We start from the raw sequence: 57,671 nt of genomic DNA, 5'->3' as shown, positions 1-57,671 counted from the left end.
GGCTCCGGTATAGGCAATGATCCCGGCCATGCAAATAAACAGGCCGGTGATCCCGGCGACGATGCCGCCCCAGGCGCCCAGCGGCTGGCTGATGATCCAGACCATCGAGGATTCCGAGCCGCCCTTCAGGTAACTCTGTGTGCCGACCGTGGCCAGCGCCGACAGAAAATATAAAATCCCCACGATAATCGCGGCGGCGGTCACTCCTTTGATCGCCGCTTTTTGCGGATCCTTAAACTCCTCGGACATGTGCGATACCGCCTCCCAGCCGATGAAGCACCAGAACAGCATCGACGCCGCCTGACCGACGCTGAACCAGCCATGCGGCATAAATGGGGTGAAATGAACGCTATCCATCCGCGGCAGCGCGGCCCCGAAAGCGAAGATCAATACGGAGGCGATGGCAATGACGACGGCGATTTGGATTTTGCCGGCGAGCTGCATGCCGATCCAGTTCGTCAGCAATCCGGCGGCCAGCATCGCCGCAGCCACGGCCAGCTTGGCCCCTTCACCCCAGCCCAGCGCGGCGGTTAAATACCCGGCCCCGGTTAAGGCAGCGACCGGCGCACCGATCGGCACCGACATCAGGAAGAACCAGCCGACGAGCGTCCCTGCCTTCTGCCCATAAGCCAATGTCACGAAGTGGGACACGCCTCCGGCATTCGGATATTTGGCCGACAACAGTCCCATGGACAACGCCATCGGCAAGATCAGCATCGTCATGAATCCCCACGCCAGCAGGGAGGCCGGGCCGGCCATTTCCGCCGCCAACCCGGGGACGATCAGGACGCCGGAGCCCAGCACGGCGCCGATATATAAAGCGATGGCCTGCGGCAAGCCAATTCCTTTTTGGAGTGTGCTGCTTGTTTCTTTCATGGTGAGTTCCTGCTTTCATTGTGTTTTTTTCTAGCGTATCAGATAATAGATCCATAGGAAAAACAGAATTATCGAATTTTATCCATTCGAAATTCCGATGGAAAAGAAGGTGCACTTATGGAGTCTCGTCATTTATTTACGTTTCTGGTGGTAGTCGAGGCCGGCAGCTTTACCCGAGCCGCACAGCAGCTGGATTATGCTCAGTCCAGCGTAACGGCGCAAATTCAGGCGCTGGAGGCGGAGATCGGCTTGCCGTTGTTCGACCGGATCGGCAGGAAGATCGTCTTGACCGATGCGGGCCGGCGGCTGCTTCCTTACGCCCAAGAAATCTCCAAGATCCACGAGCTGGCCAAAAACGCGCTGCATCCGGAGGCCGAAATGGCCGGCTCCCTGAAGATCGGCGCGCCGGAATCGCTGGCCGCGTTCCGGTTGCCGGAGATCATTCGTTGTTACAGACAACGTTATCCGCAGGTTCAGATCGTGTTAAAGCCGGGGCAATGCTGGGAATTAAGAGATTTGGTGCGTTCGGGGGAACTGGATGTGGCTTTTCTGCTGCAGCCGGAGGTGGAGGACCGGGATTTGCATATCGAGACGCTGGTCCATGAGCCGATGGCATTGGTTGCACCGGCTGACCATCCCTTAAGCCGGGAACCGGAGGTTGTTCCGGCCCAACTGAAGGATCAGACGATTCTCCATACCGAGAGCGGCTGCTCCTATCGTACCTTGTTCGAACATTACTTGAACAGTCACGGGGTGTTCCCGGATCCGAATCTGGAGTTTTGGAGCATCGAAGCGATCAAGCAGTGCGTCATGTCTGGGTTGGGATTATCCTTCTTGCCTCTGATCACCGTGCGCAGCGAACTGGCGGAAGGGAAGCTGGTCAAGCTGAACTGGGATGACGAATCCCAGCGGGTCGCCACGCAGTTGGCCTTCCACCGCAAGAAATGGAGATCCCCGGCGTTGGAGCAATTCGTTGCCATGGTTCATGAACATGCGGAGCGCTGGCGCGATGAAGCGGGTCCGCAGTCTGACGCTCGCAGCTATGCAACATAAATTCGTTAATTTTCGCCAATACTCCCTATAGTTTACTGAAGTGTATATAGGGAGGTATGGCTAGTGGGCAACGGCAAGGTGGGGGAAAGAGGGATTTCAACGTTTCATTTAACGATGCTGGCGCTGGGGACGGTTGTCGGCGGTTCGTTTTTTCTCGGTTCGGGCGTGGCGATCAAAGCGGCGGGGCCAAGTATCTTGATTTCGTACATCCTGGGCGGTTTGCTGGTCTACGTCATCCTTTACGCTTTATCGGAGATGACTGCAGCCGACCCGGTGCCCGGGTCTTTCCGCACGTATGCCGAACGCAGCTTTGGCCGGGGCGTCGGATTTATCACCGGCTGGGTATATTGGGTTGGATTGATCCTGGCGATGTCCAGCGAATCGATCGCCGCATCGACCTTCCTGCGGGAGTGGTTTCCGAACTTCCCGCAGGTTGCCATGGGCATGCTCATTATTGTCGGGATCACGCTGCTTAATCTGCTTGGAGCCAACTACCTGAGTAAGCTGGAGAGCGGACTGGCGGCGGTCAAGTTGCTGGCGATCGTTGGTTTTATCGTGATCGGCCTGGCTCTGATTGCAGGCTGGGTTCCCGGAACTCCTGCCGCAGGCGCGGGAGAACTGCGGGGCGAAGCGTGGTTTCCCGGCGGATTCGGGGGGATTGCGGGCAGTATGCTCATCGTGATCTTCACCTACGCCGGCTTTGAGGTGATCGGCTTGGCCGCCTCCGAGGTCGAGAACCCGAAGAGAACGATTCCCCGGGCCATCAATATGACCTTGATCAGCCTGGTCGCCCTCTATATCGCCGCTATCGCCGTGGTTCTCGTCTTGTATCCGACTCAGGGGATCATCGCCGACCAAAGCCCGTTGGTGTTGGCCTTGACCCGTTGGGGAATGGGATGGGCTGGAATGCTGATCAATATCGTGATGATTACGGCGATTCTGTCCACCATGCTGGCCTCAACGTTTGGTCTTGCCCGAATGCTGCGTTCGCTGGCGGCGGAAGGCCACGCTCCCGCATGGCTGAAAGACCGGCAGGATATCCCGTACAAGGGCATCCTGTTCTCCGGCGCCGCTATGCTGTTTGGCCTGGCGATGGGTTACCTGCTTCCTCAGCAGGTGTACCTCTTCCTGGTCAGCTGTGGCGGGTTTTCGCTTCTGTTTTCCTACTTTATGATTTTGGCCACCCATTATCGTTGGCGGCGTAAGACGCCTTGCTCTCCTGAAGCCGCTTGTCAGCTTCCAGGGTATCCTTATACATCCTGGGCTGGTCTCATCGGCATGGTTGGAATCATCGCGAGCATGCCCTTCATCTCGGGGCAGGGAACGGGGCTGGCGGTCGGGCTCGGCTTGGTTGCGCTGCTCGCCGTGATCTACGGGGTGAAAGAGAAATGGACCCGAAGGGCGATTCGATCCACGCAAACACGGACTCCCGCGCCGGTAATGGAAGTAGCCGAGGAGATTACGGGGAGTCGCGAAGCACGGGAAGCGGCCGGCGATACGCCGGATTCAGCCGCCAGCCCCAACCGTAAAGACGGCCACTAACGCCACGGAATTTTAAATGAGACCTTCTCCGATATTTGCCGGGGAGGGTCTTTTTGATGGATTTCGGCTTCGCTGCTTTTGTTCCGAACCCCTGCATAGTAGAATGGGAGAATATGCCGGAAAAGGAGCGGATCAGGTATGGACGTACTGCAGCTTGAGGATTTTACCAAGTATCGTTTTCTGTCGGGGGTACAGCTTTCACCGAACGGGAGCTATGCCGCCTATGGCGTGAAAATCAGCAATCCGGAGAAACAAGGATATCTCTCCGATCTGTGGATCACGTCCGTCGGAGACGGCCAAACCCGTCAGTATACGGGAATGGGCGATATAGGTTCCTTCAGATGGTTGGATGATGAAACCTTGTTTATTCAGGCGGACCGGGAGCATTCCGAGAAGGAGCCGCATCCGCTGGAGCCGCAGACCCATTTCTATACTCTTCGGTTAGACGGCGGTGAAGCGCTCAAGGCGTTCACCCTGCCGCTGCGTGTAACTGAAATTGTGCCGCTTTACGGCAATCGTTGGGCGGTGCGCGCCACATTTGACAACGCCTGGCCAACAACTCTAACGGGGCAATCGGACGAGGAGAAAGACAAGGCTCGGAAAGCCTACGAGGATGAGCAGGATTACACGGTAATAGACGAAATTCCGTTCTGGCAAAACGGTACAGGAATCACCAATAAGAAGCGCAGCCGGGTTTATTTGTACGATGCGGGGGACGAAAGCTTGACACCGGTCAGCGGACCTTATTTTGACGTATCCCTGATGAAAGTAAATAAGGCTCGAACGCAGCTGATGTACATCGGGGTGGATTATACCGACAAAATGGAGCTGACCGATTCGCTCTGGACGTTGGACCTTGGTACGGGGCAAGCGCGGGAACGGATTCCGGCCGGTACCTATCAGTTCCGTTCGGCAGAATTTCAGGGAGAGGATATCATCTTCGCTGCTTCGGAGCGCCGAAAATATACAATCAACGAAAATCCAACCTTCTCGCGTTTGGACTCGTTGGGGCGGATCATCCGGTTTGCCGATCCGGATTTATCCGTAAGCAACACGGTCGGGAGCGATTGCCGCCTGGGCGAGGGGCGCTGGTTCACGGCGGAGGAGGACGGCGTCTACTGTCTGGTGACGGACCGGGCTTGTTCCCGCTTATGCAGAATCCATTATGACGGTCGTACCGAGTTCCTCAGCCAGGCCGAAGGCTCCGTAGATGCTTTTGCCAAGCTTGGGGAGACGGTGGTGTTTATCGGGATGCGGGGGCAGCGTCTGCAAGAGCTGTATCGGCTGGATTTGTCATCCGGCAGGGAGACGCGGCTCACGACCTTGAACGAGCAGGCTTTGAACGGGAAATACGTCGCTGTGCCGCAGCCGCTGAGCTTCGTGAACAAGGACGGCGAGGAGATCGACGGCTGGGTGCTGCTGCCGAAGGATTATGACGCCAGCCGGACTTATCCGGCGATCCTGAACATTCACGGCGGTCCCAAAACCGTATACGGAACCGTGTTTTTTCATGAGATGCAGCTGTGGGCGAATGAAGGGTACTTCGTGTTATACAGCAATCCGCGGGGAGGAGACGGACGAGGGAATGAATTCGCCGATATCCGCGGCCGTTACGGTACGGTGGATTACGAAGATCTGATGGAATTTACCGACCGCGTGCTGGAAGCGTACCCCGCGATCGACCCGCAGCGGCTGGGCGTCACCGGCGGCAGCTACGGCGGGTTTATGACGAACTGGATCATCGGACACACCCGGCGGTTTGCCGCCGCCGTCTCGCAGCGTTCGATCTCCAATTGGGTCTCGATGTGCTGCACTACCGATATCGGCTATTATTTCGCCGTGGATCAAACCGCTGCGACGCCATGGGACGGGGTGGAGCGCATGTGGCAACAGTCTCCGCTCAAATATGCGGACCGCGTGCAAACCCCAACCTTGTTCCTTCATTCCGACGAAGATTTCCGCTGCTGGCAGGTGGAAGCGCTGCAGATGTTTACCGCTTTGAAGATGCACGGCGTGGCATCGCGGCTGTGCCTGTTTAGAGGCGAAAACCACGAGTTGTCCCGTTCCGGCAAACCGGTGCACCGGATTCGCCGGCTGAAGGAGATATCGGCCTGGTTTGAACATTATTTGCCGCCGACGCCCTAACCGGATGATCTTCACTCTTCGGCCGGTTCGTGAAATTAGGCATAGGAGGAACCGGCCGAAGATGGTAAAGTTGACGGAGGATGGTGACCTGGGGAGAAATTCTGCTCAGCATACCGGTCTGCCTGCTCGTTGTGCCGCTGGTGTTGGCCGGCCATGAACTAGGGAAACGTTGGGTGCAATCCTAGAGGCTGACGATGTTGGTGAGCAAAATTGCGTATATACTGGAGCGTGATGATTTTGCAAGACATTTTCAAGCAAGTTCCGCTGTACCGGTTCCTGGCCTTGTGCCTGGAGTCGAATTTACCAAGACGGATTCTGGATTGCGGGGCAGGCGGGGACCAGCCTCCTCTGAGTCTGTTCAGCAGTTACGGCTTTTCCACCTATGGCATTGATGCGGATCCGGAGCAGTGCAAACGGGCCAACGACTACGGTCGGCGAATGGGGCAGTCCTTGAATATCCAAGAAGGGGACATGCGCAAATTAGATTTTTCGGATCAATCGATGGGCTTTGTCTACTCGTACAATTCGATCTTTCATATGCGCAAAAAAGAGGTCCGGCAATCCGTCGAAGAGCTGAAGCGCGTTCTGATGCCGGGCGGTTTGATGTTCGTTAATTTTCTGACCACAAGTGATTTCCGGTGTGGACAAGGCCCCGATGTGGGGAACCACGAGCATGAGCAATTTGACGATGACTTGCCGGTGATTCATTCCTACTACGAGCCGGGGGAACCTGATGCCCTCTTGAGCGATATGGAGATTTTGTATAAAGAGGACAGGGTGGTAGAAAGAATTTTTGAAGGAGAGCGCATCAGACAAGGGTTCGTTGATTACATTGTTAGAAAGAAAGCGATTTCATGAATGGGGGTAGCTTTCCCTGTCGAGATCAGTGTATCATAGATTTGTAACTCGAAATGATTATAGCTGTATGACATACGACCCGGCTGGCGATAGCCCATATCCTAAGCTGGGTTCCGTTATTTTATGACAGAGAGAAAGGATTGAAGCTGATGGATTCACTGCTGATCCGTCCGGCAAGTCTGAACGATATCGACGGCATTCGCGAAGTAGCCGTGGAAACCTGGAACAGCACGTACGAAACGATTTATCCGGAGCATTTCATCGCAACGTATCTAACTCATGCCTACGCCAAGAGCAGCCTGGAACAGAGCATTACGCTGGATGAGGCGCAAACGTCGCGCAAGTTCATGGTCGCGGAATGGGAAGGGGAGATCGTTGGTTTCGGCCAACTTTCGGAGCCGGAGGAAGGAGTCAGTGAGCTGACCCGACTTTATATATTAAAAGAGCATCAGCGCAAGAGCATCGGCAAACAATTGCTGAACGAGCTGATTCGCCAGAATCCTTTGATTAAGGAAATTTACGCCTGGTGTGAATGCGAAAACGGCATTGGCACGCTTTTCTACAAATCAAACGGGTTCGTGTATACCGAAGAAAAGGAAGAAGTATTGTTCGATTACCGGACGATGATGGCCAAATATGTAAAACAGATTTGAACACGAAATCATACCCTTGGAAGCAAAGTGGAGATGGAATTCATTTGATCACCAATCTGGCAATTGTATGTGTCCTTACGATGATTATCCATGCAGCGGAAACGCTGTCGTATTCGATCCGTTATGCCGGCGTTAAATTGAACAAAATCGTCGTGGCATTGTCGTTAACCAGCATCGTTGTACTCGTATCCAGAACGGCCAATTTGATTCAGGCACCGATGACGGCCAAATTCATCGATTTTGCCAAGAAGCACCCCGATTTTCAATTGACGGATACGCTGCGGATCATCCTGCTGGCTGGATCGGCCGGCACCTTGCTGGCGATGTTCCTGTTTCCCACCTGCGTGAACCTGTTTGGACGTGTCATCGCCAAGCTGGAGGTTGCGGGATCACTGCCCAAGCTGGTCATGAGCGTATCGGTCACCCAGCTCAAAAATGCCCGGCATTATTTTCGCAAACCGACCTTCCGCCTTCGTACCTTTCGTGTGATGGGGGTTCCCAAGCGCTTCATCTTGCTGAATATCGTGGTGACCGCTTTCTATACGGTTGGTGTGCTGGCTTCGTTATACGCCGCTTATCTGGTGCCGGATCTTAGTACGACCGCCTCGCAAGCGTCCGGGATCATTAACGGCGTAGCCACCATCCTGCTGACGATCTTCATCGACCCGCAGCTCGGGCTGATTACGGAACGGGCGCTGCATTCGGAGGAATCCCGGCAGCAGCTGGGGAAGATCTATATTTTATTGATGGGTGCCAGGTTTGTGGGGACGCTTGCAGCTCAAGCTCTGATCCTGCCGGCGGCCTATTTGATCTCTGTGGCGGTACAATGGATCTAATTTACTTTTTCCCGAAAAGGCGGCGATAGGATGTCGGACTCGATTCCGCAGCAGTTATGGCTGGAATGGGCGAAGCAAATTCAGGCGATTAGTCAGGCGGGCCTGGCCTATTCCAAGGATATGTATGACCTCGAGCGTTTTGAGATGCTCCGCGAGCTCAGTGTGGACATTGTGGCCCGTTACACGGAGGTAGAGACGGAGAAAGTGAGGTCTCTGTTTGCCGGAGACAGCGGGTATGCCACCCCGAAGGTGGATGTTCGCGGTGCGGTCTTTCAGGAGGATCGGATCTTGCTTGTCAGGGAACGTATTGACGGAGCTTGGGCACTTCCCGGAGGCTGGGCAGACATCGGTCTGTCGCCGAAAGAAGTCGTTGCCAAAGAAGTGAAGGAAGAAGCCGGTCTCCTCGTCGTCCCCGTGCGGTTATTGGCCGTGCTGGACAAGAAATTCCACGAGCATCCTCCCGAAGCCTATCATATTTACAAAATGTTTATTTTGTGCGAGATTGCGGGAGGGACGGCGGAAGCCGGAATGGAGACGCTGGAGGTCGGATTTTTCGGGCGGAACGAATTACCGCCATTGTCCGTGGAAAGAAATACGGCGAAGCAGATTGACCGCTTGTTCGACTTGCGCCACGGAAGCGAAGTATGGCTTGATTAGGCGCGTTGATCCCGACGAAGGAAGGCAGGTCATTCCATGTCCCCTAAATCCAAAACTTTACTATTCCTGATCCTGTCGCAGCTCGTGTATTTGCTGTTCTCTGTCGCGTGGCTGGTGGTGCTCGGGATTAGCTCGTATCTATTTCATGATTCTGCCGGTGTAAACCAGGGATTGCGAGTGTTGTTCACCTATCTCCAGGCTTATCCCGGGGCGCTGCTGCTTGCCTTGATCTTGGGCTGGACCTACTTCGCGAAAGGCCATTACAAACATGCGGTTTGGTGGAATTTGCTGCCCTTGCTCTGGGTCATTCCTTACCTCGGCTTAATCATTTACGCCAGGGTGTTTGCTTGAGACACTTGCGCGATTTTCAGGTAAATCTATCCAACCTTGCGCAGGTTTTGATATAGTTAAAGCTAGGACTACTGATGAGAGATCCCCTCTCGGGATCCGCTAACGATAGGAGAGAGTAGAGAGATGAGCAAATCGAAGTTGGGCGTTCCCCTGGAAGGGTTCGCCGAGTACAGCAGAATCGCGGCAGCCGAAGGCGGCGTCTTGCTGAAGAATGAAAACGCGATGCTTCCGATTCGGGAACATGAAGTTGTATCCGTTTTCGGAAGATGCCAAATCGATACGTACCGAAGTGGGACGGGATCTGGCGGAGCCGTAAACGTCCCTTATACCGTCAGCATTTTGGACGGGCTGCGGGCAAATTCCCGCATCCGGGTCAACGAGCAGTTGGCGGGGCACTACGAACAATGGATCGCGGAGAACCCGTTCGATAATGGCGGCGGCGGTTGGGCTGCCGAGCCATGGTGCCAGAAGGAGATGCCGCTCACGGATGAGCTCGTGGCGGAAGCCAAGCAAGCATCGGGCAAAGCGGTAGTGATCATCGGCCGGACTGCCGGCGAAGACAAGGATAATGCCGATACAGAAGGGAGTTATCGGTTAACGGAGCAGGAACGGCAGAATCTGGAGACGGTCACCCGTCATTTCGAGCAGGTTGCCGTCCTCATGAACGTCGCGAATGTCATTGACATGAGCTGGGTCAACGACCCGGTACATCAAGGCCATATTCAGGCCGTCCTGTTCGTGTGGCAAGGCGGAATGATCGGCGGCCATGCGGTTGCTGATCTGCTGTCAGGGGAGGTTACGCCCAGTGGGAAACTGCCGGATACGATCGCTTATCACATCGAAGATTACCCATCCACAGCCAACTTCGGCAGCGAGGTGCGGAACTTCTATGAGGAAGATATTTATGTGGGCTATCGGTATTTCGAAACCTTCTGTCCGGATAAGGTCCAATTCCCGTTCGGATATGGCCTGTCCTATACCTCCTTTGCGTGGACGGTGGAGGATGTGAAACTCGAGGGTGCCGGCGTAGATGCCCGGCTTGAGGTTAAAGTGGCGGTGACGAATACCGGGGCCGATTTTGCCGGGAAAGAAGTCATCCAACTTTATTATGAAGCGCCGCAAGGTCAATTGGGCAAACCGGCCCGGGCACTCGGAGCTTTCGCGAAAACCAAGCTGCTCCCGCCCGGGGAAACCGAGGTGCTGACGCTGCAATTACCGGTGCGTCGGATGGCGTCGTATGATGATGGCGGCTTTACGGGGAATAAATCCTGTTATGTGTTGGAAGCCGGGGATTACGAGCTTTACGTCGGCAACAGCATTCGGAACGCAGAGCGGGTTGCCGCGGAGGGGAAAGCCGCCTTCCGCCTTGCCGAACTGCTGGTGGTGGAACGGCTGGAGGAAGCCGCGGCTCCGGTGGAACGCTTCTCCCGGATGAAGCCGGGAAGCCGGAAGCCGGACGGGACGTATGAAGTTGTCCGCGAGGAGGTGCCGCGGCGAACGATTTCGCTGAAAGAGCGGATCGAGAGCCGGTTGCCGAAAGCGTATCCGCAAACGGGGAATCGCGGCATCGTGCTGAAGGATGTTCAAGCCGGCAAAGCGACCTTGGAGGAGTTCGTCGCCCAGTTGAGCGATGCGGATCTGGCCACGATCGTACGCGGAGAGGGCATGAGCAGCCCAAAGGTTACGCCGGGAACGGCTTCCGCTTTCGGCGGGGTCGGAGACAACTTGCTGGAGTATGGAATTCCGGTTGCCAGCGCCGCTGACGGACCTTCCGGCATTCGGATGGACAGCGGCTTGAAGGCCACCCAACTGCCGATCGGTACGCTGCTTGCTTCCAGTTGGGACGTCGATCTCGTTGAGTCGTTATATGTCCTGGAGGGGCAAGAGCTGCTGCAAAATGAAATCGACACGCTGCTCGGCCCGGGGATTAACATTCATCGGCATCCGCTTAATGGGCGGAATTTCGAGTATTTTTCGGAGGATCCTTATTTGACCGGCTGCTTCGCATCGGCCATGACGCGGGGGATTAAGAAAGGCGGTTCCTCCGCAACCGTGAAGCATTTTGCCGGCAATAATCAGGAGCAGGCGCGTTCAAAAGTGGACGCCGTCGTCTCGGAACGGGCATTGCGCGAGATTTACCTGAAAGGTTTCGAAATGACGGTGAAGGAAGGGGAAGCGACCTCGATCATGACCTCGTATAACCCGGTCAACGGTCATTGGGCGGCTTCCAATTATGACCTCAACACGACCATTCTCCGCAACGAATGGGGATATGAGGGCATCGTCATGACGGACTGGTGGGCCGTCATGAACGATTGCGCGGAGGGGGGACCCGCCGATGCGAAGAACACTTCCTTTATGGTTCGGGCCCAAAACGATTTGTATATGGTCGTCAACAACAACGGCGCGGAAATCAACTCGCTGGGGGATAATACGCTGGAAGCCCTGGCTAACGGTACACTGACGGTCGGTGAATTGCAGCGGTGCGCGATGAATATTTGCCGCTTCTTGATGAACGCGCCGGTGTTCGCACGGGAACCCAAACCGGCAGACGAAGTCCGCTTGATTCGGGCCGTTCAAGACCGCCTGCGGGCTGCCGAAGATGGAGCCGAGGTATATGCGTTGTCCCGTTCGCAAAGCGCGAAGATCTCGGCAAATGCACAGTCCGCGATCGTAAACGTTCAGGAAGCCGGGGTCTACACCGTCGTAGCGCATATTCGCTACGAAGCGATGAACCTGTCGCAATCGGCTTGCAATCTGCTGCTGAACGGTGAACTGCTTACCACCGTGCAGACGAACGGCACCTTCGGCAAGTGGGTCACTCAGAAGCAACTGCGCATTGAGCTTACAGAAGGCGATTATGAGCTGAAGTTTGACTATATCAAGCCGGGGCTGGAAATCGGCTGGATCGAGTTGATTTCATAAATGAAAAGAGGGATGAGCCCTTCCGTTCGGAAGTGAGGGGCCCACCCCTTCTTTTTTCATATTTTCCTTAGGGCAACGAGAGAAATCCGTCCTTAAAGATCTTCAGCAAATATTCCAGCGTGACCGGATCGCTGTACGTCGAGGCGGCGGTGTCGATCTCGATCACATGGCCGTTCTTCACGGCCGGGATATTCTTCCACGTATTGGATTGCAAAAATTCGTTGTGGGCTTCTTTGTTCTGGCTCAGAACGATATAGTCTCCGGCATACTCGGGTATGATCTCGTTCGATAACGTGTAGTAGCCGGGCCCCAAGGCATCCTTCTTCGCTTGTTCCGGCATGTTGAGCTCCATCATCTGATACAACAGCTCCGTACCGCGAGCCCAGTTGTTTCCGAATACGTAAAAGTTCTTCGCATCATATTCGAACACGGAGACAGTGGCGTCCTTGCCGATCTTGGCTTTGATCTCTTCGCCTACGGCTTTGGCGCGGGCTGTGAAATCCTCGACCCAGGCTTTGGCTTCCGCTTCCTTGTTCAATACCTTCCCGATCTCCACCTGCTGCGCCAAATAGTCCAGCTTACCCCAGGTATAAATGATCGTCGGTGCGATTTCGCTCAGCTTGTCGAGATTCTTCATATGCGAACCGGCAATGATGAGGTCGGGTTCCAGGGCGAAGATCTTCTCCGGATTCTCTTCGGACACGATAGCGACATCCTTTAATTTGTCGGTGAAGAGCGGGTTATCCATCGTCCAGGTGTCCACACCGACCAGCGATCCGCCCAAGGCCACGATGTTTGGAGCATTCGTCAGAGCCACGATTCGCTTCGGATTGGCAGGAATTTCAATCGGACCGTTCTCCGATTGATAGGTAACCGTACCGGAAGCCGTCTCGGTCACCGCCGAGTCGTTTCCGCTCGTCGCCTTTGCCGTTTCCTCTGCCGCGTTGTTTGCAGCCGCCGCGTTATTCTGAGAGGTTGCTGCAGGATCCTGCTGTGCGGCTTCATTGCCGCAGGCGCCGGTGAGGACGGCGAAAGCTAGAATAAGGGGAATAAACAACTTCTTCATACGGGATTCTCCTTGTCACCGAATTATATGATAATGATTCTCAGTATCACTAAGAATCACAATACGAATTTCCCCGCGGTTTGTCAATACTATTCCTTGAAAGTTCCCTCCAACAACTTCTTGAGCTTGGATTCGGTTGCCGTGCCTTCAATGGGGGTATAAATGCTGCAGCGCAGTTCAGCATCCCCTTGGACCTGAAGCGAGGTTAAGTTAAATAACATTTTGCCGGCTTTGGCATGGCGGAATTCAATCATCACTTCCGGAGCAGCACTGACTTCACTCTGAGTCCATAATTCCTGAAAATCCGGATAACGCTGCGACATCCTCTCGATAAACTGGGAATACCAGGGATCGGCAACGTATTGCCCGTAATAAGCGCGGAAGATGGCCAGGAACCCCTTTACGAAATGAGGCCAGTTGACGGCCAGGCTGCGCAGCTCTTTCTTGGCGAACGGGAGAGAGATCAGATTGCGCTCCTCTTCCGGAATTTGCTCGAAATCGACAAACACGTGAGCCGCAGCGGGATTCCACCCCACGATGTGGCAGTGGCGATCGGAGATAATCGTCGGACAATATTTCAGTTCCTGCAAAATTTTATGGAGGGAGGGGGTGATCACCGGCTCCTTCTCTTCCACCCAATCGGGATGGAACCCGCTGTCAGAGGCCAGATCAAACAGGTACTTGCGCTCATCGGCATTCAGTCGCAGCGCTGCGGCAATCGCATCCAGAACGGAAGGGGATACCTTAATATCCCGGCCTTGTTCCAGCCACGTATACCACGTCGTACTCACCCCGGCGAGCTGAGCGACTTCCTCGCGGCGCAGGCCGGGCGTGCGCCGGCGCGCGCCTGCTGGCAAGCCGACGGTGTGGGGATGCAGCTTGGCGCGCTGGGTTTTCAGAAATTCGGATAAGGCTTCCAATCTCGGTTCTGTACGCATCAGCCGATGTCCTCCTCTGGGTTATAGCAGTAGTGTATTATCAATTATACTAGGATAACTAAAAACTTGTAATAGGATACTTTAAGGCTACAATAGATAACAACGAGAAGACTTGCAGCTTGCAGGGCGTCATACGCCGCACACGCTGCGCTACAAGCGGTTGTGACAATTAAAGGAGGATGCTTATGGAACGGGTTGTCATCACCGGAATGGGGATTATCTCCCCGCTGGGCAATGATGTAGATACATTTTGGCAAGGGTTAATCGAGGGGCGGTCCGGGATTTCGCCGATTGACCGGTTTGACGTCACCGCGTTCGGCACCAAAATCGCGGGACAGGTTCGGGGGTTTGACGGCGAGGCGATTTTCGGGCGGAAGGAAGCCCGCAAAATGGATCTCTTCTGCCAATATGCGCTGTATGCTGCCGAGCAAGCGGTGCAGGATGCTGAACTGAACCCGGAACAAATCGATCGCGAGCGGTTTGGCGTGTATGTCGGTTCGGGCATCGGCGGGATCGAAACGCTGGCGGACAATGTGAGAGTGCTTGACGAGCGCGGTCCGAACCGGGTCAGCCCGAGTCTGGTGCCGATGATGATCTCGAACATGGCCGCCGCGCAAATCAGCATCCGCTTCGGCGCGTTAGGCGAGACGCTGTCGCCGGTTACCGCCTGCTCGATCGGCAATTCGTCGATCGGCGAAGCGTTCCGGCTGATCCGCAGCGGCGAAGCCGATGTGATGATTGCCGGAGGGACCGAGGCGGCGGTGCATCCGCTTGCGCTGGCGAGCTTCGGGAATGCGACGGCGCTGTCGAAGCGCAACGATGCCCCGGAGCAGGCCAGCCGGCCGTTTGATGCCGACCGCGACGGCTTCGTGATGGGCGAAGGCGCCGGGATCGTTGTGCTGGAGTCGCTGACGCACGCGCTGCGGCGGGGCGCCCGCATCCACGGCGAGGTGATCGGTTACGGCGCCAGCTCCGATGCGTACCACGTTGTCGCATCGCATCCGGAAGGCCTGGGCGCTTACCAGGCCATGAAGCGGGCGATCGCTGCGGCGGGTATTCTGCCGGAGCAGGTGGACGTGATCAGCGCCCATGCGACAAGCACTCAGGTTGGCGACCTCGGGGAGACAAAGGGGATCAAGAAAGCGTTTGGCGAACATGCCTACCGCATTCCGGTCACGGCCAACAAGTCGATGATTGGCCATATGTTTGGCGCAGCCGGCGGTGCGGAAGCGATCGCCCTGATTCAGTCGTTGAAAGAAGGCATCATTCCGCCAACGATCAACCTGATGAACCCCGACCCGGAATGTGATCTGGATTACGTGCCGCAGGAGGCGCGCCGGGCGGACCTCACCATCGGCTTGTCCAATTCGTTTGGATTCGGCGGTCATAATGCTGTAATCGTGCTTCGCAAATTTCAGGAGTAGACTTCATCGGCCGTCCCGTCTTTCGGGGCGGTTTATTTATTTCGCAGGGCCGGCAACTTTTCGAACTTCCGGCGCGTTTAGAAGGGGAAAGGACTTGAGCACGTGAACATATAGAGCAAACCGACAAAGCCGGCATCGTGCAAGAGTCTTGAAACCTGAAACAGTAGGGGGTCATACCTATGGGTACAAGGGGAAAAAAGCTGCTCGTCTGGGGCTTCATCGGAATGCTTCTGTTGGTGCTCAGCGGCTGCGGAAGCGCTAGCAATGACGTAGCTTCGGATTCGCTGGTCGAGAGCGGAGCCGCAGACCAGGCAACCAGCTCCGCCGTGAGCAAGACGGATGGAGGAGGTGCCGCAGAGCCGGAGGTCGCAGCGAATACGGCGGAAGCGCCTGCCGCACCGGATCTGAAAGCGGCTGGCGACAGCGGGAGCAGCGGTGCGGCGGTTAACTCCACGCCGGGATTTCAGCAAGCGGCCACGGACTCGGGCCTCAACAGCAAGCTCATCTACCGGGCGAACGTCGTAATGGAAGTGAAGGATTATGCCAAAGCGCAATCGGAGATTCGCAATCTGGTGATGCTGGCGGGCGGGTATATCGTCGAGTTCTCTGAGAACCAGTCGCAGCATGAGCAAGGCGGGAACTTTGTATTGAAAGTCCCTGCGTCCGGTTTCTCTTCCTTCCTGGATCGGCTGGAGGGGCTGAAGCCCGAATCGTTGCAGCGGAACATTCAGGGTCAAGACGTCTCGGAGGAGTACGTTGACTTGCAGTCCCGTTTAAAGGTCAAGCAGGCGATGGAAGCACGGTACTTAAAATTCGTCGAGAGCGCGACTCAAACCAAACAGCTGGTTGAATTCGTGAACGAGCTGGAGCGCATCCAAACGGAGATCGAGCAGATCAAAGGGAGAATGCGGTACATCGACAGCAATGTGTCCTTCTCAACGATCGAGATCCGCGTCTACCAGCCGGATGCGTCGAAGCTGACGGCGGCATCCGGCGGCGACACACCGCTGCTGGGACGGATGAAAAATGCTCTGAACGGCAGCATCGACGTCTTGTCCCTCTTCTTCCAGTGGCTGGTCGTGGTTGCCTCCGGAGCACTGCCGCTGCTCGTCATTGCTGCGATCATCGTCATCCCGATCTGGATCATGCGCCGGAAGAACCGGGAGGTGCGGGAGCGTCGAAGAGCGCAGCTTCAGGCAGGCCAGGCCGCGATGCCGGAGACGGGATCCTCGCCGACGAATCCGGTCGCGGAGGAGGAGACCAGAGGCGGATCGGAAGAAAATGAAGGAGAAAAGTGAATAAAAAAGCAAGCCCTAGGGGATGCAATGTCCTTAGGGCTTGTTTTTTTATAGATGGAAGAACCATTCCCCAAATTTAAACTAAACTTAAACGAAATGCATTTCGTTCTATGTTAAGATAAGCGAAACTACCCGAGATAGAAAGGTTTGACCTTTGATGTTAAAGAACTACCTATTTCCGATCACGTATGCCTTTGGCGCATTCCCATTTGCGGCGCTGCTGTTTACTCTGCCGTTTCTGGTCGTGCAATATCGGCGGCATGGCTATATTAACAAGGTGCGGGCGTTCGTGCTCTACTTGTTCCTCCTCTATTTGATGAACGCGTTGTTCCTGGTGATGCTGCCGTTGCCTGCCAGCCGGCATAACCTGCCGTTAAGCGACGGAGCGGTACAGCTGATCCCGTTTCATTTTATCCAGGATATTCTAAAGGAAACCGCGGTTATTCCAGGAGAGCCGTCGACCTATTGGCGGGTGCTTAAGGAACGGGCTTTTTTGCAGGTGATTTTCAACGTTGCATTAACTGTGCCGTTTGGGATGCTGATTCGGTATTACTTTCGATCAGGTCCGATGGTGAGCTTGCTCCTGTCGTTTCTGCTGTCCTTGTGGATTGAAGTGACCCAATTGACCGGGATCTACGGAATCTACGATCACCCTTACCGCGTCTTCGACGTCGATGATCTTATGACCAATACGCTCGGAGGGATGGCCGGCTTCCTGTTGGCCGTGTGGTTGTCCAGGTATCTGCCGCGAATTGAACAGCTGGACCGGGGAGTGGATCTGGCAACCAAACGGGTGACGTATACCCGCCGAGGACTGGCGTTGTTATTTGACACTATCCTCTGGGGCGCCCTGATGACCGTGATCCACCGTCTAGGTATTGAGGAAGCTTACTTCGTGTCTACAGGGGTGTATTTCATGTTCATTCCGTATCTGACTGGCGGAAAGACGCCCGGGAAATGGCTGGTGCGGATTCAACTGGTCGGGCTCCCTGCGGAGGATCGCGAACGGAAGCCAAGCGGCGAGCTGGCGGGTGTTGTTCATCGGTTTTTGTCTGCCAGAGGCGAGAGGCAAACCGTGGCGCTGCTTCCTTTGATCGTCCGCTACGGGCTGCTTTATTGGGGGGTGATTGGCCTCAACCGCCTGCTGATTTTCCCGACAGTCGATAGGCCGGCTTTGCTTCGAGTGTTGCTTGCCTTGATCGTTCTGGCTGTGAACCTGAGCTTCTTCATTCATGTCGCCAAATGCTTCTTCCGGAAAGAGCCGCTGCTGTTCTACGAAAAGATCAGTCGAACCGGGCACACCATCATGGTGAAGGAGCGTACTGGTGAGCGAAAGGTACGTATACGACACGAATAAATAAGCGGAGCATGCGAGCTATGGTATGCTTCGGGGCTACAAACATATGAACGATAAAAGCCGTTCCGACTCCGGGACGGCTTTTCGTTTCCCGCTTCCTTCCAGGGTTTGTGATGAACTCCCTGGCATTGGCCACCCCCCAGGGGTGAATCCAGGGTTCGGGATTTTGTCGGTGATAAAAATCATAATTTCATTGAAGAAAATTGATGTTTTATTGTCGATTGTCGAGGTTTTGTTAAGATCGCTGAAATATGATGGGAATGTTGCCCACCACAACGTTTCGAGAAGGAGGTAGGGAGAAGCGTCGTCTGAACACATCGATATCAATAGAAAAAAGGAGGCAAATACACGACTTATGAAACGCAAATTCATGGCCGTTCTGATGGCCGCCGTTCTCGTGTTCCAAGGGATTTTCGGAGCGGGAGCGAATCTGGTCAGCGCGGATGCGGAGGGGACTCCAAGCGATCCCGCCGCCGTTGTCGCCGCGGATACCGTCACTGATGCGGTCTATGAGGATGATGCTGTTGGCTTTAACGCTGCCGCGGTCCAGGATGAGATTACGGACAATCTTCTTACCCATGTGGAAATACGCAATCAAAAACCTGAATATGATCCGGTTACCGGGGAGTTAGTGATCAAGGGGGAGCTTATTCAGGATGTTCGTCCATCGGTGAAGGATGAAGTGGCCGTGATCTACAGCTGGGCGTTCCCGAGCGAAACCCATAGTTATGGTGACGGATCCACCTTTACTTTTCAACTGCCTGAACAATTGAAAGTTGGGCAGCGAATCCCAGGCCAGTTGGATGGCGATGTGGGCGAATATGTGGTCGAACCTGGCGGACAAGTTACTTTTACGTTTAATGACAGCCTCGTTGGGCAAAAGCTGGAAGGTTATTTTTACGTGTGGGTCCGCTTTGACGAAACCAAGTTTGGGGATGGCCTAAAACAGCAGATTGACTTTAGTTCCAATGGGTTGGGGAACATCGATGTTCATTTTGCGAATACGGCCGAGGATAAGCTGAAAAAATCGGGGATCGCGAACCGAAACAACTTTAACTCGGACGAGATCGAGTGGACGGTAGACTTTAACCAAGGGGAAAAGGAAATCCAGAATGCTGTACTCGACGATACCTTGCCGGATGGAACGAAGCTCAAAGGCGAGATTGAAATCCGCAAACTGCAGGTACAGCTTGACGGATCGGTCGAGGTTGAAGGGGGAGCTGCAGAGCGTACGGAAACGGCGTTTCCGATTTCGCTGGGCGACATTAACGAAGCCTACCGGGTGACGTACAAGACGAGTGTAGAGGCGCCGACAACAGGGTCTTTTACCAATCGACCTTATAGCAACAAGGCCGTGCTTACCGGCGACAACATCGAAGATGACCAAGCAGCAGGAACGGTGAGAATCAGCTTTAACGAGCCGCTTAAGAAGGTAAACCAAGCTTACGATCCGGTGACCCAGCGCATTACTTGGAAAATCGAGTACAACTATAACCAGCAAACGCTGGAGCCGTTTAATCCGGCCGATCCCAACGAACCGAATGTCGCGTGGCTCAAGGATCAGTTTGATACCACAAAGCAGCAGTTGGTCGATGCTTCCTTCGAAGTGTATGAAGTGCAGCTGAATGACAGCGGGAAGGTCGTAAATCGTACGAAACTTACCGATCCGTCGGCGTATACCGTCACCAAGACGGGAGATGGCTTTACGTTCCTCTTCAATCAGACCATCAACGCAGCTTATGATATTGAATATCGGACGGAATCGATTAAACGCGTTTATGCGAACGACCGGATTACCAATGCGGTTGAGCTCAAGAATGGCATGATAAAATCGGCCGGACAGGACATTCGTGAAAATATTTTTGCGAAAAGCGTACACAAAGAGGATTTCAACAAGAAGGAAATCGAGTGGAGTCTGGTTCTCAATTCCGACCTGAAGGACATGTCGGATATCGTCATTACGGAGAACTATGCAGGTAGATTTATGAAGCTGGTCCCTGGCAGTTTGCAAATCACCGGCGTTCATAAGGACGATTTCGAACTGGTAGCCAACGCGGATGATCTAGATTTTAAAAAAGGTTTCGTGCTCAAATTGAAGTCGGGCATCACGATTAACTCGCAGCATGTGTTCACATTCACCACGACCTTTGATCCGACAAAGGGAATGCCTCCGGAAAACCGTTACCTCAATGAGGCTGTGCTTGACTGGGTAGATGCTGAGGGGACACACTCCCTGACCAAGTCGGCCTATGTTGAGGCCCAAAGCTATACGATTGAAAACGGCAATAAAGTCGGCAATTACAGCGCAAAGGATAAGGCGATCACCTGGACGATCGAAATGAATTACAATTTATTCGACATCCAGGATGCCATTCTTCGGGATGCTTACACCGGGAACCAGTTCTTCATCGAGAATTCACTACAGGTGAACAAGCTGGTGTTGGACAGCGAAAATAACGTAGTCCTTCCCGGTGACGAAATCAAGCCTAAAAGCCCGGACAATCCGAATGGTTTTGACTTCCAGCTAAATCCGGATGGCAAGAGCTTTACGCTCAATCTTGGCAATATCGGAAAAACAGCTTACCGGGTTGTGTACAAAACCAGTCTTGATGGTGAGTTCCCGATTGACGGCACATATTCCAACCATGCGACATTGCACGACGGCGGTGAATTACGGTTTAAGAAAGAAGCCGAAGTCAAACCGTCACACGGCGGGAAGTATATCAACAAAACCGGGAGACAGCAAGGGACAACCGATATCGCGGCCTGGACGGTGAGTATCAACCCGAGCCAATCGTATATCCCGGCAGGCTCCGAGTTGACGGATACGCTGTCGGACAATCAAATTTTATTGCCCGATACGTTGAAGTTGTACAAAACGGATTTGCCTGCGGATAATTTAGGGAACGTTTCGACCAAAGCCGGGTTAGTCGATCCCGATGATTACGAATTGGCCGTGAACGGGAATACCTTTACGTTCACCTTCAAAAAAGCGTTGACTACCGCGTTTATTCTGGAATACCAATCGTATATCAACGCGGACAATGGCGACCGGATTACCAATAAGGCCGAATTTGCCGGTCAAGACTCTTCCGTGAAGGGGGGAGACGGGCAAGAAGGCGTGAAGGTGTCGTTAGCCGGTGCCGGCGGCGGCGCATCGGGAGGACGGGCGCCGATCCAAATCGTGAAGGTAGACGATCGGGGGCGGCCGCTGGAAGGGGCAGTATTTGAAATTTACAACGCTTCCGGGACCGTACTGCTGGAAACCTTGCCGGCTACGAACGCTTCGGGCGAAACGACAAGCCTGAAGGAGTACCGGTTTAACAGCACGGACGGACTTCCGTATCGAATCAAGGAAGTGTCGGCACCAGCGGGTTATTTGGTGGATCCCGAATACGGCGCTGGGACGGGGAAATCTGTCTCTTTCAAAAACGACGGACCCTTTACCATCGAAAACAAAAAAATTCGGCAGGGATTCCAGTTTACGAAGGTGGATTCCGCCGATCCGTCCAAGAAACTAAAGGGCGCGGTTTTCGATTTATACGTTAAGAACGGGGCAGACCGAGAGTTCATCGAGACGTTGACGTCAGGTGAAGACGGCACGATCGCCAAGGGAGATCTGACGCCGGGAGATTATGAACTGGTTGAGACGAAAGCTCCCGATTATTACCTGCTGAATACGCAGCCCGTTGCTTTCACGATCATCGCGAACCAAACCGAGATTGTCACTCGCGATGTACCCAATGAGCAAGGGACTGGCGGAAAATTGGTGATTACGAAGGTCAATGCCAAGGATCAAACCGTTCTGAGCGGCGTTGAATTTGAATTGCGCAACAGCGCAAATGCGGTGGTCGGCAAGGAAACCACCGATCTGTACGGCGTAATTGAATTCGATAACTTGCCGTACGGTCTCTACACTTTAGTGGAGACGAAAGCGGACGGCTTTGTCATCGAACAACCGGAGACGGAAGTTCCCATCAAGGAACCGGTTACCGCTCTGACGATTGAGAATAAACCTATTGACCGATCGGTGAAGCTGATCAAAATGAATGCCGCCAAAACGCAACGGCTTCAAGGCGCGGTTTTTGAGCTGCAAGCTCAAAGCGTATTCTTCGATCCACAGGGGAATTATGAGTTCAGAACCGTAGACTCCATAGACCCCTCCAAGCTTATCACGGATCAGAACGGCGAACTGTACCTGGATCAGCTGGAGCCTAACAAGTACCGGCTGGTGGAATTGACGGCGCCTGCAGGTTACGTCGTGGACAAGACGCCAATCGAGTTCGAGATTATGGAGTTTCAAACGGAACCGTTGGTGCTTGAAAAAACGAACAACCCCATCATCACCCCTAGTCAACCTGGGAGTGGAGGCGGTTCGGACAGCCCAGGCAGCCCGGACAATCCGGTGAATCCAGCTAACCCGGTGAATCCGGAGACCCCAGGGAACCCGGATCCGGAGCAGCCGGATGATCCTGTCGTCGAAGTCCCAGGGGACATATCCCCTTCCGATGGCGCAAGCGACGGGACACCACAAACGGATCCTAAGGGCCAACCCGGGGACACTGCCCAAGAGGATGACGGTAATCCGTCCGGCGGCCCACGCGGGATTCAGCCCTCGGGTGGCTCCGACGGGAAGCCGGGGATCCACGTCTTGCCCAAAACCGGGGAAAGCAGCCTTCTCCCTTGGCAGTTGACAGGGCTTGCGTTCCTCCTGGCGGGTTTATGGTTAAGAAAGAAAAACAAGCCTCAAAATCAATAATTTAGGAACGGGCATTTCCAGATTCCGGAGAACGGAGTCCGGGAATGCCCGTTTTTATGCGATTGTTCAGAAATTGTTCAGAAAGGCAAAGTACAATCGGTTAATAGATTGATCAAATGCATAACTCGCCATCGACCCTACCGTGGATTGGGGATGGAGCATTTTTAGTTCGAGGCGTTGCCTAGAGAAGGGGAAGACACCGTGCGAAAGAAATTATCGTTTCTGTTCATTGTGCTGGGGATTGCTATTTTGGTAACCCCGGTGATGTTGGAATGGAAGGCCAACCGGGAGCAGGATCGGTTGCTGGCGCTTGCGGAGCGAACGCAAAGCCAGGACCGTCCCGCGGAAAACTCCGATTTGGTCGACGGCTTCCAGCGGGTGTCGAGCCTGCTGGAGGAGGGGGCGAACGAAGAGGATCAAGCGGAGGAGCTGCAGCCGCTTCAACCGGACGCGGATGGGAATATCCCTATAGCTCTGATCGAAATTCCGTCTATTGACGTAAAGCTTCCCGTCTTAGAGGGGGCGACGAAAGCGAACATGAAGCATGCGGCGGTGCATCTCACCGAGACGGCCTCGCTTGGCGAGCCGGGAAATGCGGCGATTGCGGCCCACCGCGCCCGTACGAAGGGACGCTTGTTCCATAGCCTGAACGAGGTGAAGCTTGGCGATTCGATCGAGATCTCAACCGATACCCAACGTTTGGTTTACGAAGTCTATGAGATTTTGATTGTTGAGCCGACTGAGGTCTCCGTGCTGGAGCCGAAAGGCGATGATGCCATATTAACCTTAATCACTTGCGACCCGCTGAAGAATCCTACGCATCGCCTGATCCTTCACGCCAAACTGCTTCCGGAGCAAGCGAACAAATCACAAAAGTCCATGTAGAAGATCACTTTATTCTCGTTACTCCTCCTGGGCATGATAGTAGAATGGAGAAAGAGGAATGCCAATCAGTTCTGATGAGAACCTACCAGGAGGATCGCGAAATGCCTATCTATTTCGATGAAGCGAAAGGCCTTTTTCATTTGCAATCCCGCAATACAAGTTACTTGATTCAGTTGGTGCACGGCTATCCCGCTCATGCGTATTTTGGCGCCAAACTGCGGCACGGCAGTAACCTCGAAGGCTTGCTGACCTTCCAGGAGCGCGCCTCGTTTAGTCCGAATCCGATCCCGGAGGACAAGTCGATATCGCTGGACTCCCTTCCGCAGGAATATCCGCAATACGGGACAAGCGACTTCCGCAACCCGGCTTATCAGGTGCGTCTTGCGAACGGAACCCGTGCGACCGAATTAACGTACCGGACGCATCGGATCGTACCGGGTAAGCCGGCGCTTGAAGGGTTGCCAGCCGTATATGTGGAGCAGGACCACGAAGCGGACACCCTGGAGTTGGAGCTGGAAGATCGCGTTGCCGGTCTGTCCGTTGTGTTAAGCTACACGGTGTTTGCTGATTTTGATGCCATTGCCAGATCGGCTCGGCTCAGCAACGAGGGCAGCGAGCCGATCCAACTGGAGCGGGCACTCAGCGCCTCGGTGGATTTCTCCGATGCTTCCTATGATGCGCTGTATCTGTCCGGTGCCTGGGCGCGCGAACGCCATGTGCAGCGCAGAAGGCTGGCACCGGGCGTGACCGGGATCAGCAGCCGCCGCGGTTCCAGCTCCCACCAGCAGAACCCGTTCCTGGCGTTGCTGCGGCCGGATGCGACGGAGCAGCAAGGCGAGGTTTACGGCTTCAGTCTGGTCTACAGCGGTAACTTCACGGCCGAAGCCGAGGTCGAGCAGTTCGGCACAACCCGTGTCTCTATCGGGATCAACCCGTTTGATTTTACCTGGAAACTGACACCCGGCGAGAGCTTCCAAACGCCGGAGGCGGTGCTGGTGTATTCCGCCGAAGGGATTGGAGGCATGTCCCGCACTTACCACCGGTTGTATCGGACCCGGCTCTGCCGCGGCCAATTCCGCGATCAGGAACGACCGATTCTCGTCAATAACTGGGAAGCGACGTATTTCGATTTCAACGCCGAGAAGATCGAGGCGATTGCGAAAGCGGGCAGCGAGCTGGGCATGGAGCTGTTCGTTCTTGACGACGGCTGGTTTGGCCGGCGCGACCGCGATAACAGCTCGCTTGGCGACTGGTTCGAAGACCGCCGCAAACTGCCCGGCGGGTTGGCGGACCTGGCCCATCGCGTGAAGGATACCGGGCTGCAGTTCGGCCTTTGGTTCGAGCCGGAGATGGTGTCGCCGGACAGCGACCTGTACCGAGCGCACCCCGACTGGTGCCTGCATGTCCCGGGGCGGCGGCGCACGGAGGCCCGAGAGCAACTGGTGCTGGATATGTCCCGCAGCGATGTCCGTCAGTACTTGTACGAACGCCTCAGCAACATTTTCTCGACGGTGCCGTTGACATACGTGAAATGGGATATGAACCGCAATATGACGGAGATCGGTTCGGCAGTCCGCCCTGCGGAGCGTCAAGGGGAAGTGGCTCACCGTTACATGCTGGGGCTGTATGAGCTCTTGGAACGATTGACGAGCGAATTTCCGCATATCTTATTTGAAAGCTGCTCCGGGGGCGGCGGTCGGTTTGATCCGGGAATGCTGTTTTACATGCCGCAGACGTGGACGAGCGACGATACGGATGCAGTGGAGCGTTTGAAGATTCAATACGGCACGAGCCTCGTTTATCCGGTGTCGACAATGGGGGCGCATATTTCCGCCGTGCCCAATCATCAAGTGGAGCGGACGACCCCGCTGACCTTCCGGGGGGATGTGGCGATGTCCGGCAATTTCGGCTACGAATTGGATCTTACCCGATTTACGGATGAGGAGAAGGAGATCGCCAAGCACCAGATTGCAGTGTACAAAGAGATTCGCGGCTTAGTCCAGCAAGGTGATCTGTACCGTCTGCAAAGCCCGTTCGAAGGCAATGAAACGGCGTGGATGTTCGTTAGTTCGGATCAGAACGAAGCGTTGCTGTTCTATTTCCGCGTGCTGGCGGAACCCAACGGTCCGCTGCGTTGCGTGAAGCTGCAAGGATTGGACCCGGCCAAGGATTATGAAGTGGAAGGGAACGGCGAAGTGTACGGCGGCGACCGTTTGATGAGCGCCGGTTTGTCCATGGCTGCGGTGCGCGGCGACTTCAGCAGCAGGATGGTCCGGCTGCAGGCGAAGCTGTAAATAGAAAGAAAGACCTGAGGGAGATTGGCTCCTTCAGGTCTATTTTTGCTTAGGATGAGGTTCAAGCCTTGCGCTGCTTATGCTTCATCGCGGCAGCCGGGGAACATGCCGGTGGTGACGGCGATGCGGTTCCAGCAGTTAATCACGTTGATCGCAAAGATGAGATCCATCATTTCTTTCTCGCTGAAAAAGCTGCGAACCCGGTCGTACACCGCCTGCGGCACGCCGCCGTCTGCGATTCGGGTTACGGCTTCGGTCAACTCCAGCACCGCTTTCTCCTGTTCGGTGTAGCATGGCGCTTCCCGCCAAACGCTGACCAGGGCGATTCGCTGCTCGCTTTCCCCAAGCTGCCGCATTGCTTCCGTGTGCATATCCAGACAGTAGGCGCAGCCGTTAATCAGCGAGGCGCGTACCTTGATCAACTCGTACAATACCCGGTCGAGCCCGCTATCCGTGACCTGCCGCTCCAAGCGGCTCATGGCCTGATAAATGTTGGGGTTGGCTTGATAATGATCCATTCTGACTTTCATCTTGAATCCCTCCATGGTTTGATGATTGTGCTTACGCAGGTAAGACAAGGGGAGGGAACGATTTGTGACAACTAAACCGACGGGGCTCTACCAATTTTATCGGGATTGCTGATCAAATAGAATCGGCGGATCCGCCCTTGCGCGTCCCCTTCGAACAGAAGCACATGAATAACCTGTCCATCGCGGTAGTGCACCAATCCGATTTCTCCGTTCATCCGTGTCGGAACCAGTTCCCCCTCAAGCGAGCCTTTGGCTCGGATCCCTTGCCAGAAAGCAATGACGCGCTCCTTGGACAGGATGGGATTGATCGCTGCCCTGACTTTGCCTCCGCCATCGGTGATTAGCACCGCATCCTCCCGAATGACTTCCAGCAGAGGACCAAAATTCCCGGTCTTTGCGGCCCTCAAAAATTCCGTAGTCCATTTCGCCACCGTTTTTTCGTCTGCGGGGGACACTTCCTGCTCCGATTTCACCTTCTGCCGAGCCCGGCTCAGCAGCTTGCGGCAGGCGACAGGACTTTTTCCCAAGAGGTCAGCGATTTCCTCATACTCCATGGCAAACGATTCCCGCAGAACAAATACGGTTCTCTCGTCGGGGGTCAAGCGCTCCAGCAGGACCATAAATGCGTAAGAGATTTGCTCTTCCCGCAACAGGCGGTCGAGCTGGGTTTCCGGGAGCGGCTCGAAGACCGGCTCCGGTAACCACGGACCGGTGTACAACTCACGGGACAATCGGGGTGACTTCAGCGCATTCAGGCTGCGGTTCACAACGGCGCGCATTAAATAAGACTTCGGTTGGCGTATGCTGTCTGCTTGTACGTGCTGCTGCAGCTCGGCGAACACTTCCTGCACGATATCCTCCGCTTCCGACCATGAGCCGGTGATCCGGTAGGAGAGGGCGGTCATCGAATGACGATAGTCTTGATAAAACTGGGCCACGCGGGCAGACGTTGACATGATTGCCAGCCCTCCTTTCATTGTAGATTCGCTATCTATATCTTATCTAAAAAGCGAAAAAAGCCCAGCCCTTTTTAGATGAAGGGCCGGGCTTGGGTGCCAACAGATTAAAATTTGAAAATATGTATCGTTTTCTGCAGCTGGAACACCGCATTTTTCATCGCTTCCGCTTCTTCGGCCATTGCCCGGATCGAAGTAATCTGCTCGTTCATGGATGCCGATACCTGCTCCGTGCCTGCCGCGGATTCCTCGGTGATGGCGGAGATATTCTGAATCGCAGAGGAGATGTTCTGCGCGCTTTCCAGCATCGCCTCGCTTTCTCTGGAGAAGGCGGCGATCTCTTCGCTGATATACTGTACGCTCTGAACGATTTCCTGGAAGATTTGCTCCGCCTCGCGGATCATTTCGCTTTGCTGCCGGACGACCTCTTCATTAATCTTAATGTTTTGTCCCGCTTGCTTCACATCCAGTTCGATGCTGCGAACCAGATTGAATACCTCCTTGGTGGATGCGGTGGATTCTTCCGCCAGCTTGCGCACCTCATGGGCGACTACGGCAAAGCCGGCTCCATGCTCGCCAGCGCGGGCGGCTTCAATGGAGGCGTTCAGGGACAGCAGGTTGGTCTGTTCGGCAATTTCCGAGATGGTTGCCGTGATTTTGGTGATGCCTTGCGCGTTCTTGGCCAACGCCTCGATGGATTCGGCGACCTTCCCGGTCGCTTCGATGTTCTTGCGCATGCCGCTGGCTTGTCGGGAGACAGATTCGCGTCCGCGTTCCACCAGCTGTATCATTTCGTCGGAACGTTGATTCATTTCACGGGTGGCATCGGTATAATTGCTGACCTTCTGCTCGATCTCGCCGATCGCATCCTTCATGCCGCCGACATCTTCGGAGATGGCGTTGGCACCAAGAGCCAGCTCATTGGAGGAGTGAGTGACTTGGGTCATGACTTCGATCAGCTCTTGGTTGCGGTCGGAGATACTCCGGCTGGAATCCATTACTTTGCGGGTGATATCCGAGGTTTCCTGCAAAATTTTACGCAGCTTGTCCACCATGCTGTTGAAGGAATGGCTCAGATCATCCATGCCCCCGGACTCGGAAATTCGACTGGTAAAGTCGCCTTTGGCAATCTTGGCGGAAGCGCTGGTGATATCGTCGAAGGATCCCGTAAGCGCTTTCTGGAGGAAACGCGAAAGCGGGAAAGTAAGCGCTGCCAACACGACGATCAGCAGGAGACCGATGATGAGATGTCCCAACAGAATGTAGACGAGCAGTGAAGGGACGGCAAAGAGCGCAGCTACGAGATAACACGCAGCGGAGATCTTTCCGGATAAGGGAAGTCGGTTGAACCATGTCATGGGATTCATGTCCTCCTTAAGTAATAGGTGAATTCTACCATATTATATCATCATGGGCGCTAAGGGTATAGGACGAAATATTCCGAGAAATCCTAACTGAAAGTTAAGAAACTTCCGATTTTACCGAACCTTGGTCCTAGCGATTTTGGTATTGACAACCAGCTTGAACCCTTGTTAAATATAATAATGAATTATTTCGTGTACGAAATATTAAAGGATAGAACTAAATCCAAAGGATGAGAGCCGCTTGGACCAGAAGCAGCGCATGCATGAGATCGTGGAGTCCTTCCGCGAGGTGAAGAGGGCGTATTACCAACTGTTATCCAAACAAGCCGAGCCCTTCGGCATTACCGGCATCCAGTTTATGACCCTGAAGCGAATTCAAGACAACCCGCAGATCGGGGTCACCGAGCTTGCCGATCAGATGCGGATGGGGAACAGCACGGTCAGCGGCGTGATTGATCGTCTGGTGAAAGCGGGGTTGGTGATTCGCGGGCGTTTGGACAACGACCGGAGGTCCGTTGCCTTGCAAATCACTGATAAGGGGCTGGAGGTATATCGGAAGACCGACCTCGAATATACCAAAGCCATTGCAAACGTCCTCGAAACAGCCGAGAAAGATATCGACCACATGCTGCAAACCCACCGTAAAATTATGGCGTCTTTAGAGAAAGTGAGAGAAGAAACCTATGAACCATGAAACTGCTGTACCGGCCCTGAATTTCAAAAGATGGCCGATTGTTATGGCGCTCTTGATCGGAGCGTTTGTGTCGATTCTGAACCAAACCTTGATGAACGTTGCTCTTCCGCAAATGATGGATGACCTGGGCGTTGGAGCGACCACGATCCAGTGGTTGTCCACCGGATTTATGCTGGTGAACGGCGTTCTGATTCCAATCAGTGCTTTTTTGATGGAGCGGTTCACCACGCGGATGCTGTTTATTTCCGCGATGATCTTGTTCTCGGCCGGCACGTTGATATGCGGCATCGGGTCGAGCTTCGAGATGGTGCTCGTCGGACGGCTGGTTCAGGCTGCCGGAGCCGGCGTGCTGATGCCGCTCATGACGGTCGTCTTCTTGACGATCTTTCCGATTGAGAAGCGCGGCCAGGCGATGGGGATGATGGGGATCGCCATGATCTTCGCCCCTGCGGTCGGCCCGACGCTTTCCGGCTGGATCATTGAGCATCACCCCTGGAACGTCTTGTTCTGGATTATCTTGCCGTTTGCGCTTCTCTCCATCTTACTGGGCTTTATCTTCATGAAAAATGTAACCCGGGTTGGACGACCGAAGCTGGACGTTCTGTCGATCATTTTGTCGACGATCGGGTTCGGCGGTGTCCTGTACGGGTTCAGCGAAGCCGGCAGCACCAGTTGGGGCGAGACGGAAGTGGTCGTCAGCCTGATTGTTGGCGTCGTCGCTCTGGGCATTTTCCTGTGGCGGCAATTGAGATCGGATAAACCGCTTCTTGAATTCCGCGTGTTTAAATACGACATGTTCTCCTTGACGACCATTATCAACGTGGTGGTTACGATGGCCATGTACGCGGCGATGATCCTCCTGCCGATCTACTTGCAGAAGATCCGGGGCTTTTCGCCGCTGGAATCCGGCCTCCTGCTGATGCCGGGAGCGATTCTGATGGGGATCATGTCGCCGATAACCGGGATGATCTTCGACCGGATCGGGGCTCGCTGGCTGGCGGTCATCGGGCTGGCGATCACGACGGTGACGACGTGGGAGTTCAGCAACCTGACCGACAGCACGACCTATACGCATCTCATATTGATGTATACAGCCCGGATGTTCGGGATGTCCATGCTGATGATGCCGATTCAGACAGCCGGCCTCAATCAGTTGCCGGCGCGGCTGAACGCGCACGGCACCGCGATGTCCAATACGCTCCGGACGATCGCCGGGGCGCTGGGCACAGCGCTGCTGGTGACGATCATGTCCTCGCGGGCGAAGGATAAGGCGACTGAGATGATCCTCGCGGCCGGCATCAATCCGCAGGACCAAGCAAACGCCCAACAAGTAGCCTTGATCACCCGGGATGCAACGATCAACGGGATCGACTTTGCCTTCGTCGTGGCAACGGGAATTACGCTGGTCGCCTTCGTCTTGGCGTTCTTTATCCGCAAAGTGCAGATAAATAAAGAAGGGCAGGACTCCAACAGTGAACAGAACGGAATGAAGCCCGCCAAGGCTTAAATTCCTGTATACAACCGAAAAGGTACAACGGCTCAAGGATTTCTGAGCGGTTGTACCTTTTTTTGTGTCGGAAAAGTTGTAAAATCAGCAACATTTCAATCTGCATATGGGGGGCTATGGCTGAAATGATGCACAAACTACAACAATATCACCTCTGGTTGCCCAAATGCTCCAGAAATGTTGTAGGAATTACAACAATCTGAGGTTTATAGGCAAAGATGGGTCTAAAAAGATGCACAAAATACAACATTCTCTATGCGAGCAACTGCAACTACGGGCAAAAGCCCTTTCAGCTTTCCGGCGGAAAGCGAAAGGGCTTGGCTTATGGTTATCCGAGCACAACTTCGACTTGATGCACCCCGCCGTCGCCAATCGGCGCGATGACGTTGCCCTGAATCGGCTGACCGTCGACCGTGATGCGAGCCACGCCTTTCTCCACATGGTTCGGGTTGCTTACCCGGATCACATACGTATCGCCGCGGAAGACGCGGGCGATCTTGTAGCCGTCCCAAGCGGACGGAATGCAAGGATCTACCTTCAGGCCGTTGAAGTCAGCTTGAACGCCGAGAATGGCTTGCGTGATCGCCACATAGTTCCAGGCCGCCGTGCCGGTGAGCCAGGAGTTCTTCGCTTCGCCGTGACGCACCGCGTCCTTGCCGGCGATCATTTGCGAGTAGACATACGGCTCCATCCGGTGGATTTCGCTGATGTCCTCCAGATAAGCCGGAGCGATTTTCGAGTAAACCTCAAACGCCCGGTCGCCGTGGCCCAACACGGTTTCCGCAATCATGATCCACGGGTTGTTATGGCAGAAGATCCCGGCGTTCTCTTTGTACCCTGGCGGGTAGCTGGAGATTTCGCCCAGATTCAAATAATACTTCGAATACGGCGGTTGCTGCAGCACGATACCGTATTTCGTATCCAAACGCTCCTCCACGGAGGTGAGGGCCTTGGCCGCGAGCCCTTCTTCGACGCCGATGCCGGCCATGACGCACATGCCTTGCGGCTCGATGAAGATTTGTCCCTCCGCGTTCTCCTTGCTGCCGATTTTCTCGCCGTAATGGTCGTAAGCGCGCAGGAACCAGTCGCCGTCAAAGCCATGCTCCAGCGTCGTCTTGCGCATTTTCTCCGTCCAATCCAGCGCTTCCTTCGCTTCGGAGTCAAGCCCGCGCATCCGGCAGATTTCCGCGAAGTCCGGACCTACGAAGACGAACAGGCCGGCAATAAATACCGACTCGGCAACGCGGCCTTCAATGTTTGCGGTTGTTTGGAACGATTCGCCCGGCTCCTTGGAGAAGCAATTCAGGTTGAGGCAGTCGTTCCAGTCGGCCCGGCCGATCAGCGGCAAGCCATGCGGCCCGAGGTTGTGCACGACATGGTAGAAGGAGCGTCTCAAATGCTCGAATAACGTTGCGGTATTGTCCGGATTGCTGTCAAACGGCACTTGTTCATCCAGAATGGAGATGTCGCCGGTCTCTTTAATGTACGCCGCCGTACCCAGCACAAGCCACAATGGATCATCGTTAAAGCCGCTGCCCACTTCATTGTTGCCTTTCTTCGTCAGCGGTTGATATTGGTGGTATGCGCTGCCGTCCTCAAACTGCGTGGCGGCAATGTCGAGAATCCGCTCTCTGGCGCGTTCCGGAATTTGATGCACGAAGCCCAGCAAGTCCTGGTTGGAATCGCGGAAGCCCATGCCGCGGCCAATTCCGGATTCGAAATAGGAGGCCGAACGCGACATGTTGAACGTCACCATACATTGATACGGATTCCAGATGTTGACCATGCGGTCCAGCTTGTCGTCACCGCTTTGGATTTGGTACTTGGACAGCAAGCCGTCCCAATAGGCTGACAGCTCGGCCATAGCACGATCCACGTCGGCATCGGTGGCAAATTGGTCGATCATCTCAAGCGCCGGTTTTTTGTTGATCACGCCGGGGGCTTCCCATTTCTCTTCTTCCGGCACTTCGACATAACCGAGAACGAAGATCAGGCTTTGCGTTTCGCCCGGCGCAAGCTTCAGTGTCACCTCGTGCGAGCCGATCGGCGACCAGCCGCTGGCTATCGAGTTGGAGGCTCTCCCGGCCACGACGACCTGAGGCTCGTGCAAGCCATTGTACAGGCCCACGAACGATTCACGGTCCGTATCGAAGCCGTCAATGTCACGGTTGACAGAATAGAAGGCGTAATGGTTGCGGCGCTCACGGTATTCTGTCTTGTGATAAATGACCGAATCCAGCACTTCCACTTCGCCGGTGCTCAGGTTGCGCTGGAAGTTGGTCATGTCGTCCTGAGCGTTCCAGAGACAGAACTCGGCAAAAGAGAAGAGGGAGACTTTCTTCGTCGCAGAGCTTGTATTCTTCACCGTTAAGCGATGCACTTCACCGTTATAGCCAAGCGGAATAAATGCCAGTTGCGTCACAGAAATCCCGCCGCGTTCCCCGGTAATCGAGGTATAACCCAAACCGTGCCGGCATTCGTAAAAATCAAGCTCGCGTTTCACCGGCATCCAGCCCGGCGTCCAGAAATCGCCGTTGTCATGGTCGCGAAGGTAATAGTAACGTCCGCCGGTATCGAGCGGAATGTTGTTATAGCGGTACCGGGTTAACCGGCGCAAGCGCGCATCCCGATAGAACGAGTAGCCGCCGGCAGTGTTGGAAATCAAGCCGAAAAATTGCTCATTGCCGAGATAATTAATCCAAGGGTAAGGGGTTTGCGGCGTATGGATCACATACTCTTTGCGCTGATCGTCAAATGCTCCGAATTTCATGAATAGGAACTCTCCCTTCGTTTGTGAACGCGCGTTTATTTTAGTTAAAAACCATTCCTCCCACCGATCATAGACCGAATAGGGAGGAGGATGAACCCATTACTTCGCCGGGGTCAGGCAGGAATCCCGAATCACCAGGCGGGTTGGAAAGCTGATCGTGCTGAAGGTGGGCTGCTCCGCTTCGCACAGCTCGATCACCTTCAATACGGCGGCTTTGGCCATCTCGTCAACCGGCAGCCGCACGGTGGTCAGCTTGGGCGATACCCGGGAAGCCAGCTCGACATCGTCAAAGCCGATGACGGACAACTGCTCCGGTACGCTGATCCCCTTGGACGCAAACGCTTCCATAGCGGCAAAAGCCATGTCGTCATTGGCGCAGAACAAGGCTGTCGGCAAAGCCCCGTTCTCGATCATCCTGCAAGTCTCGCGGAAGGCGCTTTCCTTCAGAAACTCGCCCTCCAGAATAAAGGCCTCCGGCAGCGGTAATCCGCGCTTCTGCAGCGTGTCCTGAAAAGCCAGGAACCGTTCGCGTCCCGAATACGTATTCATGCTGCCCTTGAGAATGCCGATGTCCCGGTGACCCAGGTCGATTAAGTATTCGATCGCCTGCACGGTCCCTTCGTAGTCGTTGGAGTTGATGACGGACAGATGGTTCTTGTTGAGCCGTTCTGCCATGATTTCCGCGATGTCGTAATCGACGAGCACCAGCGGCGCTTCCTGGTCCACCATTTCCCGAACGAGATCAATGTCCTTCTGCGTACCGACCAGAATCCCGCCGTCGATCCGCTTCTGCAAGAAGGCTTGCTTCACCTTCTGGAAGTCGCCCGGCGAATAAACGGTATGAATCAGGACATAAAATCCGCGGGCGTTGGCCGTATCGACGACCATGTCGACGATCGGGGCAAAATAGCTGTTCTGATAAATGCGGCTCGTGTCTTCCTTCTCGGTCATGCTAATGGCGAACAGGCCGATCGTATCCGTCCGTTTGCCGGCGAGCGCCCGGGCAAAGCTGTTCGGTTCGTAGTGGTGCTGCTCGATGACGCGGAGCACCTTGGCCCGCGTGGCTTCCGGAACGTTCGGATAATTGTTGATCACCCGTGAGACGGTGCTGCGGGACACCCCGGCCAATTTGGCGATATCTTCGCTGCGCATAAGGTCTGTCCCCACTTTCGTAAACGCGCGTTTATAGAATCATTTTATAGCATCCCCCGAAATTTATCAATTCCGAAAGGCACATGAAAAAAGGCGGCTATTCCGCCGCCCTTGGGAGAGTCTCCAAGTATATCTTCATCATTTCGATCGCTTTGTCCTTATTCTTCGTGTCCGCGCGAAGGGAGATAATCATGTCCGTAAAGCCAAGCGGCAGCTCCTTCACCAGGGTGCTGTCCGTTACCTTAATCCCGTACACATGCTCGGCATTGTCTTCATCGGATACATCCTTAACAAGGGTGTCCTCCGTCAGGAGACTTCTAAGTTCGCCGTTCGCCACATCGTCAAGGCTGAGAAAAGCACCGCCATTCGACAGCCACTCGAAGGTAGGCGCATCGGTAATATAAATGTCCGGACTGGTGGTGGCGATCATGGCCATCGCTTTTTGCTGGTAAGCCATATCGGCAGCACCGAGTCCGGCTTCACCTTGCGGAGGCAAATAGACATTTTCAACTTCCACCCGTTTGAAACCGGGGATTTGTGCCGTTATTGCCTGCTCCAAGGCTTCGACGCCGCCATTCTGATCGTCGGTCATAAAGTTGCCAACCATCATGATCGACAGATCGACCGGAGGCAGGGCGGCCAGCCGTTTTTGTTCCTCGCGGTGGTCAAGATAAGCATTCGTACCGAAGATAATAGCTACCACGGCAATCAGTCCGATAATCACATGAGTTCGGTAGAGGCGAAAAAAATCGTCCATCTTCTCGGCGGTTCCGGCGAATTTGCCCCATTTGGCATAGCGCTTCTGCGAGAGTTCGGCGATTTTCCGCTGTTCCTCCGCCTCGAAGATCCGCTTGTAAGCCTGAATCTTCCGCTCGATCTCCTCGGCTTCGCCGGGATCTAAGTGGCGGGAGCGGGATTTGCGCAGCAAAATATCAAACTCTCGCTCCAGCTTCTCGCGGGAAGCGTTTTCGGGTAACCCCAGCAACTCGTAAGCCTGTTTTAAATTGTCGTTGTCCATCGTCTTTCTCCTCTGAATCCATTGGGTTTTGATATAAATATGATATGGAAAGTGATGCATACAGTTATTATACTTTGTATTTGTAACGAAGGGAAATCGCCTGTCGGCCCTGAGAAAAAAGCCGGGTGAACCTAACGGTTCCCCGGCTTTTGCTAGATCCTGGCTGGAGTTAACGAACTCGGCGCATGGAGATGATCACATCACTCCAATACCCGCTGTCCAGCGGGCTGATCTGAACGCCAGGGTCTCCCCAGGTGTGAATAAATTTGCCGTCACCGATGTAGATGCCGACGTGACCGGCGATATTGTCGGCTTGAAATCGGCCGGGGACGGTGAAGAAGATCAAGTCTCCGACCTGTAGCTGGCTGCGCGTCACCGGCACGCCTTCTTTGGCTTGATCCCGGGCCAGCCGCGGCAGGTCCTGACCAAACTTCTTGAAGACATGGCGGGTAAAAGAGGAGCAATCAAAGGTTTTGGATTGTTCATAAGGGGCGGCGCCAAATTCATAAGGCACGCCTAAGAATTGCTTGGCATAGGCGACCATTTCATCCTGATGCTCCGCAACGCCAAGAATTCCGTACCGGCTCGTTCCGGTTTGCGGCGGAACCTCGTTGCCCGCCGGGGTAATGCGGTCAAACGTCAATTCGCCGGTTCGGGAATCGATCCGGGCTTGGGTTTGCAGCAGGGCAGATACAGCATCCATCGTCATGTACAGCTGGCCGTTCTCGCGAACCGGCGCCTGGGGCAGCGAAACGGGCTGGCCAAAGGAAACGGCATGCCTTTGGCTGGGCTGGACGGTGAACATCACATCGGTAAAGCCAAGGCTGGCACTATCTTGGTTGTCCTGCAATCGGAGTCCAAGGCTTTGGGCTACTTGTTTCAGCGGAACCCAGCTCGTGCCGCCGGCATCTGTAACCGCTTCTGTTCGTACCGGTGAATTGCCGGCCGGGGGGACGGAATTGGAGCGGAGCCGGTCGTGCTGGCCGCATGAGGTTGCGAGCGTCAGCGGCAAGGCCAAACAAACGAGAAACACCCCAAACTTCAAGGATTTGCGCATAGGGGGAACAGCACTCCATTCATTCAGATTAGCGAGTCACTTGAAGTATGTAAAAAAAGAGATCGAACTATTCGGGCAGGAGCTAAAGGAGCAATTCTCCTCATGAGGAGCAGCTTCATCATATCGCCCAGAATGCGGAACCAGCGTGACGGACAGGGGTGACTTTTGGAGGCGCTTTAAGGTATATTACAAGTTGAGCAAGCTAAGCAATGAAGGGAGATATCATCCATGGCACAAAGAACGGCTTATGAAGGCACTTATCAGGGTGAAAAGGCGGTATGGCTGAAGTCCGGGCGGTATGAGGCGGTCATGCTGCCGGAGATCGGCGGCAACCTGATCGCTTTCCGCGATATCGAAAGCGGTTACCGCTTCTTGCGTGAACCTGGCGAGAGCGAGATGGAAGCTTTCAAAGGCAATCCGGGGGTACACGGCATTCCGGTGCTCTTTCCTCCGAATCGCTACGAGGACGGGTTATTCCCGTGGAAAGGCGAAGTTCTCCAATTCCCGGTTAATGAAGCGGCGACTCACAACCATCTGCACGGATTTCTGCATACGACAGCCTGGGAGGTTGAGGACTTCGGCCAAACCTCGTTAGACAGCTATGTATCTGTCAAGGTATCGGTTGACGAGAACCATGAGGTGTATCGTTACCTGCCATTCAAATTCACCATGCGACTGAAGTATACGTTAAGTGATGAAGGGTTGGCGCAGCAGGTGTTCATCCGAAATGACGGCGACAAGGAGATGCCTTGCCTGTTGGCCTTCCATACGGCGGTAAATGCCCCGTTTGCGCCGGAGAGCACGGCGAAAGACTATCGGTTGAAGCTGACGATCGGAGCGCGTTGGGAAATGAGCGAACGGATGCTCCCGACCGGATCTTATCAGCCGCTGACGGCGGACGAGCTGCAGATGCAGGGAGAAGGCGTATACCCTTTCTTCGCCTCCATGGATAATCACTACACAGCCGTGCCGCAAAACGGCAGAAACCGGATGGAACTGACGGACACGAAGCTTGGGAAGACGCTCGTTTATGACGTGGGTACATCCTATAAGCAATGGATGATCTGGAATAACAAGGCGACGGAAGGCTTCTTCTGCCCGGAGCCGCAGATCAATCTGGTCAATGCGCCAAAGGCGGATTTGCCGGCAGAGGAGATCGGCTTGTTCAGCCTGCTTCCCGGCGAGATTTGGGAGGAACGCGCCCGTCTCTACGTAAAATAAGAAGGCAAACGAAAAAAGCAGCCGACCGGCCGTCCGAGAGGACGCAAGTCGGGCTGCTTTTTTCATTGGGACGCTTGGCAGGGTTCTCCTGGCGGAGGGTCAATTGACCCCGGCAGTTACCTTGCTGCGATGTGTCGGGATCAACCGCTTCATTTGTTCCAGATTGCGTCTGGGCACATGAATCGTCTTAATCCCGTGGCGTTCATCCCGGAACCATACCACGTTGTCGCGAATTTCGGAGATCTGGGACAGGTTGACATAGCAGTTCGTGCTGATGCGGTAGAAGCGAGGGTCCGAGATCAGCTTCGAAGTCTGTTCGGCGGATAATCTCTGTTTAATACTGTAATTCCGTCCATGGAAGCAAACCAGTCCGTGAGCTCCGATCTTGAAGAAATACGTCTCGTAAGGATTGAGGTCCTCATAGACGCCTCTTTCTTCGAGTCCGACGTTCATCATTCCAAATCCCCCTTTAGAAGATGCTTTCGGAAGCGCTTACAGTATATCATATTTTAACCAGTTTGGGTAGGTGACCGATTCATATTAAAAATTTTAACTTTTTCCGGGCGAGACTGGACTTTTCCGTCCATTTAGGAAAAAATAAAGAGGATATCATAAACGAACCACTCTGAAGGAGGAAATGGACTTGTCCGCATCACAACCACGATGGCTGTTATTTGTTGGATCGTATGCCGAAGCAGGCGATCCCGGAGTTTATGTATATGAAATGGATTCGGCCGGCGGGGAGATTCGTCTTCTGGATCAAGCCTCCGGGTTGAAGAACCCGACTTTCCTTGGCGTGAATCCGGAGCGCCGCAAAGTTTATGCCATTTCCGAAACGACAACAGAAGGAGAACGAATCGGTGAAGTGGTCGCTTTCGACGTGAATGCTGAAGGCAAGCTGCGCGAATGGAACCGGCGCACCACGATTCGTCCGTCCTCATCGCATATTCAGCTTGACCGGAACGGCCGGTTTGCCGTTGTGTCGGGTTATCACGGCGGCAATGTGGGATTGGTCGAGCTCCAGGCGGACGGAACGGTTGGTTCACTGGTCGACGAACGCCAGCATGAAGGCCATGGAGCCGACCCGGTGCGCCAGGATCGCCCGCATCCCCATTCGGTGATCTTTAGCCCGGATAACCGGTATGCGCTGGTTGCCGATCTGGGTCTGGACCGCATTGCCGTGTATGCGTTGGAGCCGGAGGCCGGACGTCTGGTGTTCCGGAGCGAGGCATCTACGCCGCCGGGAGCGGGCCCGCGTCATCTTGCATTTCATCCGAACGGACAATGGCTGTATTCCATCAACGAGGTGAATTCCTCCGTTTCCCTGTTTCAATACGATGCCGCGGCCGGGCAATTAACGCTGCAGGACACAGTGCCCACCTTGCCGGAGGGGTACAGCGGTGAGAATACGACAGCAGAGGTGGCCATTTCGGCCGACGGCCGCTATCTCTACGGCTCTAACCGCGGCCATGACAGCTTGGTGCTGTTCGCCATTGATCCGGAGAGCGGACGGCTCTCGCTTATCGAACACGTCTCCAGCGAAGGCGGTCATCCGCGTCATTTTGCGCTTACGCCGGACGGCATGCACTTGATTGCGGCGAACCGGGACGACAATCGGCTGGCGATCTTTGACGTGAACCCCGACAGCGGGCGGTTGACCTTCACCGGCCGGATCGTTTCCGTATCCAAACCGGTTTGCGTCAAGCCGGTACGGTGGGAATAGGTTTTTTATTTGCAATGTCGCAGAGGCTCGCTTAAGATTAACGCAGAGGATTTTTCTCCAGTAAATATGAAGGAGCCGGTTGTGACTCATGACGTTTTTTAGGGAATTGTTTCAAATGGCGGGATTCCGCAGGGTGCTGGCTCTGCTGTTTGTCGTTATCGTCTTGTATTTCGCTCGAAGCATGCTGAACATGCTGCTGATTACCTTTATTCTGACGTACCTGATTAATCGGTTGCACAATTTCATCAGCCGGAATGTGGCCAAGGTGATACGCATCAACCGAACCGTGACCGTGCTGTTCATCTACGTCGTGTTGATCACGCTGCTGGTCTATGCAATCTACTATTATATGCCGGTGCTGCTCACGGAACTGACGGACCTGGTCAACCAAGTGATCTCCTTCTATTCGAACCCTCCGGTGCTGCCGGATAATCCGATCTTGAATTACATTGTCGAATATTTGAAAGACATCGATCTGTCGGCTTATATCAACAATGGGTTTACCTTTCTGCTCGGCACGCTGACGGATATCGGGGAATGGAGCTTAAATTTATTTATCGCGATTGTCCTCAGCTTGTTTTTCCTACTGGAGAAAGAAAAGGTCACGAACTTCGCCGTTTTATTCCGGGAAAGCCGGATCGGCGGGTTGTTCAAGGAATTGGAGTACTTCGGGAGAAAATTTGTCCAATCCTTTGGCAAAGTGATTGAGGTGCAGTTTCTGATCGCCCTCGTCAATGCGATACTATCCACGATCTTCCTGTGGATTTTCGGATTTCCGAACCTGATTGCCCTGGCGATTATGATCTTCCTGCTGGGCCTGGTTCCGGTCATGGGCGTCATTATTTCGTTGATCCCGCTCTGCGCAATTGCCTTCAAGATTGGCGGACTGGTCAAAATCGTTTATATTCTGGTAATGGTTGCGGTGGTACATGCGGTTGAGACGTATTTCCTGAATCCCAAATTCATGTCCAACAAAACCCATCTGCCGATATTTTTCACCTTCCTCATCCTCCTGGTTTCCGAGCATTTCCTTGGGGTTTGGGGATTGATCGTCGGGGTTCCGATCTTTATCTTTATGCTGGATATCGTTGAGGTCCCCGTAGGGGTGCACCCGTCTAAAGCGGTCAAAACGGCGGCGATAGCAGGGCCGCCTGAGGAGGATTCATCCAAATAGAGGGACACGCTGTGAAAGATATTAAACCGCTGAGACTACCTTGAAGGTAGGCCAGCGGTTTTTTTACGGATCAACTGCAGTTACAACCCGACATCAGTGAGGCAGATGGCTCCAGTTGACCTGATTGTTCTGGTAATCCACCGTAGGTTGGCCCGGCTGGCGGTCCTTCCACGAGCGGTTAATGACCTTCTTCAGCTTCTCAGGAAGCTTGGACTTGATTTTGTCCGCCTTGTCCCGGTCGATCTTCCCCTCCGCCAGCGCTTTCTCGATATTCCGGTTCGCGGCTTCGGTCAACTTCTTCAGATATTCTTCCTCGCTCCAGCCTTTCTCGGCCTGCACGACCTGAAGAAGGGTCTTGCCCTGTCTTAACTGCTGAACCAGCGCTTTAGGCTCCATTCCGAGCAGCTCTGCCGTATCTTTAATGATATGGGCTCCCCGCAAATGACCGTGCGGGTGGTGAGGTTTGGTTTCCGGCTGCGACGGATTGGGATTGACCTGCTGCGGTTGTTTGGTTGGCGCGCCCGTATCCGCATATACGGTTGCGGCTGCAGCGGTTGAGCCGGCGGCCAGCAGGAGTGCAAGGGTCAATTTGCCGGCAATGGGTTTCAGGTTCTTCCTAATCATGGACATTTTTCACCTCTTCGTTTAGAATAATTTGGTCCTGCCTTCATCAGTCTTGACCAAATCAACGCAGGTTATCTGAAAGCAGCCTTAATATTTCTTAAATTTTCGCTTAAAATAAATGGAATGTGTCGTGGAGCGTAGGGGGAATGGAAGTGACATTTGGTGCAAGAATGCTGAAAACGGGGGTTGCGGTCACGCTGGCTCTATATGTCGGCACTTTACTGGGATTACCTTCGCCGGTCATCGCGGCGATCGCCGCGATCTTTGCCATGCAACCGACCATTTATCGTTCCTGGCGGTACTTGATCGACCAATTGCAGACCAATACGCTGGGCGCTATTTTGGCGATGCTGGGCGGCATGGTTTTCTCGAACGAACCGATCGCGGTAGGCTTGGTTTGCATTCTGGTGATTATGATCTGTTTGCAACTCAAAATGGGGGATACGATCGGCATTACGTTAGTTACGGTGGTCTCCGTAATGGAGGCCTCCGGTCAGTGGGAATTTGCGTTGAACCGGTTTCTGCTGAGCTTGATCGGCATTTTTTCCGCGTTTATTATCAATATTGCCCTGTTTCCGCCCAAACCGAGGGTGCAATTTGAGCAACAGGTTCGGCATACGTTCGATCGACTGTCGCTATTGCTGCGAACGGCCGTCTCCGATGAAATCAAGGAATCGGTCTTCCGGTCCGATAAGCGGGAGCTGGAGGATACGATTGCCCAACTGGCGGATAAATACAAGCTGATGGAGGAGGATCAGAAGAAAATCAAGGCGCCGAAATTCAGCGATCATCGTCAGCTCGTAGTCTATAAGCAGATGCTGCGCACGCTTCGCAAGGGATTTGAGGTGCTGGATGCCGTGGAGCAGCACTATTTCCAGGCCGACCGTACGCCGGAATTAAACCGGGAATTCGACGAGCATTTGGAGAAGCTGACCAAATTTCACGAGCATGTCATGCTGAAGTTCGACGACAAGCTGAAGCCGGGCTACAGTGAAGCCATGCGATTTGAAACCGAGAATGACGAGTTTCTGCGGCGAATGCTGGACCGCTATGCAGCAGAGCGGACGGGGGTACTGCGGTTGTCGATTGTATCGGCCGAGATGTACGAATACGGGCATCAATTGGAACGGTTGAACCGGCTGGCCGATCATTCCGTCGCAGGAACGGGAGACGAAGCTAGATAATCATAAAAAAAGTCCTGCCATATGGCAGGACTTTCATGTCGGAAATCGTACAGATCGAAATTGATAAGTAAGGAGCTTCTTGATACAATAAAAAATAGACTGTAAATCACCACGAGGTAATCACAATCAACCTGAATTAATTTTATCATACTATTATATGATTGTCAATACATCGTGTGTGGATATTTTCAAATGCCATTCAAGGGAGCGATTCAATTGGATCATACAGATCAGGCTTGGGAGGAAGAACAACAACGCGTCGAGTACGTAGCCGACCAGATCGACGCCCGGATTCGCAAGCTCGAACGGGAGGTCGGAAGCGTCCGCGGGGACGTCGTGGAGATGCGGAAGGATTTCTGGGACGAGGTAACGGTGAATTTCAGCGAGGCGGACGATGTCGGTGAAACGTCCACCAGCTTGCGACAGCAGTCCCAGGTCCTTGCGGAACGGGAGAAAAGTCATCAGCACGCGTCCATTGCCCTGGGGAAGATGAAACGGCTCAAGCAATCGCCTTATTTCGGCCGGATTGATTTCGCCGAGGAAGGGGAACCGGAAGAAGCTATTTATCTTGGGATCGCCTCCCTGCTGGAAGAGGGGGATGAAACGTTTCTCGTATATGACTGGCGGGCCCCTATCTCCAATCTGTACTATGACAGCGTCCCCGGTCCGGCTTCTTATGAAACGCCGTCCGGCACTATCACCGGAACGATGTCGCTGAAACGGCAGTTCGTCATCCAAGGCCGCCGTATCAAGCTGATGTTCGACACCGGAGTGACCATCGGGGACGAGCTGTTGCAGCAGGTACTAAGCCGCAGCTCCGATGCGCAGATGAAGAGTATTGTAGCCACGATCCAACGCGAACAGAACAAGATTATCCGCAATGATCGCAGCCGCATGCTGATCGTGCAAGGTGCCGCCGGAAGCGGCAAAACATCGGCAGCTTTGCAGCGGGTCGCTTACTTGCTCTACAAGCATCGGGAAGTGCTGCAAGCGGACCAAATGATCTTGTTCTCTCCCAACCCCATGTTTAACAGTTATGTATCGACGGTACTTCCCGAGCTGGGGGAGGAAAACATGCAGCAAACGACGTTCCAGGAGTACCTCGAGCATCGACTGGGAAGGGAATTTCAGCTTGAAGATCCGTTCGTCCAGATTGAATACGTGCTGTCTGCTCCGGAGGATGAGGTCTATCAGGCCCGGGTGAACGGGATACGCTTCAAATCATCGGTGCCATTTCTGCATGCCATCACTCGGTACAAGGAGCTGCTGGAGCAGAAGGGAATGATCTTTAAGCCGCTGCGCTTCCAGGGCAGGGAGATTGTCGGCGCGGAGGAAATTGCCCGGCAATTTTATGCCTATGATCCGGCAATCCGGCTGGCGAATCGCTGCGAGCTCCTGAAGGAGTGGCTGCTTAAGGAAATCGCTGCCTTCGGAAAGTCCGAGCTGGACCAGCCTTGGGTTGAGGAACAGATTCAACTGCTGGATACGGAAGATTATCAGCGGGCTTATCAGCGCATGCGGCGCAAGCAGCAGGGCAAAGGAACCTCTTTCAGCGATTATGAGGAAGAGAAGACGATTCTGGCTCGAATGGTCGTGAGCGACCGGTTAAAGCCGCTTCGCAAATGGGTCAAATCGCTGCGGTTCGTCGATGTGACCCGGTTGTATCTGCAGCTCTTCACCGATCTGTCTATCCTTCGCGAGATTCGTCCGGAGGGATTGCCCGATCGGTGGGAGGAAATCTGTGATCAAACGCTGCGGAAAATTACGGACGGCGAGCTTTTCTATGAAGATATTACCCCATTTCTCTATTTAAAAGAGCTGCTGCTCGGCTTTCGATCCAACACCTCGATTCGTCATGTCATCATCGATGAGGCGCAGGATTATTCGCCGTTTCAGCTGTTCTTCCTGAAGCGGCTGTTCCCGCGGGCGAAAATGACGGCGCTGGGCGATTTGAACCAGGCGATTTATGCCCACGCCTCGGTGCTCCAGCAATCCTCTGTGCTCAGCGATTTGTACGGAGCGGAAGAGAGTGAGTTGATCACGCTGGAGCAAAGTTACCGTTCCACTCGCCAAATCGTTGAGTTCACCCGGGAAATGATTCCCGGCGGGGAGGCGATCGTCCCGTTTAACCGGGAAGGCGCGAAGCCGGAGGTTCACCGGATTGCCGATATCGATGCGCTCCACTCGTCGATCGAGGACCTGGTCAGCCGGCTGCGGGCGGACGGATATGAATCGATTGCCGTCATCTGCAAAACGGCGGAAGAGAGCCTGGAGGCTTATGAACGGCTGAGCGCCAAGCTGCCGGCCAAGCTGATCAAGAAAACGACGTTATCCTTCGAGAAGGGCGTGCATATCATTCCGGCTTATTTGGCCAAAGGTGTGGAATTTGATGCCGTGCTGATCTACGATGGTTCCGAACGGAAGTACACGAGGGAAGCCGAACGGAAGTTGTTCTATACGGCATGTACGAGAGCTATGCATCTGCTTCGCATCTACTCTGTAGGCGAACCCAGCCGGTTTATCCGGGAAGCCGCCAAATCGACCTACACCCTGCTCCCTTAAGGGGCGGTATATTTTCCGCAAAATGAATCACACTAATCGGGTCTGTTTTAAACTTCTTTCGTGAAGGGTGGCCTGATGGTTAGATGGTCGGCAAAAAAGGCGATTTGATTGCTCTGGCTTCCATACCGCTTATCATGACGCTGGGGAACTCGATGCTGATTCCGATTTTGCCCCAAATTGCCCGCGAGCTCCATGTTACCTCCTTTCAGGTAAGCATGCTAATCACCGTTTATGCGGTGGTGGCGATCTTGCTGATTCCGATTGCCGGCTATCTCTCCGATAAATTCGGCCGTAAAGCAATTATCGTGCCCAGTCTGATCGTTGCGGGGATCGGCGGCTGCGTAGCGGGGGTTGCGGATTGGTTTGTGAACGGGTTGGCGGTGTATTGGATGATTCTGGGCGGCCGATTTCTTCAGGGGATCGGAGCAGCCGGCGCTTTTCCCATCGTGCTGCCGCTCGTCGGGGATTTGTTCGAAAGCGAGGAGGAAGTTAGCCACAGTCTGGGCGTGATTGAAACCTCCAATACCTTTGGCAAAGTGCTGAGCCCTATTTTAGGGGCGCTGCTGGGGGCCTGGATTTGGTATGCGCCGCTCCTGTCCATTCCAGCGCTTTGTCTCATTTCTTTACTTCTGGTGCTCTTTCTTGTGCATGAACCCAAGGAACGGGAGAAAGCCAAGCCGCTGCGCGAGTTCATCTCCGCCGTTAAGGACGTACTGAAGCAAAAAGGACGTTGGCTGTACGCCATTTTCTCAATTGGATGCATTTCCATGTTCCTGCTGTTTGGCGTCTTGTTTTATTTGTCGGAGCAGCTTGAGACGAAACACGGCTTGAACGGCGTCATCAAGGGGCTGGTCCTGGCGATTCCGCTGGCGGCTTTGTGTCTGGCTTCTTATGTGACCGGAAAAAAAATCGGCAAAGACAAAAAGCTGATGAAATGGTCCGGTGTTGCCGGGTTGATCCTGTCCACCGGCGCCTTGTTTGGAATCGGTTTTTTCAGCAATATCTATTTTGTGATCGCTTGCCTCCTCGTATGCGGATCCGGAATCGGCATCGTGTTGCCCAGCTCCGATGCTTTGATCACGGAGGGGGTTGACAAAGAAATGCGCGGCACGATCACTTCGATCTACAGCAGCATGCGTTTTATCGGCGTATCGGCGGGGCCGCCGGTCATGTCGCTGCTCATGAAGGCCGGGCATATGACGATGTTCTTCGTGATCGCAGGAGTTTCGCTGGTGGCGGTGATTCTGCTGCTTACGCTGGTTAAGCCGGAATCCGGACACGGCGGAGCGATTAAGCCCAAAGAACCGCGGAAACAGACTAAGGTGACAAGACCTCTGCATCAAGGCTAAGTTTATAGTCATAACATCAGCAGCGATTCCCCCTGGTGGGGACGCTGCTGTTCTATTGTCCGGGCTTTTTTGGTATGATAGGAGCGGAGTGCCGCTGGACAAATGGGTTCAGAGGGCTAATGGAACGAATCGTCAAGATTTTGGAGGGGTAGACATGAATGCCAAACAGGCGGCGGGTTACCGCGCTGCAGAATGGGTCAAGGACGGAATGACAATAGGTCTCGGCACGGGATCAACAGCCTATTACGCGATTGAGAAAATCGGCGAGAGGGTGGGGAACGGGCTGCGGATTCGCGCGATCGCGACTTCCAAGGCTTCGGAGGAGCTTGCCGCAAAATATCAAATCCCGTTAATTGAGGCGAAGGACGTGGATCGATTGGATCTGGCCATCGACGGCGCCGACGAAGTTGATCCTCAGATGGCCTTGATCAAAGGCGGCGGCGGCGCCTTGCTTCGCGAGAAGCTTGTCGCCATCAACAGCGACCGGTTTATCGTTATCGCCGATCAGGGCAAGATGGTGTCCAGCTTGGGGCAGTTCAAGCTTCCGATCGAGCTGGTTCCGTTCTGCTACGAATGGACGCTGCGGGAGCTGAAAAGCCGTTATGATGTGCCGTTCGAGATGCGGATGCAAGGGGAACGGCTGTACGTGACGGATAACGGGAACTATATCGTGGATGCGGCGTTCGGCCAAATCGCCGATCCTGCCCGGTTAAGCGATGAGTTGAAGGCGATGACCGGCGTTGTGGAGCACGGATTGTTTGTCGGAATTGCGCAAACCGTCGTTATCGGTTACGAAGATGGCCGCACGGAAATCAAGGAGGCACCATGTTCAAACCAATAAGCTCGAGAGTGGACGAGCCGGCGATTCGCGAAATGCTGGAATACGCGGTTCTGTTCGACCCGGCTGCGCTGGAAGAGGCAGTCCGGTTATACCGGGAAGGCGATCCCTATCAACTTTATGGGTATGAAGTGGAAGATGGGGTAGCCGGGATCATCGGCTATCGCGTGAACGCTGCGCGCACGCTCGAAATTGCCCATCTTGCCGTCCATCCGGAGCAGCGGATGAAGGGGTATGGCCGAGCCTTGGTCCTGCTTGCCCTTACGGAAGCGGGCCCGGAACGGATGGAGGCCGTCACCGATGAGGAAGGGGCGGATTTCTTCCGCAGTATCGGGTTTCAAATTACCGGGTTCCCCGATGAAGTATCCGGGGGAGAACGGTTTCGCTGTATTTATGAAGTGGATGAGAACGAAGAAGAATCGTAGGCTTGAGTCTATAAGACTTCGGGATCTGTTCCCCAAAAGAACGCCGGCTTCTGCTCCGCCTGGAGAGAAGCCGGCGTTTCTTCGCTACCGGATTCTTATGAACTTAACGTTCCGCGTTTCAGGAAGCTGCGCAGTGCCCATCTTCGCTCTTGGCGTTTCTTATATTTGGGCAGGGAGCGGTACACCGCAATCGATTCGTTGTAGGCTTGTTTGGCCTCCTCCCGGCTGCCCAGCGACTGATAGAGGCTGCCAAGCAAGTAATAGGCTTCGCTGGACGAAGATTGAATTTCACCGAACCGGGCAGCGTACTGGAGCGCCTTCTGCGGGTCAAGCTCGCGGAAAGCGGAAGCTAACCGCAGGTAAGGCTGGCCATATTTTACCCGTTCATTCAGGCTTAGCGCATGCAAGATTTGGGCTTCGCCTTCCTCGGTTTGTCCAAGTCCCAAGCTGGCGGTCCCAAGGTCGTCCCAAAACTCTGCCGAGGTCTCAGAGGCGTCCTTCGCCTCTTCGAGCAAGCGATGGGCCTCGGCATATTTCTTGCGCTCTAACAGCAAGCGGGCAAGCTCGCGTTTGGCAGAGACGTCGAAAGGGCTGGCGGTCAGTTGCTGGCGAAGCCGTGAAATGCTGCGGCTGCGCTTCCAGGGCTTGCTCAAGCTTGGAAATAATCCGATGTAACGCCGATCGATGAAATAAACGATCAACAACAAGACGATAATAGCGAGCAAAGGATTGCCCAGCAGCCAAGATAAGAACAGAAACAGAACTATCTTACTCATTCAGGTCCTCCGCAATCACATGATAATTTCCAATTATAGCACAGAGTCAGAAGGACGAGGAAAAAAATGAGAACAGCCGCACGAAAGGCGGCTGTTCTCATGTTCTCATGGTTAGTGATTAAAAGTTGCGCATCGAGCCGGCGGAGCCGAGCGACCCCGCCGCTGTGATCGATCCGGCGCCCTGAGAGCTCATGGAGCTCATAGAACTCGAAGAGCCCATAGAACTCATGGAGCTTGCGGAACCGGAACCCATCGAGCCCGTGCTCGAAGGGCTTGGAATCTGGCTGTTAATGGCGGATCCGAAGTTTCCGAGGCTGCCTCCGCTGTAGCCGCTTTGCCCCATGCCTTGCGGGCTGTAGTGGGTTTGTCCAAGGTTAGGTTGAATATAACTGGTGCCCATTCCGGACATGGAGTGAACGCTGCTCTCGATTTGACCGGCGATTTGCACTACACGTTGGAACTGCTGCATCGCGTGCTGATGTCCCTGAATGGCCGTTTGGATCGTTTGAACCGCTCGGCGCTCCCGCTGAGCCAGTTCTTCCAACTGCATCGCGTTCTGTTGCTCCTGCTGCAGCATTTGCTGGTACATCGTCGTTGCTTGCCGGGTTTGCTGCTCCAATTGGCGAATCGCCTGTTCGATTTCTTGGATTTGCTGACTGACGTTGTTGTACATCTGCGTAAAATCCTCCTCGTGTAAAGTTTGGTTGGGAAACCATCGTTAGGGTACCCTTCGGTTCCGCCGCTATGCATCCTTGGGATCGACAAGGTCATGGTCCAATCCCTCGTCCACTCAGGTTCATAAGCTGTAGGTGGAGGTGAAACTGGATGGATAAAAACGGGTTTATCGAGAAAATAGCCCCCCTTGCCGTCGCCAGTGCGAAGCAGAGCGGGATACCGGCCTCGCTGACGATGGCCCAGGCCGCTTTGGAATCGAACTGGGGGAACAGTCGACTGGCAGCCGAGGCCAATAACTTATTCGGGCTTAAAGGCAGCGGTCCGGCGGGCAACTTGATCCTGCCGACAACGGAATACCGGGGAGGAAACGCGGTAACCGTCAACGCGGCTTTTCGCAAATACAGAACCTGGGCGGAGTCCATTGCCGACCACGCCCGTTTACTATCGGCTCAGCGTTATGCCGGGGCGATCCGGAAGACGGGCCCGGAAGCCGCGCGAGCTGTTGCCGCAGCCGGATACGCCACGGATCCGCAGTATGCCAGCAAGCTGATCCGGTTGATGGATACCTACAAGTTAACTCAATATGATGAGGGGAAGGGAGATGGTCCCATGACGGCAGAGGAGAAGAAACAATTTGAAGCGCTTCAGGAAACGGTTCGTACACAAGCCAAGCAACTTGCCGAGTTGGAAAAATGGACCCGTCCAGGGATTCCTGACTGGGCTAAGGAAGCGGTGGCGGCAGCGGTGAATTACAGCAAAGAAGATCCCCTGCTGCGGAACCCGGAGCAGGGCAGCGTTGATTTTTATCGTTTGATCACGGTGATGCACCGCCGAGGGTTGTTTGACAAGAAAAAGTGAAGCGCGTGTTGAGAACGAGGTCGTGAGCCAAACGATTGTATTGAGCGGCTTCCGATGGTACGATGGGTTGGAAGATTAAGGGATAATCGCAGGGAGGGATTCCGATACGCAAGCGATTGTGGATCACCGGGGTTATAGGGCTTGCGTTTCTGGCGGCAGCAAGCTATACATGGTGGTATATCGAACATCTATCTCCGGTTAAGATGGTTAAAACCTTGGAGGGAGTGGCCTGGATGAAAGAGGATCCGGCGTTCTCGCCTACGGTTCAAATCACGCTGGACGGTTATTTTGATCCAGGGGACAATCAATTTAAAGGCACGTTGCAAATGAACGGGCGGGTTTATTCGGATATGTTGCTCCAAAGCGGATTTCTTGCGACCCATGTTGACGGTAAAATTCTCCGCCGTCTCGGGCAGGTTTATTTCGATCAAGACCTGGGACACTTGGCTTGGGCCGTTCCCCAGTCGGAGCTTCCTCCCGAGCTTACGAATCCGCTGTTACCCGAAGCGAAGGTTTGGCTAATTGCTCCAGCCTCTTCCAGAGAAGAAGCGGGAAGCCTTCGGCAGACCTTGGAAGATCGCTTTAGTGCCGAACTCCGGTTGAAATAAAAAAAAGGACAAAAGCCCTCGTAGAAATACAACTACAAGGGCTTTTGTCCGGGCATCCCTTGCGGGATGCCCATCATGGGAAATGTCAAAATTGGATGATTAGCGAATGTTGAGAAACTTGAAAACCCTTGATTTATAAAGGATTCTACTAAGTCTGGCGTAGGCGATTTTTGGGCCTTTTTGTGGATTTGGTCATCAATTGGTCATCAATGATGACATCAAGATTTAGCTTTGATATCCGTCGTTTTTGGTGCCAGTAGATTGTTAAATGTTTCAGCCGCGGCCCGGTCCGCCGATTCAATTACATGGCCATAAACGTTCATTGTTGTTCCGATTTTAGAATGGCCCAGCCGGCTGGAGATATCTTGGCATGAACCCCCTGACTGATTAACAATGTCGCTGAGGTATGCCGCAGATCATGGAACCGGATGTACTTTAGTTTAGGATTCTTTTGATGGAATGCTCGCCAGCGGTCCCCCAGAGTTTTAGGGTACAACGGCCGGCCCCGTTTCTCCGGCAAAGAGAAAATGATGGTCCCCGCCTTCCCAGGGTGCCTCAGATTTTAATCGCTCCTTGGCCATATGTTTTTGATATTGTTTGAGCTCCTCTACGATCGAAGAGGGAATGACAATTTTTCTGATGGAGCTGGAGCGCTTCGGCCCCTTTAAAACCGGCTCTCCATCCTTAAACATGGGTATCGTCTGCTTAATATCGATAATTCCTTGTTCGAGGTCGATGTGCTTCCATTCGAGGCCGAGCAGCTCACCGCGGCGCATGCCGGTCGTAAGTGCCAGTAACACCAATAATTTAAAGCTCGATTCCTCACTTTCAAGAGCGGCAAGGAGCTGAGCTATTTCTTTTTCGTTGTAGTAATTCATCTCTTTCGGCTGCTCTTTAGGCTTGTCTACCCCGTCCATAGGATTGGTCTTAAGGACCTTCCAAGCTACAGCTTTTGAGAATATACTTCTTAGAATTCGGTAATTGTACACCTGAGATGAATCGCCAACCGTTTCAGCCAGCTTATCCATATAGTCAGTAAGGTGGAGGGTTTTGATCTTGTCCAACTGCATATCCCCGAAATAGGGGATCATGCGCTTGTCTACCTGATATGAGTAGTTATAAGCAGTCGTTTCTTCAAGATTCTTTTGAACAAATTTCTTGGTCCAAATCTCCACGAAGCTCGAAAAAGTCATTTTCTCGGGATTAATGTATTCTCCGGACTCAACTTCCATTTTGAACTTGGTTAGTTCATCGTTCAAATATTCTTTGAGTTTACGGGGAGACCTCAGTAGGGCAGGATCCTCGACCTTAATCGTCTTGGTCCGTCGGTCTCTTGTTCAATCTGGTCGATATCCCACATTAACGACAAAGAACCAGGAGTTTTCTCCACGCTTCTGCATGCTGGCCATGATTTAAACCTCCTTTACTATTGAAAACTAAGTAGAAATTAAGAAACGCTTTTGGTACAATATTCACATAAAGTTTGAAGGAGCGGTATTAATGGATAATGAGTTAAAGCAATTATTGCAATCAGTTGTCCGTGAAGAATTAAAGGCGGTTAGTGAACGTTTGGATCGGAATGACGAACAGTTCCAGGAAGTAAATCAACATCTTAAATCAATGGATCAACGTCTTAGCCGTATTGAAGAAGATCAACATTTAATTAAAAAAGCTGTACTAGATACTAATGAGCGGGTAGTTAGGATGGAAGAAGTCCTGGAGAACCAGCACAGAATTATTGAACTGCTCTCTACACGATCTATTCAGCAGGAAGCTGAATTGAAAAGAATTAAGTAAGTCGATCCGGTGCCGTGCATCGGATTTTTTTTCTGCTATGCTGCTGTACTACTCGTCAATGAAATCCCTCACATCCAAAGTGGTTAAATGCACCCCCGGCCCTCTGTACGTTCAAATTCCTTATATAAAACTTAGCTTAAACGGTTGGTATGACTAGGCAAGATAACTGGCGCTTCGTATAATCAGGTTATCCAGTGTTTACGGAGTAGCCTTTTTTCTTTAGGCGTTTTACGATGGCGGTAGCTTGGGAGAACGTCAGGCTCTTTGGAGATATACCCCGTCAAAAAACTGTTTTTCCCTTCACAGTAGCACGTTTCAATAAAAATAATATACCTCTCCTTTGGGTGTTTTTACGGATCAGCAAAGAATTATAGCCTCTGCATCGGGTAAGATTGGCGAATTTGGTCATCAATCGGTCATCAATACATAAAAAAAAGGACAAAAGCCCTCGTAGGAACAAATCTACAAGGGCTTTTGTCCGGGCATCCCTTGCGGGATGCCCATCATGGGAGAGGAGAAACCGGACGAAGAGCTTATGGGGAAACGTAAGTCTTCTCCGCGGTTGTCTACGACATTTGGTGATGTCGATAATCTAAGTTTGTCCGGGCATGCGGGTTTTATACCTCGGGCCGCTAAAAATCCCATGATTTTTTCGTTTTTCATTCCAAGGCGGATTGTGGTACGATATCGACAGGAATTTTCCAGGCAGATAAAGGTGTGTGAACAAAGAAGATGAGAGTCATTTCGGGCAGCGCCCGGGGCAGAACGCTCAAAGCCGTACCCGGCATGGGCACAAGGCCAACGACGGACAAAGTAAAAGAAGCGATATTCAGCATGATCGGGCCGTATTTTGATGGGGGTGCTGTGCTGGACCTGTTCGCCGGAACCGGCGGTCTCGGGATCGAGGCGTTAAGCCGCGGCATGGACAAGGCCGTATTTATCGATAAAGAATTTAAAAGCATTGAAACGGTCCGGCAGAATCTGAAGGCCGCCGGATTTGAAGCGAAGGCCGAGGTATACAAGAACGATGCGGAACGGGCGCTCAAAGCCTTGGCGAAACGGGAAGCGGCATTCGACTTGGTGTTCCTGGACCCCCCTTACCGGTTGAAAAACGGGGATGCTCTGATGATGCAGATGGACGAGCTGCAACTGCTCGAGCCGCAGGCGAAGATCGTGCTCGAATACGAATCCTCGTATGTGTATCCCGAGCAGTTTGGAGCCTTCCTGCAAACGCGCAAAGCGGAGTATGGGGAGACCACCGTTTCCATTTACACTTATGATTCCGATTCGAGTACGGTTCAAACCGACGAGCAGGAAGGAGCGACAACATGAACGAACAGCGGCAACCGCGGGTGGCGGTTTATCCGGGCAGCTTTGACCCCGTGACCAAAGGACATATGGACATCATCCAGCGGGCCTCGCGTCAATTTGACAAGTTGATCGTGGCCGTGTTGAACAACTTGAGCAAGAAGCCGTTATTTACCGTTGACGAGCGAAAGGCGCTGCTGGCGGAAGTGACCGGGCATCTGCCGAACGTGGAAATCGACAGCTTCCGGGATTTGCTGGTCAATTATATGGATTACAAGCAAGCCCATGTGATCGTTCGGGGCATCCGCTCCGTCACCGATTTTGAATATGAGCTGCAGTTGGCCTCGACCAATCATAAGCTTAACAGCGAAGTCGAGACGATCTTTATGATGACGCACCCGAAATATTCGTATTTGAGCTCGAGCGTCGTCAAAGAGATCGCCAGCTTCCACGGCGATGTGAGCGATCTCGTTCCGCTGGAGGTAGAGAAGGCACTGCGGGAGAAGTTCAAGGACAAGCTGGGACCGGGCTAGGATCCCCGAGTTAGGGTTCCTCTTGACGCCGCCATAGGAGCGCGATGGACAAGAACCCTATCGTCAATAAACTCAGCATCCATAGCTGCCATTCCATCACCCCGATTGCTTGCTGCCAGCTGGGCAGCGTGGCGGCCGGGGTGTCGCTTCCTAGAGAGTCCGGGGCGCCGCCGCCAAACGCCGGGAGAACGCCCGGCATCCAGCGGGTAAACGGCTTCCATAGCAGTAAGGTGAGAATATAAGCATAGGCTGCATGCAGCAAGCGGCTCAGCAGGAACGACCGTTCGCGGATTCCGGCGGGTGCAAGGATCGCCCGTACCTGCAAATAAGCGCACAAGCCGCCCCAGCCAAGCGCTGCCCCCAGCAAGGAAGCGACCAAAGCGGGGGGAAGGGACGAAGCGAATCCGGAAATCGCATAGGTGCCCAAGTGAACCTCCAGAGCGCTCTTTACGGTGACGGCAACCGCTTGGTCCGGCAAGGCCAGGAGAATCACATGAATCACGACGGCAAAAATAAGCATGTACCCGCCGGTGATCATCAGCGTTTGCACGCCTGAGGCGACGGCGTCGCCCAGCAGCTTGCCAAAGCTGCGGCCGTCTTCGCGGCGGGCTTCCTCCATGCGGCGCACGGCGGTGCGCAGCAAAGAGGCATTCGGCCTGGCTGCAGGCGGGGACTGGACCGGCGCCGCGGGAGCAGACCGATCCGGGAATACCATGTGCAGCGTAAGGCCGGCGGCTAACCCCGCTGCCCAATGCACGGCAAGCAGAAGCAGGCCGAATTCCGGCCGGCTCAGGAACCCGGCACCCACCACGATTACAAGCAGCATCGGGCTGCAGAAATGCGCTGCAGCCGCAAGGCGTTCCGCTTCGCGCGCGCTCACTTTGCCCTGTTTATGCAGCGTGACGGCGGCTTCAGCCGCAGCGGGGAATCCGGCGGTCATGCCGAGCGGCAGCACCCAGCCGAAGGAGCCGGGCAACCCCAGGAAGCGGCGGGTGAAGGGCTCAAGCAGCGTGCCGAGCCCGTGGGCAAAACCTGCGGCGAGCAACATTTGCGACAGGACGACGAACGGCAGCAGTGCGGGGAACACGATCCGCCACCAGATCGCCAGCCCTGCACCGGAAGCTTTAAACGCTTCGCCGGGCGCATATACAACGCAGATCACGACCAAAAAGGCTAAAAAACCGGTCAACAACGTGGACAGCGGGCTGTCGGCCAAACGTCGGAATTTCATAGGTATAAAATCACCTTCTTTGTCATTAGATAAAGACCGATCGCATATCAGCGCATAGTACATGCTATGCATCAGCCGTGAAGGACAGACTACCGGTTTAGCGGTGACGGTGTCAGCAGAAAGCGGAAAGACGGAGGACGCTTGTTCCCCGCTTGAAGAGGAAGGGAGGAGAACGGGATGCGACCATCCAGAGCCAAAGCGATCAAATCGGGGTTGTACGTCCTGACGATCGCAGTGATCGTCTATGTTGTCGTGTACATGTCAACCCCGTATATGATTAATCAGCCGGGAACGGCGGAGGAGATCAAACCGATGGTCTCCATTAAGTCGGGGGATTCTGAGGAGAAGGGAACCTTCATGCTGACGACGGTGTCGGTCAGTTATGCCAACGTATGGATGCTGGCAACGGCCCGCTTCAACAAGCATGCGGAGATTGTCCGCAAGGAACCGGACCGCAATGATGAGGAATACGAAACGCAGCAGCGTTACTATATGAGCAGCTCCCAGTCCAACGCTATGATGGCTGCCTATCATAAGGCCGGGGTGAAATACGATGTCGTCTCGGAGTACGTGTTTATCGTCGGATTATCGAAGGAAAATCAGCCGAAGGGAGAGTTCCACTCCGGGGATATCATTCGTGCCGTGAAGGGCCAGCCGGTGAAGCGCTTTGAGGATCTTGGCGTTCTGCTTCAAGATAACCAACCGGGGGATCGGATTCAAATCCGGCTGGAGCGCGGCGGGAAAACCGTTGATCAACAGGTTGAGCTCGTGGAGATTAAAACGGCGGACGGTGTCCGCAAAGCCGGTTTGGGGGTGACCGTAGGCGAACTGCGTAAGGTGCAGGCCGCCGATCCGGCCAAGGAAGTACAGTTTGCCGATACGCGCATCGGCGGGCCGTCCGCCGGCTTGATGTTCACGCTCGAGATCTACAACCAGTTAACGCCGGGCGATTTGAGCAAAGGGTACCGGGTGGCCGGTACCGGGACGATCGCCGAGGACGGCACGGTTGGCGCGATCGGCGGAGTGCAGTTCAAGATTGTGGCATCGGACCGGGAGAAGGCGGAAATATTTTTTGTGCCGGACGCAAACTATAAAGAGGCCAAAGCCAAAGCAGAGGAGATCGGCTCGAAGATGAAGCTGATTCCGGTGAAAAAGTTGGACGATGCCCTGGATTATCTGGCTTCGTTGGAACCGAAGGCTTCATAATCCCGGGCGATCGAGCTCTGCTCGGATAGGCGCCTGCCGATACTCGCGCAGCAGTTCCTCTGCCCGGCGCTGGGGCATCGCGTTAGCGTAGGCTGCCGCCGCCCGGATGTCGAGGGCGAGATGCGGATGCTCGAGTTCGGCGGCCCGGGTGATGATCGGCAGGCGGGCGGTTTGCTTCATCCGCTTCAGCAACCGCTGCCCGGCGGCGCTGAAGCCGAGTACGCGCAGATAACCCGGGCCTTGGGCTAGCGCCGTTGGCGCCAGCTGCTCGCGGGGATGCTGCAGGAGAATATGCAGCAGCGTGCGCTGCAGCTTCGTATGGGTGTAGCGTTTCGTTTTCAGCTGCGTCAGCAGCTCGGCAACCGTTGGCTGCGACAAGCGGGGCAGCGTTTTTTTGATCCGGTATTCCAGCCCTTCCGTCACCTCGTGAAGGGCGGCGAGCTGCTCCGGGGCAGCCAGGAGCAGCTGGTGGAAGAGCGGCGCGGCCAAGCTCTCCCACGTCACGGGCCCGCGTCCCGCCGCGAACTCGCGGGCGAGGATCTCCGCCGTGTACGGCGGGAGATACGGCGCGGCTGCGGCAAGGCCGCCGCCGGCGATCAGCCGCCGCACGGCGG

49 protein-coding genes (1 of these 49 running past the window's edge) are annotated in these 57,671 nt (G+C 54.2%); 31 read left to right on the top strand and 18 right to left on the bottom strand.

The genetic code is table 11. The features are described from left to right. Positions 1 to 876 carry the 5' portion of an amino acid permease gene (locus BN3795_RS18320; protein ID WP_068786137.1) on the bottom strand. It extends 405 nt beyond the left edge of the window, so 876 of the gene's 1,281 nt are visible here — the first part of the coding sequence; it begins with the start codon at positions 874 to 876; the stop codon falls past the left edge of the window. Positions 877 to 993: 117 nt separating this feature from the next. Here BN3795_RS18320 and BN3795_RS18315 point away from each other — a divergent pair, with 117 nt between their 5' ends. The 9 genes from BN3795_RS18315 (at position 994) to BN3795_RS18275 (ending at position 11,896) form a co-directional block, all read left to right on the top strand. Beyond that, positions 994 to 1,929 carry a LysR family transcriptional regulator gene (locus BN3795_RS18315; RefSeq protein ID WP_068786136.1) on the top strand — a complete coding sequence of 312 codons (936 nt, stop codon included), beginning with the start codon at positions 994 to 996 and terminating at the stop codon, positions 1,927 to 1,929. Positions 1,930 to 1,992: 63 nt separating this feature from the next. After that, complete coding sequence (locus tag BN3795_RS18310) at positions 1,993 to 3,471, top strand: amino acid permease (protein ID WP_110945239.1); 1,479 nt, start codon at positions 1,993 to 1,995, stop codon at positions 3,469 to 3,471. A gap of 138 nt (positions 3,472 to 3,609) precedes the next feature. Next, entirely contained in the window at positions 3,610 to 5,616 is a 2,007-nt protein-coding gene (locus BN3795_RS18305; RefSeq protein ID WP_068786135.1) for an alpha/beta hydrolase family protein, read from the top strand. A gap of 231 nt (positions 5,617 to 5,847) precedes the next feature. Beyond that, positions 5,848 to 6,474: a class I SAM-dependent methyltransferase gene (locus BN3795_RS18300; protein WP_198524762.1), complete on the top strand. Its 627-nt coding sequence runs from the start codon at positions 5,848 to 5,850 to the stop codon at positions 6,472 to 6,474. A gap of 149 nt (positions 6,475 to 6,623) precedes the next feature. Next, on the top strand, positions 6,624 to 7,127 hold the full coding sequence (locus BN3795_RS18295; protein ID WP_068786153.1) for a GNAT family N-acetyltransferase: 504 nt from the start codon (positions 6,624 to 6,626) through the stop codon (positions 7,125 to 7,127). Between the two features lie 44 nt (positions 7,128 to 7,171). Further along, complete coding sequence (locus BN3795_RS18290; protein WP_068786134.1) at positions 7,172 to 7,963, top strand: lipid II flippase Amj family protein; 792 nt, start codon at positions 7,172 to 7,174, stop codon at positions 7,961 to 7,963. Positions 7,964 to 7,993: 30 nt separating this feature from the next. After that, the gene (locus BN3795_RS18285) at positions 7,994 to 8,620 is read left to right on the top strand and encodes an NUDIX hydrolase (RefSeq protein WP_068786133.1); all 627 of its coding nucleotides are present in this window, start codon (positions 7,994 to 7,996) and stop codon (positions 8,618 to 8,620) included. Between the two features lie 36 nt (positions 8,621 to 8,656). Beyond that, positions 8,657 to 8,971: a hypothetical protein gene (locus tag BN3795_RS18280; RefSeq protein WP_068786132.1), complete on the top strand. Its 315-nt coding sequence runs from the start codon at positions 8,657 to 8,659 to the stop codon at positions 8,969 to 8,971. Positions 8,972 to 9,094: 123 nt separating this feature from the next. Beyond that, on the top strand, positions 9,095 to 11,896 hold the full coding sequence (locus BN3795_RS18275; RefSeq protein WP_068786131.1) for a glycoside hydrolase family 3 C-terminal domain-containing protein: 2,802 nt from the start codon (positions 9,095 to 9,097) through the stop codon (positions 11,894 to 11,896). A 67-nt stretch (positions 11,897 to 11,963) separates the two neighbouring features. On the opposite strand, the gene BN3795_RS18270 is transcribed toward BN3795_RS18275, so the two are convergent. Next, positions 11,964 to 12,962 carry an iron-hydroxamate ABC transporter substrate-binding protein gene (locus tag BN3795_RS18270; RefSeq protein WP_068786130.1) on the bottom strand — a complete coding sequence of 333 codons (999 nt, stop codon included), beginning with the start codon at positions 12,960 to 12,962 and terminating at the stop codon, positions 11,964 to 11,966. 89 nt (positions 12,963 to 13,051) lie between these two features. Then, entirely contained in the window at positions 13,052 to 13,900 is an 849-nt protein-coding gene (locus tag BN3795_RS18265) for a helix-turn-helix transcriptional regulator (protein ID WP_068786129.1), read from the bottom strand. Between the two features lie 185 nt (positions 13,901 to 14,085). Here BN3795_RS18265 and fabF point away from each other — a divergent pair, with 185 nt between their 5' ends. The 6 genes from fabF (at position 14,086) to BN3795_RS18235 (ending at position 25,917) form a co-directional block, all read left to right on the top strand. Then, positions 14,086 to 15,324 carry a beta-ketoacyl-ACP synthase II gene (gene fabF / locus BN3795_RS18260; protein WP_068786128.1) on the top strand — a complete coding sequence of 413 codons (1,239 nt, stop codon included), beginning with the start codon at positions 14,086 to 14,088 and terminating at the stop codon, positions 15,322 to 15,324. Positions 15,325 to 15,503: 179 nt separating this feature from the next. Beyond that, on the top strand, positions 15,504 to 16,622 hold the full coding sequence (locus BN3795_RS18255) for a DUF4349 domain-containing protein (RefSeq protein ID WP_068786127.1): 1,119 nt from the start codon (positions 15,504 to 15,506) through the stop codon (positions 16,620 to 16,622). Between the two features lie 157 nt (positions 16,623 to 16,779). Continuing rightward, positions 16,780 to 17,979 (top strand): VanZ family protein, encoded by a 1,200-nt coding sequence (locus BN3795_RS18250; protein WP_068786126.1) that lies wholly within the window; start codon positions 16,780 to 16,782, stop codon positions 17,977 to 17,979. Between the two features lie 355 nt (positions 17,980 to 18,334). Further along, entirely contained in the window at positions 18,335 to 22,738 is a 4,404-nt protein-coding gene (locus tag BN3795_RS18245) for a SpaA isopeptide-forming pilin-related protein (RefSeq protein ID WP_068786125.1), read from the top strand. Positions 22,739 to 22,939: 201 nt separating this feature from the next. Next, the gene (locus BN3795_RS18240; RefSeq protein WP_232729971.1) at positions 22,940 to 23,623 is read left to right on the top strand and encodes a class D sortase; all 684 of its coding nucleotides are present in this window, start codon (positions 22,940 to 22,942) and stop codon (positions 23,621 to 23,623) included. 101 nt (positions 23,624 to 23,724) lie between these two features. Further along, the gene (locus BN3795_RS18235) at positions 23,725 to 25,917 is read left to right on the top strand and encodes an alpha-galactosidase (RefSeq protein WP_068786124.1); all 2,193 of its coding nucleotides are present in this window, start codon (positions 23,725 to 23,727) and stop codon (positions 25,915 to 25,917) included. A gap of 77 nt (positions 25,918 to 25,994) precedes the next feature. On the opposite strand, the gene BN3795_RS18230 is transcribed toward BN3795_RS18235, so the two are convergent. The 3 genes from BN3795_RS18230 to BN3795_RS18220 form a co-directional block, all read right to left on the bottom strand. Then, on the bottom strand, positions 25,995 to 26,447 hold the full coding sequence (locus tag BN3795_RS18230; protein WP_068786123.1) for a carboxymuconolactone decarboxylase family protein: 453 nt from the start codon (positions 26,445 to 26,447) through the stop codon (positions 25,995 to 25,997). A 71-nt stretch (positions 26,448 to 26,518) separates the two neighbouring features. Next, a complete protein-coding gene (gene sigJ / locus BN3795_RS18225; RefSeq protein WP_068786122.1) occupies positions 26,519 to 27,403 on the bottom strand; it encodes an RNA polymerase sigma factor SigJ in 885 nt (294 codons plus the stop codon). Between the two features lie 107 nt (positions 27,404 to 27,510). Continuing rightward, entirely contained in the window at positions 27,511 to 28,761 is a 1,251-nt protein-coding gene (locus BN3795_RS18220) for a methyl-accepting chemotaxis protein (RefSeq protein ID WP_068786121.1), read from the bottom strand. A 247-nt stretch (positions 28,762 to 29,008) separates the two neighbouring features. Between BN3795_RS18220 and BN3795_RS18215 the strand changes: the two genes are divergently transcribed. Both BN3795_RS18215 and BN3795_RS18210 read left to right on the top strand, forming a co-directional pair. Then, positions 29,009 to 29,461, top strand: a complete 453-nt coding sequence (locus BN3795_RS18215) for a MarR family winged helix-turn-helix transcriptional regulator (RefSeq protein WP_232729970.1) — start codon at positions 29,009 to 29,011, stop codon at positions 29,459 to 29,461. Beyond that, positions 29,451 to 30,968: a DHA2 family efflux MFS transporter permease subunit gene (locus tag BN3795_RS18210; protein ID WP_068786120.1), complete on the top strand. Its 1,518-nt coding sequence runs from the start codon at positions 29,451 to 29,453 to the stop codon at positions 30,966 to 30,968. The genes BN3795_RS18215 and BN3795_RS18210 overlap by 11 nt, the downstream gene beginning before the upstream one ends. Before the next feature lie 328 nt (positions 30,969 to 31,296). Here the strand turns inward: BN3795_RS18210 and BN3795_RS18205 are convergent, their stop codons facing one another. From BN3795_RS18205 to BN3795_RS18190, 4 genes are all read right to left on the bottom strand, one after another. Beyond that, positions 31,297 to 33,738, bottom strand: a complete 2,442-nt coding sequence (locus tag BN3795_RS18205; RefSeq protein ID WP_068786119.1) for a GH36-type glycosyl hydrolase domain-containing protein — start codon at positions 33,736 to 33,738, stop codon at positions 31,297 to 31,299. Positions 33,739 to 33,837: 99 nt separating this feature from the next. Next, entirely contained in the window at positions 33,838 to 34,890 is a 1,053-nt protein-coding gene (locus tag BN3795_RS18200; protein ID WP_068786118.1) for a LacI family DNA-binding transcriptional regulator, read from the bottom strand. 97 nt (positions 34,891 to 34,987) lie between these two features. After that, the gene (locus BN3795_RS18195) at positions 34,988 to 35,908 is read right to left on the bottom strand and encodes a molecular chaperone DnaJ (RefSeq protein WP_068786117.1); all 921 of its coding nucleotides are present in this window, start codon (positions 35,906 to 35,908) and stop codon (positions 34,988 to 34,990) included. Between the two features lie 169 nt (positions 35,909 to 36,077). Then, positions 36,078 to 36,965, bottom strand: a complete 888-nt coding sequence (locus BN3795_RS18190) for a C40 family peptidase (protein WP_068786116.1) — start codon at positions 36,963 to 36,965, stop codon at positions 36,078 to 36,080. 228 nt (positions 36,966 to 37,193) lie between these two features. Between BN3795_RS18190 and BN3795_RS18185 the strand changes: the two genes are divergently transcribed. Further along, the gene (locus BN3795_RS18185) at positions 37,194 to 38,186 is read left to right on the top strand and encodes an aldose 1-epimerase (protein WP_068786115.1); all 993 of its coding nucleotides are present in this window, start codon (positions 37,194 to 37,196) and stop codon (positions 38,184 to 38,186) included. A gap of 99 nt (positions 38,187 to 38,285) precedes the next feature. On the opposite strand, the gene BN3795_RS18180 is transcribed toward BN3795_RS18185, so the two are convergent. Continuing rightward, positions 38,286 to 38,642, bottom strand: a complete 357-nt coding sequence (locus tag BN3795_RS18180; RefSeq protein ID WP_068786114.1) for a LytTR family transcriptional regulator DNA-binding domain-containing protein — start codon at positions 38,640 to 38,642, stop codon at positions 38,286 to 38,288. A gap of 181 nt (positions 38,643 to 38,823) precedes the next feature. Here BN3795_RS18180 and BN3795_RS18175 point away from each other — a divergent pair, with 181 nt between their 5' ends. Together BN3795_RS18175 and BN3795_RS18170 are read left to right on the top strand one after the other, a co-directional pair. Further along, the gene (locus BN3795_RS18175; protein WP_068786113.1) at positions 38,824 to 39,909 is read left to right on the top strand and encodes a lactonase family protein; all 1,086 of its coding nucleotides are present in this window, start codon (positions 38,824 to 38,826) and stop codon (positions 39,907 to 39,909) included. Between the two features lie 88 nt (positions 39,910 to 39,997). Next, on the top strand, positions 39,998 to 41,083 hold the full coding sequence (locus BN3795_RS18170; protein WP_068786112.1) for an AI-2E family transporter: 1,086 nt from the start codon (positions 39,998 to 40,000) through the stop codon (positions 41,081 to 41,083). 93 nt (positions 41,084 to 41,176) lie between these two features. Here BN3795_RS18170 and BN3795_RS18165 read toward each other — a convergent pair whose 3' ends face one another. Further along, positions 41,177 to 41,713 carry a hypothetical protein gene (locus tag BN3795_RS18165; protein WP_068786111.1) on the bottom strand — a complete coding sequence of 179 codons (537 nt, stop codon included), beginning with the start codon at positions 41,711 to 41,713 and terminating at the stop codon, positions 41,177 to 41,179. Between the two features lie 146 nt (positions 41,714 to 41,859). Here BN3795_RS18165 and BN3795_RS18160 point away from each other — a divergent pair, with 146 nt between their 5' ends. The 5 genes from BN3795_RS18160 (at position 41,860) to BN3795_RS18140 (ending at position 48,065) form a co-directional block, all read left to right on the top strand. Continuing rightward, positions 41,860 to 42,891: an FUSC family protein gene (locus BN3795_RS18160; RefSeq protein ID WP_232729974.1), complete on the top strand. Its 1,032-nt coding sequence runs from the start codon at positions 41,860 to 41,862 to the stop codon at positions 42,889 to 42,891. A gap of 192 nt (positions 42,892 to 43,083) precedes the next feature. Then, positions 43,084 to 45,453: an RNA polymerase recycling motor HelD gene (gene helD / locus BN3795_RS18155; protein ID WP_068786109.1), complete on the top strand. Its 2,370-nt coding sequence runs from the start codon at positions 43,084 to 43,086 to the stop codon at positions 45,451 to 45,453. Between the two features lie 83 nt (positions 45,454 to 45,536). Beyond that, positions 45,537 to 46,802 carry an MFS transporter gene (locus BN3795_RS18150; RefSeq protein ID WP_068786108.1) on the top strand — a complete coding sequence of 422 codons (1,266 nt, stop codon included), beginning with the start codon at positions 45,537 to 45,539 and terminating at the stop codon, positions 46,800 to 46,802. A gap of 154 nt (positions 46,803 to 46,956) precedes the next feature. Continuing rightward, positions 46,957 to 47,643, top strand: a complete 687-nt coding sequence (gene rpiA, locus BN3795_RS18145) for a ribose-5-phosphate isomerase RpiA (RefSeq protein WP_068786107.1) — start codon at positions 46,957 to 46,959, stop codon at positions 47,641 to 47,643. Next, the gene (locus BN3795_RS18140; protein WP_068786106.1) at positions 47,628 to 48,065 is read left to right on the top strand and encodes a GNAT family N-acetyltransferase; all 438 of its coding nucleotides are present in this window, start codon (positions 47,628 to 47,630) and stop codon (positions 48,063 to 48,065) included. The genes rpiA and BN3795_RS18140 overlap by 16 nt, the downstream gene beginning before the upstream one ends. 95 nt (positions 48,066 to 48,160) lie before the next feature. Here BN3795_RS18140 and BN3795_RS18135 read toward each other — a convergent pair whose 3' ends face one another. Then, the gene (locus tag BN3795_RS18135) at positions 48,161 to 48,841 is read right to left on the bottom strand and encodes a tetratricopeptide repeat protein (RefSeq protein ID WP_068786105.1); all 681 of its coding nucleotides are present in this window, start codon (positions 48,839 to 48,841) and stop codon (positions 48,161 to 48,163) included. A 118-nt stretch (positions 48,842 to 48,959) separates the two neighbouring features. Continuing rightward, positions 48,960 to 49,514 (bottom strand): hypothetical protein, encoded by a 555-nt coding sequence (locus tag BN3795_RS25935; RefSeq protein ID WP_232729969.1) that lies wholly within the window; start codon positions 49,512 to 49,514, stop codon positions 48,960 to 48,962. Positions 49,515 to 49,666: 152 nt separating this feature from the next. On the opposite strand from BN3795_RS25935, the gene BN3795_RS18125 reads away from it, so the two are divergent. Further along, positions 49,667 to 50,374 (top strand): glycoside hydrolase family 73 protein, encoded by a 708-nt coding sequence (locus tag BN3795_RS18125; RefSeq protein WP_068786104.1) that lies wholly within the window; start codon positions 49,667 to 49,669, stop codon positions 50,372 to 50,374. Between the two features lie 233 nt (positions 50,375 to 50,607). Next, complete coding sequence (locus BN3795_RS18120) at positions 50,608 to 50,982, top strand: hypothetical protein (protein WP_198524760.1); 375 nt, start codon at positions 50,608 to 50,610, stop codon at positions 50,980 to 50,982. A 319-nt stretch (positions 50,983 to 51,301) separates the two neighbouring features. Here BN3795_RS18120 and BN3795_RS26080 read toward each other — a convergent pair whose 3' ends face one another. Both BN3795_RS26080 and BN3795_RS25930 read right to left on the bottom strand, forming a co-directional pair. Beyond that, positions 51,302 to 51,478 (bottom strand): site-specific integrase, encoded by a 177-nt coding sequence (locus BN3795_RS26080; RefSeq protein WP_269800221.1) that lies wholly within the window; start codon positions 51,476 to 51,478, stop codon positions 51,302 to 51,304. Further along, positions 51,468 to 52,214 (bottom strand): tyrosine-type recombinase/integrase, encoded by a 747-nt coding sequence (locus tag BN3795_RS25930; RefSeq protein WP_232729968.1) that lies wholly within the window; start codon positions 52,212 to 52,214, stop codon positions 51,468 to 51,470. The genes BN3795_RS26080 and BN3795_RS25930 overlap by 11 nt, the downstream gene beginning before the upstream one ends. A 268-nt stretch (positions 52,215 to 52,482) precedes the next feature. On the opposite strand from BN3795_RS25930, the gene BN3795_RS18110 reads away from it, so the two are divergent. The 3 genes from BN3795_RS18110 (at position 52,483) to coaD (ending at position 54,620) form a co-directional block, all read left to right on the top strand. Next, entirely contained in the window at positions 52,483 to 52,779 is a 297-nt protein-coding gene (locus tag BN3795_RS18110) for a hypothetical protein (protein WP_068786102.1), read from the top strand. A gap of 732 nt (positions 52,780 to 53,511) precedes the next feature. Further along, entirely contained in the window at positions 53,512 to 54,111 is a 600-nt protein-coding gene (gene rsmD / locus BN3795_RS18105) for a 16S rRNA (guanine(966)-N(2))-methyltransferase RsmD (protein WP_068786101.1), read from the top strand. Next, positions 54,108 to 54,620, top strand: a complete 513-nt coding sequence (coaD, locus tag BN3795_RS18100; RefSeq protein ID WP_068786100.1) for a pantetheine-phosphate adenylyltransferase — start codon at positions 54,108 to 54,110, stop codon at positions 54,618 to 54,620. The genes rsmD and coaD overlap by 4 nt, the downstream gene beginning before the upstream one ends. A gap of 10 nt (positions 54,621 to 54,630) precedes the next feature. Here coaD and BN3795_RS18095 read toward each other — a convergent pair whose 3' ends face one another. Then, on the bottom strand, positions 54,631 to 55,851 hold the full coding sequence (locus tag BN3795_RS18095) for a nucleoside recognition domain-containing protein (RefSeq protein WP_232729967.1): 1,221 nt from the start codon (positions 55,849 to 55,851) through the stop codon (positions 54,631 to 54,633). A gap of 177 nt (positions 55,852 to 56,028) precedes the next feature. Here BN3795_RS18095 and BN3795_RS18090 point away from each other — a divergent pair, with 177 nt between their 5' ends. Continuing rightward, a complete protein-coding gene (locus tag BN3795_RS18090; RefSeq protein WP_068786098.1) occupies positions 56,029 to 57,057 on the top strand; it encodes a SepM family pheromone-processing serine protease in 1,029 nt (342 codons plus the stop codon). On the opposite strand, the gene BN3795_RS18085 is transcribed toward BN3795_RS18090, so the two are convergent. After that, positions 57,052 to 57,666: a nucleotidyltransferase family protein gene (locus tag BN3795_RS18085; protein WP_232729973.1), complete on the bottom strand. Its 615-nt coding sequence runs from the start codon at positions 57,664 to 57,666 to the stop codon at positions 57,052 to 57,054. The two genes, BN3795_RS18090 and BN3795_RS18085, sit on opposite strands and share 6 nt — an antisense overlap. Positions 57,667 to 57,671: the final 5 nt, after the last annotated feature.

It is taken from the genome of Paenibacillus phocaeensis (genome assembly GCF_900021165.1).
Classification (GTDB): Bacteria; Bacillota; Bacilli; order Paenibacillales; family Paenibacillaceae; genus Fontibacillus; species Fontibacillus phocaensis.
This window is presented reverse-complemented; position numbering and strand designations above follow the sequence as displayed.

Excerpts from the sequence above, each read along its gene's own strand:
- BN3795_RS18165 (WP_068786111.1), bottom strand. The coding sequence starts at position 41,713 with ATGTCCATGATTAGGAAGAACCTGAAACCCATTGCCGGCAAATTGACC.
- BN3795_RS18180 (WP_068786114.1), bottom strand. The coding sequence starts at position 38,642 with ATGATGAACGTCGGACTCGAAGAAAGAGGCGTCTATGAGGACCTCAAT.
- BN3795_RS18275 (WP_068786131.1), top strand. The coding sequence starts at position 9,095 with ATGAGCAAATCGAAGTTGGGCGTTCCCCTGGAAGGGTTCGCCGAGTAC.
- BN3795_RS18195 (WP_068786117.1), bottom strand. The coding sequence starts at position 35,908 with ATGGACAACGACAATTTAAAACAGGCTTACGAGTTGCTGGGGTTACCC.
- BN3795_RS18150 (WP_068786108.1), top strand. The coding sequence starts at position 45,537 with ATGGTCGGCAAAAAAGGCGATTTGATTGCTCTGGCTTCCATACCGCTT.
- BN3795_RS18120 (WP_198524760.1), top strand. The coding sequence starts at position 50,608 with ATGAAAGAGGATCCGGCGTTCTCGCCTACGGTTCAAATCACGCTGGAC.
- BN3795_RS18090 (WP_068786098.1), top strand. The coding sequence starts at position 56,029 with ATGCGACCATCCAGAGCCAAAGCGATCAAATCGGGGTTGTACGTCCTG.
- BN3795_RS18110 (WP_068786102.1), top strand. The coding sequence starts at position 52,483 with ATGGATAATGAGTTAAAGCAATTATTGCAATCAGTTGTCCGTGAAGAA.
- BN3795_RS18140 (WP_068786106.1), top strand. The coding sequence starts at position 47,628 with ATGTTCAAACCAATAAGCTCGAGAGTGGACGAGCCGGCGATTCGCGAA.
- BN3795_RS18185 (WP_068786115.1), top strand. The coding sequence starts at position 37,194 with ATGGCACAAAGAACGGCTTATGAAGGCACTTATCAGGGTGAAAAGGCG.
- BN3795_RS18315 (WP_068786136.1), top strand. The coding sequence starts at position 994 with ATGGAGTCTCGTCATTTATTTACGTTTCTGGTGGTAGTCGAGGCCGGC.
- BN3795_RS18255 (WP_068786127.1), top strand. The coding sequence starts at position 15,504 with ATGGGTACAAGGGGAAAAAAGCTGCTCGTCTGGGGCTTCATCGGAATG.
- BN3795_RS18135 (WP_068786105.1), bottom strand. The coding sequence starts at position 48,841 with ATGAGTAAGATAGTTCTGTTTCTGTTCTTATCTTGGCTGCTGGGCAAT.
- rpiA (WP_068786107.1), top strand. The coding sequence starts at position 46,957 with ATGAATGCCAAACAGGCGGCGGGTTACCGCGCTGCAGAATGGGTCAAG.
- BN3795_RS18305 (WP_068786135.1), top strand. The coding sequence starts at position 3,610 with ATGGACGTACTGCAGCTTGAGGATTTTACCAAGTATCGTTTTCTGTCG.
- BN3795_RS18170 (WP_068786112.1), top strand. The coding sequence starts at position 39,998 with ATGACGTTTTTTAGGGAATTGTTTCAAATGGCGGGATTCCGCAGGGTG.
- BN3795_RS18250 (WP_068786126.1), top strand. The coding sequence starts at position 16,780 with ATGTTAAAGAACTACCTATTTCCGATCACGTATGCCTTTGGCGCATTC.
- sigJ (WP_068786122.1), bottom strand. The coding sequence starts at position 27,403 with ATGTCAACGTCTGCCCGCGTGGCCCAGTTTTATCAAGACTATCGTCAT.
- BN3795_RS18220 (WP_068786121.1), bottom strand. The coding sequence starts at position 28,761 with ATGACATGGTTCAACCGACTTCCCTTATCCGGAAAGATCTCCGCTGCG.
- BN3795_RS18175 (WP_068786113.1), top strand. The coding sequence starts at position 38,824 with ATGGACTTGTCCGCATCACAACCACGATGGCTGTTATTTGTTGGATCG.
- BN3795_RS18230 (WP_068786123.1), bottom strand. The coding sequence starts at position 26,447 with ATGAAAGTCAGAATGGATCATTATCAAGCCAACCCCAACATTTATCAG.
- BN3795_RS18270 (WP_068786130.1), bottom strand. The coding sequence starts at position 12,962 with ATGAAGAAGTTGTTTATTCCCCTTATTCTAGCTTTCGCCGTCCTCACC.
- helD (WP_068786109.1), top strand. The coding sequence starts at position 43,084 with ATGCCATTCAAGGGAGCGATTCAATTGGATCATACAGATCAGGCTTGG.
- fabF (WP_068786128.1), top strand. The coding sequence starts at position 14,086 with ATGGAACGGGTTGTCATCACCGGAATGGGGATTATCTCCCCGCTGGGC.
- BN3795_RS18280 (WP_068786132.1), top strand. The coding sequence starts at position 8,657 with ATGTCCCCTAAATCCAAAACTTTACTATTCCTGATCCTGTCGCAGCTC.
- BN3795_RS18245 (WP_068786125.1), top strand. The coding sequence starts at position 18,335 with ATGAAACGCAAATTCATGGCCGTTCTGATGGCCGCCGTTCTCGTGTTC.
- BN3795_RS18295 (WP_068786153.1), top strand. The coding sequence starts at position 6,624 with ATGGATTCACTGCTGATCCGTCCGGCAAGTCTGAACGATATCGACGGC.
- rsmD (WP_068786101.1), top strand. The coding sequence starts at position 53,512 with ATGAGAGTCATTTCGGGCAGCGCCCGGGGCAGAACGCTCAAAGCCGTA.
- BN3795_RS18125 (WP_068786104.1), top strand. The coding sequence starts at position 49,667 with ATGGATAAAAACGGGTTTATCGAGAAAATAGCCCCCCTTGCCGTCGCC.
- BN3795_RS18200 (WP_068786118.1), bottom strand. The coding sequence starts at position 34,890 with ATGCGCAGCGAAGATATCGCCAAATTGGCCGGGGTGTCCCGCAGCACC.
- BN3795_RS18265 (WP_068786129.1), bottom strand. The coding sequence starts at position 13,900 with ATGCGTACAGAACCGAGATTGGAAGCCTTATCCGAATTTCTGAAAACC.
- BN3795_RS18190 (WP_068786116.1), bottom strand. The coding sequence starts at position 36,965 with ATGCGCAAATCCTTGAAGTTTGGGGTGTTTCTCGTTTGTTTGGCCTTG.
- BN3795_RS18235 (WP_068786124.1), top strand. The coding sequence starts at position 23,725 with ATGCCTATCTATTTCGATGAAGCGAAAGGCCTTTTTCATTTGCAATCC.
- BN3795_RS18095 (WP_232729967.1), bottom strand. The coding sequence starts at position 55,851 with ATGAAATTCCGACGTTTGGCCGACAGCCCGCTGTCCACGTTGTTGACC.
- BN3795_RS18205 (WP_068786119.1), bottom strand. The coding sequence starts at position 33,738 with ATGAAATTCGGAGCATTTGACGATCAGCGCAAAGAGTATGTGATCCAT.
- BN3795_RS18300 (WP_198524762.1), top strand. The coding sequence starts at position 5,848 with ATGATTTTGCAAGACATTTTCAAGCAAGTTCCGCTGTACCGGTTCCTG.
- BN3795_RS25935 (WP_232729969.1), bottom strand. The coding sequence starts at position 49,514 with ATGTACAACAACGTCAGTCAGCAAATCCAAGAAATCGAACAGGCGATT.
- coaD (WP_068786100.1), top strand. The coding sequence starts at position 54,108 with ATGAACGAACAGCGGCAACCGCGGGTGGCGGTTTATCCGGGCAGCTTT.
- BN3795_RS25930 (WP_232729968.1), bottom strand. The coding sequence starts at position 52,214 with ATGGAAGTTGAGTCCGGAGAATACATTAATCCCGAGAAAATGACTTTT.
- BN3795_RS18285 (WP_068786133.1), top strand. The coding sequence starts at position 7,994 with ATGTCGGACTCGATTCCGCAGCAGTTATGGCTGGAATGGGCGAAGCAA.
- BN3795_RS18210 (WP_068786120.1), top strand. The coding sequence starts at position 29,451 with ATGAACCATGAAACTGCTGTACCGGCCCTGAATTTCAAAAGATGGCCG.